This window comes from Alishewanella tabrizica, assembly GCF_014652375.1.
GTDB classification, from domain to species: Bacteria; Pseudomonadota; Gammaproteobacteria; order Enterobacterales; family Alteromonadaceae; genus Alishewanella; species Alishewanella tabrizica.
The window spans coordinates 1-57671 of the sequence record NZ_BMYR01000002.1; the positions used below are offsets into that span (position 1 = coordinate 1).

Annotated in this window: 47 protein-coding genes and 1 tRNA gene (1 of these 48 running past the window's edge); 19 read left to right on the forward strand and 29 right to left on the reverse strand. The window is 45.0% G+C overall.

The genetic code is table 11. The features are described 5' to 3' along the window. Positions 1–111: 111 nt before the first annotated feature. Genes IE070_RS02420 through pepA form a run of 3 tightly spaced genes read right to left on the reverse strand, consistent with a single transcriptional unit; the run spans position 112 to position 4975 of the window. Positions 112–2970, reverse strand: coding sequence for a valine--tRNA ligase (locus tag IE070_RS02420; protein ID WP_189480110.1), 2859 nt, complete (start codon positions 2968–2970; stop codon positions 112–114). 17 nt (positions 2971–2987) lie between these two features. Beyond that, positions 2988–3467, reverse strand: coding sequence for a DNA polymerase III subunit chi (locus tag IE070_RS02425; RefSeq protein ID WP_189480112.1), 480 nt, complete (start codon positions 3465–3467; stop codon positions 2988–2990). Next, positions 3467–4975 (reverse strand): leucyl aminopeptidase, encoded by a 1509-nt coding sequence (gene pepA / locus IE070_RS02430; protein WP_189480114.1) that lies wholly within the window; start codon positions 4973–4975, stop codon positions 3467–3469. The genes IE070_RS02425 and pepA overlap by 1 nt, the downstream gene beginning before the upstream one ends. Before the next feature lie 210 nt (positions 4976–5185). Between pepA and lptF the strand changes: the two genes are divergently transcribed. Together lptF and lptG are read left to right on the forward strand one after the other, a co-directional pair. Then, entirely contained in the window at positions 5186–6289 is a 1104-nt protein-coding gene (gene lptF / locus IE070_RS02435) for an LPS export ABC transporter permease LptF (protein ID WP_189480116.1), read from the forward strand. Position 6290: 1 nt separating this feature from the next. Beyond that, positions 6291–7358: an LPS export ABC transporter permease LptG gene (gene lptG, locus IE070_RS02440; protein WP_189480118.1), complete on the forward strand. Its 1068-nt coding sequence runs from the start codon at positions 6291–6293 to the stop codon at positions 7356–7358. Positions 7359–7520: 162 nt separating this feature from the next. On the opposite strand, the gene IE070_RS02445 is transcribed toward lptG, so the two are convergent. Further along, complete coding sequence (locus IE070_RS02445; protein WP_189480120.1) at positions 7521–8024, reverse strand: RDD family protein; 504 nt, start codon at positions 8022–8024, stop codon at positions 7521–7523. A 247-nt stretch (positions 8025–8271) separates the two neighbouring features. Between IE070_RS02445 and IE070_RS02450 the strand changes: the two genes are divergently transcribed. Together IE070_RS02450 and idi are read left to right on the forward strand one after the other, a co-directional pair. Beyond that, entirely contained in the window at positions 8272–8442 is a 171-nt protein-coding gene (locus IE070_RS02450; protein ID WP_189480122.1) for a hypothetical protein, read from the forward strand. A 150-nt stretch (positions 8443–8592) separates the two neighbouring features. Beyond that, positions 8593–9150 carry an isopentenyl-diphosphate Delta-isomerase gene (gene idi / locus IE070_RS02455; protein WP_189480124.1) on the forward strand — a complete coding sequence of 186 codons (558 nt, stop codon included), beginning with the start codon at positions 8593–8595 and terminating at the stop codon, positions 9148–9150. On the opposite strand, the gene IE070_RS02460 is transcribed toward idi, so the two are convergent. The 6 genes from IE070_RS02460 to IE070_RS02485 form a co-directional block, all read right to left on the reverse strand. Then, positions 9131–10015 carry a beta-carotene 15,15'-dioxygenase, Brp/Blh family gene (locus IE070_RS02460; protein WP_189480126.1) on the reverse strand — a complete coding sequence of 295 codons (885 nt, stop codon included), beginning with the start codon at positions 10013–10015 and terminating at the stop codon, positions 9131–9133. The genes idi and IE070_RS02460 overlap by 20 nt on opposite strands. After that, a complete protein-coding gene (locus IE070_RS02465) occupies positions 10008–11180 on the reverse strand; it encodes a lycopene cyclase family protein (protein WP_189480128.1) in 1173 nt (390 codons plus the stop codon). The genes IE070_RS02460 and IE070_RS02465 overlap by 8 nt, the downstream gene beginning before the upstream one ends. Then, positions 11173–12087 carry a phytoene/squalene synthase family protein gene (locus IE070_RS02470; protein WP_189480130.1) on the reverse strand — a complete coding sequence of 305 codons (915 nt, stop codon included), beginning with the start codon at positions 12085–12087 and terminating at the stop codon, positions 11173–11175. The genes IE070_RS02465 and IE070_RS02470 overlap by 8 nt, the downstream gene beginning before the upstream one ends. Then, positions 12088–13560, reverse strand: a complete 1473-nt coding sequence (crtI, locus tag IE070_RS02475; protein WP_189480131.1) for a phytoene desaturase family protein — start codon at positions 13558–13560, stop codon at positions 12088–12090. Next, on the reverse strand, positions 13553–14437 hold the full coding sequence (locus IE070_RS02480) for a polyprenyl synthetase family protein (RefSeq protein ID WP_189480133.1): 885 nt from the start codon (positions 14435–14437) through the stop codon (positions 13553–13555). The genes crtI and IE070_RS02480 overlap by 8 nt, the downstream gene beginning before the upstream one ends. A 100-nt stretch (positions 14438–14537) precedes the next feature. After that, a complete protein-coding gene (locus tag IE070_RS02485) occupies positions 14538–15359 on the reverse strand; it encodes a bacteriorhodopsin-like (protein ID WP_189480136.1) in 822 nt (273 codons plus the stop codon). A gap of 649 nt (positions 15360–16008) precedes the next feature. Here IE070_RS02485 and IE070_RS02490 point away from each other — a divergent pair. From IE070_RS02490 to IE070_RS02500, 3 genes are all read left to right on the forward strand, one after another. Next, a tRNA-Leu gene (locus IE070_RS02490) sits at positions 16009–16095 on the forward strand. A 365-nt stretch (positions 16096–16460) separates the two neighbouring features. Beyond that, entirely contained in the window at positions 16461–19754 is a 3294-nt protein-coding gene (locus IE070_RS02495) for a bifunctional diguanylate cyclase/phosphodiesterase (protein WP_189480137.1), read from the forward strand. Positions 19755–19857: 103 nt separating this feature from the next. Continuing rightward, the gene (locus IE070_RS02500; RefSeq protein ID WP_189480139.1) at positions 19858–20991 is read left to right on the forward strand and encodes an EAL domain-containing protein; all 1134 of its coding nucleotides are present in this window, start codon (positions 19858–19860) and stop codon (positions 20989–20991) included. Between the two features lie 489 nt (positions 20992–21480). Here IE070_RS02500 and IE070_RS02505 read toward each other — a convergent pair whose 3' ends face one another. After that, a complete protein-coding gene (locus IE070_RS02505; RefSeq protein ID WP_229796899.1) occupies positions 21481–22263 on the reverse strand; it encodes a substrate-binding periplasmic protein in 783 nt (260 codons plus the stop codon). Positions 22264–22490: 227 nt separating this feature from the next. Between IE070_RS02505 and IE070_RS02510 the strand changes: the two genes are divergently transcribed. Continuing rightward, complete coding sequence (locus tag IE070_RS02510; protein ID WP_189480141.1) at positions 22491–24707, forward strand: putative bifunctional diguanylate cyclase/phosphodiesterase; 2217 nt, start codon at positions 22491–22493, stop codon at positions 24705–24707. 55 nt (positions 24708–24762) lie between these two features. On the opposite strand, the gene IE070_RS02515 is transcribed toward IE070_RS02510, so the two are convergent. The 4 genes from IE070_RS02515 to IE070_RS02530 all read right to left on the reverse strand — a co-directional run bounded on the left by IE070_RS02515 (position 24763) and on the right by IE070_RS02530 (position 29975). Continuing rightward, the gene (locus IE070_RS02515) at positions 24763–25677 is read right to left on the reverse strand and encodes a pirin family protein (RefSeq protein WP_189480143.1); all 915 of its coding nucleotides are present in this window, start codon (positions 25675–25677) and stop codon (positions 24763–24765) included. A gap of 119 nt (positions 25678–25796) precedes the next feature. After that, positions 25797–26963 carry an acetyltransferase domain-containing protein gene (locus tag IE070_RS02520; RefSeq protein ID WP_189480145.1) on the reverse strand — a complete coding sequence of 389 codons (1167 nt, stop codon included), beginning with the start codon at positions 26961–26963 and terminating at the stop codon, positions 25797–25799. A 3-nt stretch (positions 26964–26966) separates the two neighbouring features. Further along, positions 26967–29102 carry a TonB-dependent siderophore receptor gene (locus tag IE070_RS02525; RefSeq protein WP_189480147.1) on the reverse strand — a complete coding sequence of 712 codons (2136 nt, stop codon included), beginning with the start codon at positions 29100–29102 and terminating at the stop codon, positions 26967–26969. Between the two features lie 177 nt (positions 29103–29279). Then, positions 29280–29975 carry a pirin family protein gene (locus tag IE070_RS02530; protein WP_189480149.1) on the reverse strand — a complete coding sequence of 232 codons (696 nt, stop codon included), beginning with the start codon at positions 29973–29975 and terminating at the stop codon, positions 29280–29282. A 236-nt stretch (positions 29976–30211) separates the two neighbouring features. On the opposite strand from IE070_RS02530, the gene IE070_RS02535 reads away from it, so the two are divergent. From IE070_RS02535 to IE070_RS02550, 4 genes are read left to right on the forward strand one after another with little or no spacing between them, the layout of a single operon-like run. Next, positions 30212–31174, forward strand: a complete 963-nt coding sequence (locus IE070_RS02535; RefSeq protein ID WP_189480151.1) for a virulence factor BrkB family protein — start codon at positions 30212–30214, stop codon at positions 31172–31174. Between the two features lie 37 nt (positions 31175–31211). After that, complete coding sequence (dtd, locus tag IE070_RS02540; protein WP_189480153.1) at positions 31212–31652, forward strand: D-aminoacyl-tRNA deacylase; 441 nt, start codon at positions 31212–31214, stop codon at positions 31650–31652. Then, positions 31652–32554, forward strand: coding sequence for a bifunctional GNAT family N-acetyltransferase/hotdog fold thioesterase (locus IE070_RS02545; RefSeq protein WP_189480155.1), 903 nt, complete (start codon positions 31652–31654; stop codon positions 32552–32554). Before dtd ends, IE070_RS02545 begins: the two co-directional genes overlap by 1 nt. Before the next feature lies 1 nt (position 32555). Beyond that, positions 32556–33389 carry a Rossmann-fold NAD(P)-binding domain-containing protein gene (locus IE070_RS02550; protein WP_229796900.1) on the forward strand — a complete coding sequence of 278 codons (834 nt, stop codon included), beginning with the start codon at positions 32556–32558 and terminating at the stop codon, positions 33387–33389. Here the strand turns inward: IE070_RS02550 and IE070_RS02555 are convergent. The 4 genes from IE070_RS02555 to hutC all read right to left on the reverse strand — a co-directional run bounded on the left by IE070_RS02555 (position 33379) and on the right by hutC (position 39502). Further along, a complete protein-coding gene (locus tag IE070_RS02555; RefSeq protein ID WP_189480157.1) occupies positions 33379–35400 on the reverse strand; it encodes a methyl-accepting chemotaxis protein in 2022 nt (673 codons plus the stop codon). The genes IE070_RS02550 and IE070_RS02555 overlap by 11 nt on opposite strands. A gap of 156 nt (positions 35401–35556) precedes the next feature. Continuing rightward, positions 35557–37092 carry a histidine ammonia-lyase gene (hutH, locus tag IE070_RS02560; RefSeq protein ID WP_189480159.1) on the reverse strand — a complete coding sequence of 512 codons (1536 nt, stop codon included), beginning with the start codon at positions 37090–37092 and terminating at the stop codon, positions 35557–35559. A gap of 8 nt (positions 37093–37100) precedes the next feature. Then, positions 37101–38783 (reverse strand): urocanate hydratase, encoded by a 1683-nt coding sequence (gene hutU / locus IE070_RS02565; protein WP_189480161.1) that lies wholly within the window; start codon positions 38781–38783, stop codon positions 37101–37103. A gap of 11 nt (positions 38784–38794) precedes the next feature. Continuing rightward, positions 38795–39502 carry a histidine utilization transcriptional repressor HutC gene (gene hutC, locus IE070_RS02570; protein ID WP_189480163.1) on the reverse strand — a complete coding sequence of 236 codons (708 nt, stop codon included), beginning with the start codon at positions 39500–39502 and terminating at the stop codon, positions 38795–38797. A 122-nt stretch (positions 39503–39624) separates the two neighbouring features. Between hutC and hutI the strand changes: the two genes are divergently transcribed. Further along, positions 39625–40851 (forward strand): imidazolonepropionase, encoded by a 1227-nt coding sequence (gene hutI / locus IE070_RS02575; RefSeq protein ID WP_189480165.1) that lies wholly within the window; start codon positions 39625–39627, stop codon positions 40849–40851. 43 nt (positions 40852–40894) lie between these two features. Here hutI and IE070_RS02580 read toward each other — a convergent pair whose 3' ends face one another. The 8 genes from IE070_RS02580 to priA all read right to left on the reverse strand — a co-directional run bounded on the left by IE070_RS02580 (position 40895) and on the right by priA (position 48341). Beyond that, positions 40895–41962 carry a formimidoylglutamase gene (locus tag IE070_RS02580; RefSeq protein ID WP_189480167.1) on the reverse strand — a complete coding sequence of 356 codons (1068 nt, stop codon included), beginning with the start codon at positions 41960–41962 and terminating at the stop codon, positions 40895–40897. A gap of 3 nt (positions 41963–41965) precedes the next feature. Further along, a complete protein-coding gene (gene rraA / locus IE070_RS02585; RefSeq protein ID WP_189480169.1) occupies positions 41966–42451 on the reverse strand; it encodes a ribonuclease E activity regulator RraA in 486 nt (161 codons plus the stop codon). A gap of 157 nt (positions 42452–42608) precedes the next feature. Next, positions 42609–42977: a hypothetical protein gene (locus IE070_RS02590; RefSeq protein ID WP_189480172.1), complete on the reverse strand. Its 369-nt coding sequence runs from the start codon at positions 42975–42977 to the stop codon at positions 42609–42611. Positions 42978–43172: 195 nt separating this feature from the next. Continuing rightward, positions 43173–43544: a gamma-butyrobetaine hydroxylase family protein gene (locus IE070_RS02595; RefSeq protein ID WP_189480174.1), complete on the reverse strand. Its 372-nt coding sequence runs from the start codon at positions 43542–43544 to the stop codon at positions 43173–43175. Then, positions 43544–44875, reverse strand: coding sequence for an ATP-dependent protease ATPase subunit HslU (gene hslU / locus IE070_RS02600; protein WP_189480176.1), 1332 nt, complete (start codon positions 44873–44875; stop codon positions 43544–43546). Before hslU ends, IE070_RS02595 begins: the two co-directional genes overlap by 1 nt. A gap of 11 nt (positions 44876–44886) precedes the next feature. Further along, on the reverse strand, positions 44887–45405 hold the full coding sequence (gene hslV / locus IE070_RS02605; protein ID WP_189480179.1) for an ATP-dependent protease subunit HslV: 519 nt from the start codon (positions 45403–45405) through the stop codon (positions 44887–44889). A gap of 57 nt (positions 45406–45462) precedes the next feature. Beyond that, positions 45463–46041 carry an SPOR domain-containing protein gene (locus IE070_RS02610; RefSeq protein ID WP_189480180.1) on the reverse strand — a complete coding sequence of 193 codons (579 nt, stop codon included), beginning with the start codon at positions 46039–46041 and terminating at the stop codon, positions 45463–45465. 113 nt (positions 46042–46154) lie between these two features. Beyond that, positions 46155–48341 carry a primosomal protein N' gene (gene priA / locus IE070_RS02615; RefSeq protein ID WP_189480183.1) on the reverse strand — a complete coding sequence of 729 codons (2187 nt, stop codon included), beginning with the start codon at positions 48339–48341 and terminating at the stop codon, positions 46155–46157. 200 nt (positions 48342–48541) lie between these two features. Here priA and rpmE point away from each other — a divergent pair, with 200 nt between their 5' ends. Then, positions 48542–48754, forward strand: coding sequence for a 50S ribosomal protein L31 (gene rpmE, locus IE070_RS02620; RefSeq protein WP_189480185.1), 213 nt, complete (start codon positions 48542–48544; stop codon positions 48752–48754). A 102-nt stretch (positions 48755–48856) separates the two neighbouring features. On the opposite strand, the gene IE070_RS02625 is transcribed toward rpmE, so the two are convergent. Beyond that, the gene (locus tag IE070_RS02625; protein ID WP_189480187.1) at positions 48857–49759 is read right to left on the reverse strand and encodes a tetratricopeptide repeat protein; all 903 of its coding nucleotides are present in this window, start codon (positions 49757–49759) and stop codon (positions 48857–48859) included. Between the two features lie 400 nt (positions 49760–50159). On the opposite strand from IE070_RS02625, the gene IE070_RS02630 reads away from it, so the two are divergent. Then, entirely contained in the window at positions 50160–51404 is a 1245-nt protein-coding gene (locus IE070_RS02630) for a malic enzyme-like NAD(P)-binding protein (RefSeq protein ID WP_189480190.1), read from the forward strand. A 128-nt stretch (positions 51405–51532) separates the two neighbouring features. On the opposite strand, the gene metJ is transcribed toward IE070_RS02630, so the two are convergent. Next, entirely contained in the window at positions 51533–51868 is a 336-nt protein-coding gene (metJ, locus tag IE070_RS02635) for a met regulon transcriptional regulator MetJ (RefSeq protein WP_189480192.1), read from the reverse strand. A gap of 177 nt (positions 51869–52045) precedes the next feature. On the opposite strand from metJ, the gene metB reads away from it, so the two are divergent. From metB to argC, 4 genes are all read left to right on the forward strand, one after another. After that, positions 52046–53218 (forward strand): cystathionine gamma-synthase, encoded by a 1173-nt coding sequence (metB, locus tag IE070_RS02640; RefSeq protein ID WP_189480194.1) that lies wholly within the window; start codon positions 52046–52048, stop codon positions 53216–53218. A 14-nt stretch (positions 53219–53232) separates the two neighbouring features. Continuing rightward, positions 53233–54348, forward strand: coding sequence for an aspartate kinase (locus tag IE070_RS02645; protein ID WP_189480196.1), 1116 nt, complete (start codon positions 53233–53235; stop codon positions 54346–54348). A 131-nt stretch (positions 54349–54479) separates the two neighbouring features. Beyond that, positions 54480–57368: a ligand-binding sensor domain-containing diguanylate cyclase gene (locus IE070_RS02650; RefSeq protein ID WP_189480198.1), complete on the forward strand. Its 2889-nt coding sequence runs from the start codon at positions 54480–54482 to the stop codon at positions 57366–57368. A 119-nt stretch (positions 57369–57487) separates the two neighbouring features. Further along, a protein-coding gene (gene argC / locus IE070_RS02655) for an N-acetyl-gamma-glutamyl-phosphate reductase (protein ID WP_189480200.1) crosses the window boundary here: on the forward strand, positions 57488–57671 show its beginning. Its footprint extends 845 nt past the window's final position; the window shows 184 of its 1029 coding nt (coding positions 1–184); it begins with the start codon at positions 57488–57490; the stop codon falls past the right edge of the window.

Sequence of the window (57671 nt, forward strand, 5' to 3'; positions counted from 1 at the left end):
TTTGTTTTGACACTCTCAGTGTGGCACATCGATGCCGGATAGTGAGGGGGAGTCCATGTTATTGCCTTTATTGATAGGCGTTTGCCAGCGCATAGTGTGTTGCGTGGACATTTACAGCGCCGCGATTTCTGCTTGCTGTGCCTGTAACTTGGCAACGGCCTGCTCAAGCTCAGCTTGCTTGGCGCGCTCTTTTTCCAATACCGCTTCCGGTGCTTTTGCCACAAAACCTTCGTTACTAAGCTTGCCGGCAACACGGGCTAGTTCTTGCTGGGTTTTTTCCAATTGCTTGGCAATCCGACTTAGCTCGGCTTCTTTATCAATTAACCCAGCCATAGGGATCAATAGATCCATACTGCCGATTAACTGGGTAGCACTGGCCGGCGCCTTGGCATCTGCCGCTAACAGATCCAGCGTTTCTAACTTGGCCATGACCATTAAGAAGTTACGATTTTCAGCTAAGCGGCGGCTTTCTTCGGCATTCAGATTACGCAATAGCACATGCAGTGGCTTACTTGGCGCAATATTCATCTCACCGCGTACGTTACGAATAGCGGTGATCACCGCTTTTAGCCATTCTAAATCGGCTAGGGCAGTTTCATCTACCAACTCGCTTTGATACTCTGGGTAAGCGGCCAGCATAATGCTATCGCCGCTAATGCCTGCTAGCGGTTTTACTGCTTGCCAGATACTTTCTGTCATATAAGGCATTATCGGGTGCATTAAGCGCAATAGGCTTTCTAGAACAGTAATTAGCGTATGACGAGTACCACGTTGCTCGGCCTCGCTGCCTTTAAACAATACGGGCTTGGTGAGTTCTAAGTACCAATCGCAGAACTGATTCCAAGTAAACTCGTACAGCGCCGTCGCCGCGAGGTCAAAGCGGTAGGTATCAAGGTAATGCCGTACTTGTTTCACCGTTTGCTGGTATTGTGCCAAAATCCACTTATCAGCCAGTGACAGCACCTTAACGTCACTGCCAAAGCCGCAGTCTTTTTCTTCGGTGTTCATCAGCACATAGCGGCTGGCATTCCACAGCTTGTTACAGAAATTCCGATAGCCTTCTAAGCGCTTCATATCCCAGTTAATATCACGGCCGGTTGAAGCCAGTGCGGCTAGGGTAAAGCGCACGGCATCGGTACCGCTGCTTGGGATCCCTTCTGGGAATTGCTTGGTGGTGCGATCAGCAATTTGCTTGGCTAATTGCGGCTGCATCATATTGCTGGTGCGCTTGGCCAGTAAGTCTTCTAGGCTAATCCCATCAATCATATCCAGCGGATCGATAACATTGCCCTTAGACTTAGACATTTTATCGCCGTTTTCATCGCGGATCAGACCCGTTACGTACACGGTTTTAAAGGGGACCTGTGGCTTACCATCGGCATCTTTAATAAAGTGCATGGTCATCATAATCATCCGGGCAACCCAGAAGAAGATGATGTCAAAGCCAGTGACTAACACATCCGTCGGGTGGAAGTTTTTCAAATCTTCCGTTTCTTCTGGCCAGCCTAAGGTGGAGAAGGTCCAAAGTGCCGAGCTAAACCACGTATCTAATACATCGTTATCTTGGCTTAGCGTTACCGTGTCGGCTAAAGCGTATTTAGCGCGGACTTCGGCTTCGTTACGACCAACATAGACCTTGCCATCTTCGTCGTACCAGGCTGGAATACGGTGGCCCCACCATAATTGACGGGAGATACACCAATCTTGAATATCGCGCATCCAGCTGTAGTACATATTCTCGTACTGCTTAGGCACAAACTGGATATCGCCATTTTCTACCGCTGCGGTGGCGGTTTTGGCCAGTGGCGCGACCCGCACATACCATTGATCGGTCAGCATAGGTTCAATCACCACACCGCTACGATCGCCAAAGGGCAGGGTATTGTTAATTTCTTCAATGTTTTCCAGTAAACCTGCTGCCTCAAAGGCAGCCACAATGGCTTTACGCGCCTCGTAGCGATCCAGCCCTTGATACTCCTGCGGGATAGCTGCCGTTAAGCTGCTATTAAGCTCTCCGTTGGTAAAAAAGCATTCGCCTTCGCTGCGCACAGTGGCATCAGGGGTCAGTACGTTGATCATTAGTAATTGATGGCGCTTACCGACTTCGTAATCGTTAAAATCGTGCGCTGGCGTGATTTTTACGCAGCCACTGCCTTTTTCCATATCGGCATGTTCATCGGCGATAATCGGAATACGACGATTAACCAGCGGTAATAAGACTTCTTTGCCAATCAGCGCCTGATAACGCTCATCTGCCGGGTTTACGGCTACGGCTGTATCACCTAACATGGTTTCTGGGCGGGTTGTTGCCACTACCAGATAGTTCTTGCCATCGGCAGTCAGCACGCCATCGGCTAAGGGATAGCGCAGATGCCAGAACTTACCTTTTTGATCTTTGTTTTCAACTTCCAGATCGGAAATGGCCGTGTGTAGCTTGGGATCCCAGTTTACTAAGCGCTTGCCACGATAAATTAAGTCGTCTTCATACAGGCGCACAAACACTTCCTGCACGGCATTCGACAGACCTTCATCCATGGTAAAGCGTTCACGCTCCCAGTCTACCGAGTTGCCTAAACGGCGCATTTGCTCGGTGATGGTGCCGCCAGACTCGGCTTTCCATTCCCAAATTTTTTCAATAAAGGCATCGCGGCCTAGTTGATGGCGACCGGGTAAGCCTTCTTGTGCCAGTTTACGTTCAACCACCATTTGGGTGGCAATACCAGCGTGATCAGTACCGACTTGCCATAAGGCATTCTTGCCCTGCATCCGCTGATAGCGGGTTAGCGCATCCATAATGGTTTGCTGAAAGGCATGGCCCATATGTAAGCTACCGGTAACATTTGGCGGCGGGATCATAATGCAGTAATTATTACCGGGGCGGTTGTCGCCATTCGGTTTAAAATAGCCTTTGCTTTCCCAAGCCTGATACATGGCTTGTTCGATTTCGCTGGGGTTGAAGGTTTTTTCCATCAGAGATACCTGTAAATTCAGCCGATTGTCACGGTTTCTGGCGTGATACCGGCTTGACGATATTGCTTATAACGTTCCCGCGCCTGTGCTTTGAGCGCGGCTTCTGCGGGAACAAATTCGATAACACTGGCAAAACGCCGGGCAAACTCTGGCATGTTGTCGGTGAGATTAATCAGTACTTGGCGGCTTTGGCGTGGCGCTTGCCAACCAATTTCTATCGGCGCGCCGCGCGCCGGGCCTTCGCCGCTGAGGTTGTGCGGTACAAAGCTGTCGGGATCAAATTGCCACAGCAAGTCATCGATCAATTCTGCTTGTTGTTGGTTAGCCACATAAACAAAAACCCGCTGTTTGGCGCGATACAAGTCGGCACACAGCTGACAGGCAAAAGCAAAATGAGCTGGCGCAGGCGACAGCTCATTGTGGGTGCCTGCATCAGCAGACGTCATGTCACTAGCAGCACCCTTTGGCTCTGCTAGTACATAAAAGGTCACACTCATTAATGATCCTGATTATTACCTGTGCGATTGATCAGGAACTGGGTTAACAGTGCCACTGGGCGACCGGTTGAGCCCTTATCTTTACCGCCACTGCGCCATGCTGTGCCGGCAATATCCAAGTGCGCCCAGTTGTATTTTCGAGTAAAGCGCGATAAGAAACACGCCGCGGTAATGGTGCCTGCCGCACGGCCTCCTAAGTTACTGAAATCTGCAAAGGGGCTTTCAAGCTGATCTTGATATTCGTCCCACAGCGGTAAACGCCAGGCCCGATCGCCGCTTTGCTCAGACGCGCTTAAAATTTCATGCGCTAACGGATTATGATTACTGAGTAATCCTGACGCATGTTTACCCAAGGCGATAACACAGGCACCGGTTAAGGTGGCAACATCGATCACTAATTCAGGATCAAAGCGCTCTACATAGGTTAAGGCATCACATAAGACTAAGCGGCCCTCTGCGTCTGTATTTAATACTTCAACAGTTTGCCCTGACATGGTGGTTAAAATATCACCTGGACGATAGGCGTTTGCATCTGGCATATTCTCTGCGGCGGCTAAAATGGCCACAATGTTTATGGGCAGTTGTAAATTGATCACTGCATGCATAGTACCGAATACGGAGGCTGCGCCACACATATCAAACTTCATTTCGTCCATGCCATCACCCGGCTTTAAGCTGATACCGCCAGAATCGAAGGTTAAGCCTTTACCGACTAATACTACCGGGGCGCTGTCATCGTTAGCGCCTTGGTATTTAATGACTGACATCGTCGGTTGATTAACCGAGCCACGACCGACCGCGAGGTAGGAATTCATGCCAAGCGCCGACATTTCGGGTACGCCCAACACTTCAACACTGACTTTCTCAGACAAGGTTGTTAGAGCTTTTGCTTGCTCCGCAAGGTAAGCAGGGGTACAGATATTCGGTGGCATGTTGCCAACGTCTTTACAGTGTTTTACGCCAGCTGCAATAGCGAGGCCATGCTCTACCGCACGTTCGCCTATAGTGAGATCGCGGCGGGTGGGTACGTTAAAGACCATTTTACGCAGTGGGCGACGGGTTTCGTCTTTTTTGCTTTTCAGCTTATCGAAAACATATAAGCAATCTTGCGTGGTTTCTACCGCATGGCGCACTTTCCAATAGGTATCGCGACCTTTTACGTGTAATTCAGACAAGAAGCACACGGCTTCCATCGAACCCGTTTCATTTAAGGTGCTGATGGTTTTCGCAATGATCTGGCGATATTGACGCTCGTCTAATTCGCGCTCTTTACCACAGCCTACCAGCAATACCCGCTCGCTCAGCACATTGGGTACATGGTGTAACAGTAACATTTGGCCTGGTTTCCCTTCTAAGTCACCTCGGCGCAGTAAATTACTGATATACCCCTCGCTAATTTTGTCTAATTGCTCGGCAACGGCGGAAAGACGACGTGGTTCGTAAACGCCCACAACGATACAGGCGCTACGTTGTTTTTCGGGACTTCCGCTCTTTACGCTGAACTCCATGGTTACTCCTGATTCTAAGAGGCTGTGCTACTATTGGCTTTAAGAAATTATAGACGACCCGTAGCGACAAAGTAGTTGGGCAATTTTACCGCGATTGATTAAAAAAGCTCGGATTTTTAGCTGCTTTGCCCGATAATAGTATATGAAAATACCAAGTTTACTGAAAATTCACCAGCTTTCCAGTGAAAAGACAGGTTTTTAGGGGGCATTTTGATTATTTTTCGTTATCTGATTGGTGAAGTGTTTCGCGCTCAGCTCGCTGTCTTTGTTATTTTAACCACCATTATCATCAGCCAGCGTTTTGTGAAAATTTTGGCCGATGCCTCTGAGGGAGAAATTCCCGGACAATTAGTGATGAGTATTGTGGCGTTAAAGATGCCACAACTTGCCGTGATTATTTTACCCTTAAGTGCCTTTTTAGGAATTTTAGTGGCTTATGGTCGCGTTTACGCCGACAGTGAAATGACGGTGTTACATGCTACTGGGGTCAGTGAGTGGTATGTCACTCGACTTACGTTATTGCTGTCGATCATTATGGCGCTGTTAGCGGGCGCAGTAACCTTATATTTAAGCCCTTGGGCAACAGAGCGCGAATATCAATTATTAGAACGTGCTGAATCAGATGCGGGGTTGTTTTCCTTTGTGCCAGGGCGTTTTCAACATACCTCTAATGAAAAAGCCGTAATTTTTGTACAGGAAGTCAGTCGCTCCGGTGGGCAATTGGCCAAGGTGTTTGTTGCGCAAAGCAGCGGAAAAGAGGGTGATTTGGGTCATGCTATTGTCTATGCCGAAGGGGGGGCAGTGGTAGAAGATCCGCAAACAGGCGCGCAAGTATTGCAGCTAAAACAAGGTCGCCGTTACGCAGGCGATGCGCAGTCGCCCGCCTATGAAGTGACGGAGTTTGGCAGTTATCACATGCAAATTCGCGAACAGCAAGCCGAGCAGCGTCGCCGCAAATTAAGCAGTTTAGCCACCCCCGCCTTGTTACAAGAAAATAGCGCTGAAGCCGCAGCAGAATGGCATTGGCGAATCGCCATTCCCCTTTCAATCCCCATCCTAACTTTAATCGCCGTGCCATTAGCCAGAGTGAACCCGCGGCAAGGCAAATTCGGCCGTTTGCTACCCGCTTTGTTACTGTACTTGGGATATTATGCCTTATTAATTATTGCGCGTTCTGCGATAGAGGATGGCAAAATTCCGCCACAATGGGGTATGTGGTGGCTACACATTTCTGGTCTTACGGTGGGATGTATTTTGATTCTACGAAATCGAGCAAGCGCACAAAAACTGCGTGCTTGGTTGGCGGGGCGCTAATATGTTAAAAATTCTTGATGTATATATTGGCCGTACCATTTTAACCACCAGCGCCATGACTTTGAGCGTCTTAGTGGCGTTGTCATCAATGTTTCGGTTTATTGATCAAATGCGCTCTATTGGCCGCGGCTACTACGATATGGTACATGCGGCGTTATTTACGCTATACAGTGTGCCGGGCGATGTGGTGTTATTTTTTCCTATGGCGGCGCTCATTGGCGGCTTAATTGGCTTAGGTATTTTAGCCAGTAGTAGCGAATTGGTGGTAATGCAAGCGGCGGGTTTGTCGCGGTTAAATATTATTAGCTCGGTGATGAAATCGGCCGTATTAATGGTATTGGTGATGATGGCAGTGGCGGAATGGGGCGCGCCGATTAGCGACAGAACCGCCCGAGAATTGCGAACCAAAGCCATTTCCGACGGTAACGTATTTGCCGCCAGGCAGGGCGTTTGGGCTAAGGATGGCGATAGCTTTGTGAATATCAAAGAAGTAGACGATTTAGGAAATCTAAAAGACATTATTATCTACCAGTTTGATCAAACATTGGCGTTAATAAAGGTGACCCGTGCAGCCACCGCCAAGTACAGTGACGATGCCTGGAATTTAGCCGACGTTACTGAATTATCGTTCGGTGCTGAGCAAATCGTACCTTCCACGCAGGCAGCGCAACGTTGGCGCTCAACGCTTACGCCCGATAAGCTCAGTGTGGTGAGTATTAAACCGGAAATGCTGTCACTAAAAGGGCTAAATGAGTATGTGGATTATTTGAAACAAAACGGTCAAGAAGCCAGTCGTTATGAATTGGCCTATTGGCGTAAGGTTTTGCAACCGCTGACGGTTGCCGCAATGCTCTTGTTGGCGTTATCGTTTATCTTCGGCCCACTGCGCAGTGTTACCATGGCAGCACGGGTATTGCTGGGTATTTTAACCGGTTTTGGTTTTTATATGAGTAACGAGGTATTTGGCCCGTTGGCGTTAGTGTATCAACTACCGCCGCTTGCAGGGGCTGGCGTCCCTAGCGTGCTGTTTATCGGTCTCTCGCTCTATTTTATGCGCAAAAAAGTGTAGTTAGCGTATTGCAGAGTAAAAAGCCTGCCCTATCGCAGGCTTTTTAGTGAGCATGCCAAATCAAATTTAGCTGCGTGTTTCAGCGCCTTTGCGCCTATTCATTGCACGTACTCAATGCTTTGTACGTATTTAATGTACGCACTCAATGAAATAAACCGTGATTTAGCGCGCAGTTTTATGCAGATTTAATATCTTACTTTGTTCTTTAGTGAGTACAATCATTTGGGTATGGGTAAGTTGGTCTTGTAACGCCAATCCTTTACCCCAGCGTAACCAAAGCCAGAAATTTCCCAGACCAAATAGTGATAACACTAATCGACTTAGCGCTTGGCCAAATGTCAGCGGATTGCCTTGATGGGTGACCAGCAACATACGCCAAGCGCGCATGCCCAACGTTTGCCCAGCCTTGCACCAAAAATAAATGTAAAAGCCAAGCATTATACTGAGTATATAAATGCCATATAACCAACGCCGCCAACCACTATTAACGTAAGCGGCGATATCTTCGTAACCCTCAAGTGATAGAAGCGAAGTCCAAACTAAGAGTTGTACGAATAACATGGCGACCCCGGCAGCCAGCATCACCAGCGCACAAAGGATCAGGATGTCATAAATAATGGCCGATAACCGCCGGGCAAACCCAGCTCTGGGCGCGTCAGTGTACATAATTAGCTTCCACAATATTTTACAGCTAAGTTTAGCATGTGAATACAGCGAATCGAAAGCATGGTCGTAAACTCTTATCAAGCAGCGTTATTTCGATAAGAACCCATGCGAGGCGATAGGATGTGCTGAAATGCACCAACGACCATTAATTTTCAGCATAAATAAACATCTATACATTGCGAATGTTATTTAGCGAGCAAATTGTTACACTCAAACGCATTAATCATTTCAAAGTGAAGTTAGAAAGATGAAAAAAATTCTCAACCTGTTAATGCTTCTCTCGACACTGGTGGCTATTGCCTTACTGGTATACGTTGCGGGTGAAATGGCCTTATCTGGCTCACCATTGTTAGCGCTTGTGCCAGTGTTACTGCTGCTGGGCATGATTATTTGGTATATTCATCGTAATGATAAATAATTGTTTTAGAGCAGGGCTTAGTAAGCGTTAAGTGTATCCTTGCGCGGTTAAATACTCGCTAGAACTCATGTTTATATTGAGTAACTTGGGTGCTAGCTATTAATGTTTGTCTGTGATGATCCATTCTTTGGCCGCAGGCGTTTCTATAATATGCACACCTATTCTCCTACAATTGATGTGCCGCTTGTTGACAGCAACGGTACGATCATCGGTTACTCAGAAAAAATGCATGTCCATCGTGAAGGATTATTGCATCTTGCATTTTCATTGATGATTATTCGCCAACGGCCAACGGGAGTTGAATATTTGTTACAGCGTCGAGCCGAGCACAAATATCACAGTGGTGGTTTATGGACCAATACGTGTTGTTCGCATCCGTTGATGAATGAATCAATCAATGATGCGGCTCAGCGTCGAGTCAATGACGAATTGGGTATTGTTACTCCATTGGTTTTTAAAAACGTCGCAAAAATTTTATACTATCTCCCGCTTGATCGCGGGCTGGTCGAGCACGAATATAATCACGTGTTAGTCGCAATGGTAGATGATGTTGAGTGGTCTGCTAATGTTGACGAAGTGATGTCGGTACAATGGTGGTCATCTCAGCAAATAGTTAGGCAACTATCAGCACATCCTAATACATTCACCGCATGGTTTCCTGAGGTTTTTCGCCATGTCAGTGAAGTTACTATCGAGTCGATGTCTTAACTGCTTGCCATGTCTCTATCAACAGCATATGCGACACTGTTAGTCCAAATAATCCAATAAATACGTATTGCAAAATGTCGGCAGTGATAAACGGAGTTGTTTTTATTTGCGCGATCAATGCTGCGGCTAGTAATGTGGCGATCACAAATGGCAGGCTTAGCCAAACGGCGCGATACAGCGTTAGTTTGAGTGTTAGGGTTGTATGGCTAAAGTGTTTTGTGGAATGTAACAAACAGAAATAAAGTGCAAAGTGTAACAATGGCGTTAATAACAAACTGCTTACTAGCAATACGCAAATTTCCATACTTTCCCAAACTGATTGCCACTTTATATCGTGCAGCTTAAGCGCCAAGTTTACTACTAATATACCGATACTGATCAGCGTAGCAGTTTGCATGCCCTTGATTACAATCAGGGCGGCTGCAGGCGATAACATCAACATAACGAAAATATGCTGTAATATCGCAGCGTATAAAAGAGAGGGTGCACACAATAAGATAACCGCCAAGCTGAAACGCGCGCTATACGGCAGTAACTGTTCCCAATCTGATGAAAAGTGATGGGCTGAAATAAGTAAAAACACAGTTAAAGCGTAAGCCGGAAGCCATAACCAAAATAGCACGGCACCTGCTGCTATCCCGCTGTAAGTTAATATAAATATGCTCGTTTTTGTTTTGTTAGCGCAGTAACCCAGCATTTTTGCAATAGTGAAATCAAGTGCGCCATGGGGCAGCCCCATTACGGTAACGGCCACCCCTAAACTAAGTAAAGCGAGACTGGATGTGATTGAGATGCCGGCAAGCATGGCAATACTAACCACAATCACAATACTACAATACACTTTACTGATACGGGCGCTAAACATGTGATGAGCCTTTATTTGTCCTGTATGACTGCATCAAGGCTTGAATAAAAACATATTTTGGCATAGCCCATATTACTTTAAACAGTTCATGTAATGATGCTTGCTCTGACATAAAACGGGAGAAGGTTTTAGCATCAAGGCGAGCAAACAAGCGAGTGTAAAGTAAAACACCAAGCTGCGGATTTGTCCGAATTACCCGAAGAAATAAGCTGTCAAGTAATTGATAGCGCTGGCCAATAGGGGGCTTGTGTTCGAATTTTGTATTTTTTACTAACTGGTTAGCAGTGGCATCAGCCCAACGTTGACAGTTTAAAAAGCTGAAACCGGTCGCGGCTCTAATAGCACCACCTGCAATGCCGCCATAGGTAATCGCCTTGCAAGTATTACCGAGGTTTAAGTTTATTGGGTACATCGGTAAAGTAGCCGCCTCTTCTCGGACTATTGAGAAATTTTGGCTGCCTACGAGCTGGCTAATGATAGGTTGTAATTGATTTTTAAGTGATGAACGGTCAATAATCTTATCACTGAAATAGGTTAATTCGATCAGTGCATGACGAGCACTAAAAGGTAAAATATACACAAACTGGATGCCTTGTGCGGTGTACTTTATATTTTGCATTAATGCAGCACTTTTCGTATCAAAACAATCTTGTTCTGTTAGTACCTCTTGTCCCAAGAAGCACTGAAATAACCCGAGATGTTCAAAGTGTAACGGGGGAGGACGAGTATCTATAACCTGCGTTGCAGTAAATTCGCCTAATGAGGTTGTGAGCAAGGTGTGTTTATCAATGGTATCAATTGTCATAACGTTACAATTGTACTTAATGCAAAATCTATGTTGTTCTTGCAAAGTATCTTGTGCCAGTGCGCTAAGTGCTTTGGCGCGAATGGAACAATAAGGATGATCTGTATTGTTCATTTGACGTGTAAAAGTTGCCGAGGAAAAATGCCAGTGTGACCATTTATACTCAATGATCTTTTGTAAATAGGGCGGCAGTGTTGAATCAAACCAAAAGCTCCATATACGATCATTTAGCGGCTTTGCATGTTGCTCTAACACGGTTACTTTACCGAGGTAGTTTTTTTCGCGCAGGGCAAGCATTAATAACAATCCAGACGCACCGGCACCGATGATAATTAAATCGGAGTTATTTGCGCTAGACATGATGATGGTAATCCTCTGCAGAAGGAATGATTAACAATCTATGCAACGTTTGCTCATGCTGAGGAAGTTCACGTGCCATCTTTGTAAACCTCATGTCGACTAAGGCTTTAACCGCTAATGTACATTTGCGGGTATAACTAATAGATACTCTGCCTTTCAGGTAGTCGCAGTGGCGATGCATAAGCTTTCGGCCAATTTCGCGATAAAGATATGCTGCAACTGCGATAGCTTTTCGATTACGGGGATGTAGGTAGTACAAACCGCTAATGCCACTTGTGTAAAATATTTCAGCAGTATTTAATAGACGAGCTATCGCTTGTTTTACAATCGCTTGTTGTTGCTCAGTAGGGGATAATAGTTGCGTTACCGTCATATCCTCTACCCAACTGGCCGGTAAGTAACGTCGGCTCATCTGCGCATCTTCAAGTACATCTCTGGCAATATTGGTAAATTGCATCGCAATGCCCAAATCTATCGCAAATACATGACCATGTCTGTTTGAACCCAAAATAGGCGCCATCATTAAACCTACAACGCCTGCCACGCGAAACGCATAATTGAGCAGGTCGTTATAGGATGATAACGCCACAGGGTCCAGATCTTGCAAAACCCCTGTGATTAAGGTGATGCCATGGTGAGGATCAATAGAATACTCGCGGCAAAGTAACAGGAAATCCTGCACAATCGGGTGTGTAGCGCTATTAGCAATTATATCTTGTTTAATGATCTCAAGTTGGCTTCGAGCCTGATTTTTATCAGGGGTCTCATCCGCTATATCATCAATGAGCCGGCAAAATCGATACAATCTAGCCGCCGCGTTACCGGTATCGGTTTCCAAAAAAAGTCGGGCAAAATGAAAGGATTTACCATGCTTTTTTAAAACCTCGGTAGCCGCGTCATGATGCATTTAGATATTCACCTTTGGAATGAGCTTATCTACAACCTTGGCAGAGGACAACACCCCTGGTAAGCCTGCGCCCGGATGTGTACCGGCACCACACAAATATAAGTTGGCGGGTCCTTCTGCTTGGTTATGAAACCGAAACCAGGCAGACTGTTGAAAAGTTGGGGCAATAGAGAAACCACTTCCTGCAACACTACTATAATCCGATTCAAAGTCATTAGGCGTTTTAATAAAGCGCTGCACGAGGTGTGAGCTCAGATCCGGCATAATAGTCCTTTCTAAAGCAGCAATGATGTTATCAGCATACTGCTCTTGCTCTTGCTCCCAGTCTATATGAGACAAATTATTGGGTACCGGAGCTAGCACGTAAAATGAATCGCAACCTGCCGGGGCCATACTAGGATCAGTCGCCGTTGGCCGATGTAAATAAAGCGAGAAGTCTTCTGCTAAAATTTTACGATCAAAAATGTCAGTGAGTAATTCTTTGTACCGTTTTCCGAGCCAAATTGTGTGGTGAACAATGTTTGCATATTGTTTATCAGTTCCGAAATAAAGGACAAATAACCCCATTGATAATGTGGCATGCTTAGTTTTAATTTTTGCACTTAATGTTTGTGCTTTGGGATCAACAAGGTGGCGATAAAGGTATTTGGGATCAATATTTGAAACCACTTTGTCACAGTAAAACTCGTCGTGGTTCGTTATGACTGATTGAATATGATTGCCTTTCAAGTTTAAGCCAGTCACCTTGGTGTTTAATTGGATCTTTATGCCTTCTTCGTGCATTAATTTAGTCAGGCCGTCAACGATGGCTCCGGTGCCTCCCATCGCAAAATGCACGCCCCACTTACGCTCTAGAAAATGAATGAGGCTGTAAATACTTGTGGTGGCAAAAGGATTACCCCCAACTAACAAAGGTTGAATAGAAAAAGCTTGGCGCAGTTTATCATTTTTGAGGTAAGCACAGACCATTTGCCAGACGCTGCGGTAACACTTGAGTTTTATTAAAGGGGGTATTTGAGCTAGCATTGTCGATATCTGATGAAAGGGTGTGCTGGAAAGCTGCGTAAAGCCAACATCAAATATTGATTCAGATTGTTTCAATAGTGCTAAATAGCCTTGTTGATCGTCAGGTTCTATTTCAGCAATTCGTGCAAGTGTCTCTTCAATGGTACCGCCGTAATCAAAATGCGAGCCATCAGGATACACAAATCGATACCAAGGAGTAACTGGAACAAATTGCATATAATCGCTAAGTTGCTTATTAAACAGCTCAAATAGTTCTTCAAACAAAAAAGGAGCGGTAACAACAGTGGGCCCGGCATCAAATACAAAGCCATCTTTAACAAATTGCTGCGCACGGCCTCCCAATCGAGGACATTGATCGATTATTGTAACCTCATAACCTTTAGCTTTTAGGCGCAGTGCTGATGCAATACCACCAAAACCCCCACCTATTACAATTGCTTTAGACAAGTAATTCCCCTTTGGGTAAAGACATTAAAATGCGGTCTGTTTTAGCGATCATTTTTGTTGCTGTTTCAATGATACTTGCAGCAGAGTGATGTGGCATGGCGCTTAAGGTACTTTGGCATTGTTTTAGTAAGAAATGAGCTCTGCTGCATGCAATAAATAAAGCCTGTTGGTGAGAGGTATTTAATGCGAGTAAATTAACTAAATTTAGTTGTGAATGGTGTAAGTCTTGCTGCCAATCATCAATGTCATCAAGTATTTGATAGGCAATAGCGAATTGTGAAATGGCTTGTTCTGCGCTGCTAATATATTGTGGAAATCCTGCCATTAATAAAGGTAATGTCAGGGTTAATTGAATAAGAGGTCCAGATTTTAATGCTGCGATATTTTCGTACTCTTGTTCACACAACATACTATTTTGTGACTTTAGGTCTAAATCCTGCCCTTCAATGGTACTAGCAACGGCGTCATGTATTTTGGTAAATAAAGCGCTAATACTTTCAATAGGTTTAATGTTAGCTATAAGGCTGTAAGCGGCGGAGATCATTAAGTCGCCCGCACACATGGCATGCCCTTTACCAAACTTTATCCAAAGTGATTCAACACCACGTCGGCTTTCGTCATTGTCTTGTAAATCATCATGAATTAGCGAGGCGTTATGAAGTAGCTCTATCGCACCGGCTAACATAAATATGGCGTGTGAAGGAAGTTGTAATGCGATGCCTGCATTGATGCATAGCTTTGCTCTGGTTCTACTACCACCACTAGCTAGATGGAAGGATGCCGGTGCATTGTTTGCGACTTTATGCAGTATCAATGCCTCACATTGTTCTAACATGTCGTGGTAAATATGATGGTTGGCTAAATCAGTCTTGCTCATGGTTTCGACTCATTTGCTGCAAAGGTTTTGCCGGGTTGTCTTAACTACAACCAAGCAAGACCTTTGGGTTCGTCTGCAATAAGTTTACTATCTAAACTTATTAAGCTTTGGCATTTACATCGCTTTCGCTTGTCGCTGCGTACCATATTAATAAACCAAAGGCGATTTTATTAACAAGGTCTGCTAAGTTATAAACGATATTCAATGCTTCCTGATCAGCTGTGCCCGTCATATAACCTAAAACATAGCCTATCGGATAGATTGCCCAACCAACTGTAACGATCCAACGCATGGCGTTGTATGCATATTTGACCGCAGGACTTGCGCTTTTGTCGGCAGCTTTGCCCGCTTCGCCTTTGAAGATTTCCCATAAAATATAAAACCAACCAGCCATACCAATAACAAAACCGATAGTAATATTGATATAACCTGCTTCAGCCAAATAACCCGGAATTAACATGACTAAGGTACCGATAAGTAAGCGCCAAAATATGCCGGCAGTAGCCGAACCGATCGCGCGTAAAATCAGATAAAACTCAATCATTAATAGTGGTACTGTTAATAACCAGTCAATATAGCGATACACGGTTGGTGTTGTCTGCGTTGCAACCCATACATCTCGCATATAGAAGTAATGAACTGCTGCTATAAAGGTAACTAACGCAGAAACAACCAGCGATGTCTTCCATTTTGCTGACACGCTTTGTGTTTCCCATAGGAAAAACACCGTTGATGCCATTAGTGCCATTGAAATTAACCAAAACGATATTCCCACAAAATCATCGGCTTCTAAATTTGCTGCTGCGTGCGCAGCACCAGGCAGCATCATTAAAAGCAGGGTAGCAATACACGTTTTCATGTTTATACCGACACGGCTTAATGAAAAGCCTTGTAACCTATCTTTTATGTTACTTGTCTTCATATAAATATCTCTTCGTTGTTAACCAAAAGGTTGTGTTACTTAATGTATTTATAAGTAGCAATAGGTTAAACGCATGCTGTTAAGCTTAAGTTCACATTTTTTTTGAATAAAAAATAAACAAAAATTAATCGGTCCTAGCTATATTTAATTCCATCTATTTTTGATACTGTGAGAATTTTTAATTTATTATGACTTTTTTGGTTGTGTTGTTTTAAATATGTTTTTCGGTTTTTAGATAGATTATAAGTGAGTTAATGACTTTCGCTTAGTGAGACTACGTTGCATTTTTGCCATATATGGTAAAAAGTACTGGCTAAAAGGACAGCGTTTTTTTAGCGGACTTTATAAGTGTAGCAACAACATTTTAGATTCTTCATGAGTCGATGTTCGCCAGCCTATTGCTGCCTTCTCTTACTCAATAAATTTTTGATGTGTTTTGCGTCTCCTTTTCTGTGTTTACTGGCTCTACCCGTATTAATTGTGAAAACTGTTTTTTCATCACACCCTTTCCATAGGCAATAATTTCGAGACTCACCCGTTATCACTTCTGCTGAAATTTTATGCAACTAAACTGTCACAGTATTAATTTACTTGCGCATCGCTGTTTGCATCGTATAATGCAGGCGTTTACTTCATAATACCCCTCAGTGCCTGGGTGGCGAAATCGGTAGACGCAGCGGATTCAAAATCCGCCGGGGGAAACTCCGTGTCGGTTCGAGTCCGACCCTAGGCACCAACACCTTTTAGCGTTTGAATCCTGTAAATCCTCTTATTACCAAAAAATAAAAATACTAATGTTTCTTTAATTGCTATAGCCTATCCTAGTTAACTATTTTCTAGTTTAAGTTTCGGTCTTCTTTCACTCTCAAAAATCGATTTTTCATCGCTCAATTTTATTGACACCGGAAGGTCTGGTATTCCACACCTATTATTCTTGAAGTTCGCTAGCGCTGTGGTGTTGAGAATACCTACGTTCGGTCACTTAATCTTAATAGAGTATGATCTTTTTAATGTTCAACGCTTATAATAGTTCAGCTGCGTAGATATCATCACTTATTGATTGCTAGAGATTAAAATTTTCATAAAAAATAGGATTTTAACGTGAGTGCACCGGATTTTGCCGATGATGAAATAGGTCGTCTTGAAGCTTTACATCGTTTGAGCTTGCTTGATACACCTGCAGAGGAGCGTTTTGATCGTATTACCCGCTTAGCTGCAAAACTTTTTAATGTCGAAACATGCTTAATTTCACTTGTTGATAGCGATAGGCAATGGTTTAAATCTAAAGTAGGGCTTGATGCATGCGAAACAAGCCGAGCCATTTCATTTTGTGGCCATGCAATTTTACAGTCTGATATTTTCATTGTGCCTGATGCAAGTTTAGACGAACGATTTCGCGCGAATCCACTTGTTTTGGGTGCGCCTAACATTCGTTTTTATGCTGGTGCCCCCTTGTGTGAGTCAAATAGGCATCCGATAGGTACATTATGTTTAATCGATTCTGCACCTCGTGAATTTTCAAAAGGTGAGCAGCAGATCTTACGTGATTTAGCAGACATTATTGAGCACGAGATAAAAAGGCTTGATGATGCAATGTTAAAAAAGCAACTTGTCATTAATGCGGCCAGAACAGAGTCAGTTTTTTCTACTCTCCCTGATATTGTTTTTGTAATCGATCGCGAATTTCGTTTCCTTGTTTGTAATGAGCACCCAGATTTACTCAAACCCAAGCATGATCTTATTGGTCGTAGCGTTTACGATGTTTTGCCAAAAGTACTTGCCGACGAACTAGTTCAAAACGTTAAGCGTGCTTTTGATAGTCAGACAGTCGTTCATCATAATTACACTTTTAAAGAATACGATAAGTCATTTGAAGCCCGCTACAGAAAAATTGATGATAGCGAGGTTCTGGTTGTTATTAGAAACACAACAGAACAAATGAAGGCTAATGAAGAGTTAATTAGGTTATCTGAAGTTGTTAGGCAGACAACAAATGGTATCGTAATCACCGATCCAAATGGTCTTGTTGTTTGGATAAATGAGGCGTTTACCAATATAAGTGGTTACAGTATTGAAGATATGGTTGGTAGAAAGCCAGGTCATTTACTACAAGGCGCTGACACAAACCCCGAGACCGTTAAGATTATGGCTGAGGCTTTGGCTGAACAAAAGAGCTTTACGGTTGATGTATTAAATTACTCAAAAGCAAATACGCCTTTTTGGATAAGGATAGCCTGCAATCCGCTTTTAAACGCAACTGGTGAGCTAAGTGGATACCTTGCCATAGAAACGAATATAACCAAAGAAAAACGAGATGAAGAGCTTATTCGAGAGAGTAAAAATCTTTTAAAAGCAGTTATTGATGCTAATAATATTGGGACATGGCACTTAAACATACAAACAGGTGAATTATTCATCAATGATAAATGGGCAGCATTACTAGGGTACGATATTCGTGAGTTATCCCCAATTAACCGCGAGACATGGGAACGTTTAACTCATCCTGAAGACCTAAAATATTGTTTTGCTCAAATTGAACAGCATACAAAAGGATTGCTCCCGATTTACGAAGCCAATATGCGCATGAAGCATAAAAGAGGCGATTGGATTTGGATTAATACGCGTGGCCGAGTGTCCTCTAGAACGGCTGATGGACGAGCGGAATGGATGTTGGGGACTCATTTTGATATTAATGATCAAATAAAAGCAGAAAGCTCGTTAGATGAAAAGTCTCAACAAATGCAGGCCATTGTCGAGAGCATGCTCGATGGTGTTATCAGTATCGATAGTCATGGTCTTATTTTAACATTCAATCAAGCTGCAGAAGAGATATTTGGTTACCGTGGTGAAGAGATTTTAAAGCAAAACATTAATATTCTCATGGGATCTCCTCACCGTGAGCATCACAATAACTATCTATCAAACTATATCAATCGCGGTATAAGCGATGTGACAGGTCGCGTACGTGAGCTTGATGCATTGCACAAAAATGGTCATACCTTTCCGATAGAATTAAGTGTTGTTGCAGTAAAAATGGCCGGTGAAACCAGTTTCATCGGTATTGTTCGGGATATTACGCTGCGTAAAAAACGTGAACAAGAGATACATCAATTAGCTTTTTATGATTCATTAACACAATTGCCGAATCGCCGTTTGTTGTTAAATAAGTTACAAAGCGTCATTGATCATAGTGCGCGAGACAATAAATATGCGGCATTATTTTTTCTAGATTTAGATAATTTTAAGAACTTAAATGATAGTTCAGGCCATGATACAGGTGATTTATTGTTGTGTCAGGTTGCGAAACGCTTAGTTGAATCCGTTAGACAAGGGGATACGGTTGCGCGTTTGGGGGGAGACGAGTTTGTAATCGTTGTGACCGATTTAAGTCCGAATCAACAGACAGCCGCAAATCAAGCTGAAACCTTAGCGCAAAAAATTATTTCAAATCTTACACGTGAATACAATCTTGAAGGTGTTATCTATAATACTACCGCAAGTATCGGTGTAACAATGTTAAATGGCGCTGAAACCTCCAAAGAGGAGTTATTGAAGCAGGCTGACATGGCAATGTATAAAGCGAAGGAAGCTGGACGAAATAATGCGCAATTCTTTGATCCTCAGATGCAAATTGCAGTAAGTATCAGGGCAGCGTTAGTCAATGACTTATATGAGGCTCTGCAACAAGAAAACTTTAGATTAGTATTTCAAAAGCAGGTTGACCAATTCGGTCATGTCGTTGGCGTTGAAGTATTGTTAAGATGGCATCATGATGTTAAAGGTATAATATCTCCTGCTGATTTTATCCCTTTAGCGGAAGAAACGGGTTTAATTGTTCCCATTGGTCATTGGGTTTTGACAGAAGCATGTAAAACGCTTTATTTGTGGTCTAAAGATGAACAATTAATGACGTTGAGCATTGCAGTAAACATAAGTGTTGTGCAATTTAGTAAAAAAGACTTTGTATCAAGTATTATCAATATTCTGCAGCAAACGGGAGCGGATCCCAAACGACTCAAACTTGAAATCACCGAAACGCTTTTAGCGAGTAATGTGCCCGATGTAAAAGCTAAAATGCTTGAACTGCAATCATTGGGTATCACCTTTTCAATTGACGATTTTGGTACAGGTTATTCTTCATTATCTTATTTGAAATCATTACCGATTAATCAATTAAAGATAGATCAAAGTTTTGTAAGAGATGTATTAAATAGCCAGAATGATCATGCAATTGCCCAAGCGGTTATTACATTAGCCAGTGCAATGAACTTAGACGTAATTGCTGAAGGCGTTGAAACATTAGCACAGCGTGATTTGCTGCAACGAATGGGCTGTTCAGTATATCAAGGATATCTGTTTGGCAAACCTTGCTCTATTGACGCTTTAGTAATCTAACGTATTTTCGACTTATCCTTGTTTCAAGGAAGCCCGTTCTTATGGTCTTAAACTAAAACTTGAGCGTACTAAACAGTAATTAAAAATAAATTAAGGATTACTGATGTACTGTGCAGATTGTGAGTCGGTTGACGATTATTTTTTTGAGCAAGATACTTATTTTTGGATTTTCGTTCCGACCACTGAAACCTTTGCCAAGTTAGCAAGGTATGTAGGTTCTCAAAATTACGTCGCTCAGCAGGTCAGTACGCATTGTATTTGTGTGCAGGTAAAAACTTGTTCTGTTTCTAACTTCCTTACTGGTGTGAATGGTGTACTTGAGCAAGCTGAGCTAGCTGGCACAAAGCTGACCACCATGGCGACAAGTTTGCCACCTGATATTGATGCAATGTCTCGCATGACCACCTTTAATATTTTGATTAATCGTTACAAAGCGAAATGGCTCATAAATAGCATTGAACATGAAAATTATGAAACGTGGTTTCAGCCAATTATTTATGCACATAGCGCGTTGGATACCCCCAAGGTTTATTCATACGAGGGGCTTTTCAGGATGCGTGACGATACTAATGCTATAGTACCGCCGCAATTGGCTTTTATGCTTGCTGAGCAAGCTGATTTACTTTTTTCTTTAGATTTAGTTGCCAGACGCTCTGCAGTCGAACATTTCGCAGCTGCAAGGTTACGTGGCAAGTTGTTTATTAATTTCAATCCTTCAAGTATTTATGATCCTTCTTATTGCTTGCGCTCAACTGCTGCAGCAATTTATGAACTCGGATTAACGCCAGCAGATATTGTGTTTGAAGTAACAGAAACGCATCAAAGTAGTGATTTAAACCATTTAAAAGGTATTTTGGCATTTTACCGAAATGCAGGGTTTAAAGTCGCGATGGATGACATTGGTTCAGGCTGGTCTGGGTTAAACCTTCTCCAAAAAATACGGCCGGACTATGTAAAGATTGATATGGAGCTGGTGCGTGATGTGCATCATGATGTTTTTAAACAAAATATTGTTAAAAGCTTGGTCAGTATTGCGAGAACGAGCGGTATTACTACGGTTGCCGAAGGGATCGAGACAGAAGATGAAGCGAAATGGCTTATGGATAATAACATTGATTTACTCCAGGGATATTTATTTGGTCGACCTAAGTTTTATACTCAAAAAGTGACGCAAGAAGCGTTAAGCGGTATAAAAAGTTCGGTATCCCCTCTTAAAGAGGCGGCGAAACGTTTTTAGAATTTACATATGCGGTATTGATTGGGTATAGCAGGCAATGTCAGTGCCGCATAGTGATGATAGGTTATTTGGGCTTCGAAGGCTGACTTTACGACGGTGCCGCAGTAGTACGCTGCTCTTTGAAAATTGAACAGCTGACATTAACCTACTCATCTTTTCTACTGCTTAGTGCTTCTCTAACTTGAGAAGGCATTTTATCGTTACTATTTGACCAAGATGTGTTCGGATTTTCACCCGCGCTAAATGTAAAACCAGTATGATAATACGAGATTATTTTTTCGATTTCATAAACCGGATTGACAAAATTTAACACTCTTAATGCGTTTTCAAACACGTTGTTTTAAAACTCGGTGATTTTTTATTTGGTCTGGTGATTGGCATTGAAATCATCCTTAAATTTCTTGAACATATTTTGTAGTGCAACATTGCATTGTGAGACAGCTAGCATGGCTTATCAAGCTATTCTTATATCTTCAAGCAGGTGTATCTTTATAACGCCATAGTGGATGATAGCGGGTTCGGTTTATATCGCTGTAATATGTGTTGAATTGTGCCATCGGCAATCATCTGTTGCAGTGTTTGCTGCATTTTTGTCGTGAGATTAAGTTGGTTTGGATTAAAGGCGCAATAAATAGCATCGGGTGTAGTCCAGAGTAAATCGGCTTTTAGCCCTTCGCTGTTATGGTGTAATTGATAATAGTGGTAGGCCAAATCGACCGTTAGCACAGCATCTACGCGTTGCTTTTGCAGTCGAATTAAATTGCTTTGTAGGGAATTCGCGTCATCTCGAATTAATGCTTTGTTAGCAAACATTGCATCGAACTCAGGATAGCTGAAGCCGCGATCTGTACCTATTCGCTTGCCTAAGATATCATCGATTTGGGTAACTGCGGGCTTATTATCTTGTCTCACCAAAACTTGTCTGGTGGTAAATAAGGCGCCGCTCCACAATAATGTGCTGGGCTGCGCTACCCAGTCTGGATTTAAAAAGCATGCAATATCTGCTTGGTCTTTTAGGAGCCATTGTTCAACGCGCCCTCTAGGCAGGGCTAAAAATTGTAATGGTAATTGCGTCCGTTGGGCTAATACTTCTAAAATATCCTTGCTGATACCGCTGGTTAATTGCAATTTTTCATTGAAAATAGCATAAGGTGGCGCATTAGAGTCACTAACAATGGCGCGTATCGTCTGGGTTTCTGCTGACACACTAGCATTAAAAAAAATTAAAAAACCATATAGGGCAAAGCCGCGCATCAACACCTCTAATGACATTCGCTGCTCTATTTACATTAGCAGTTAGTAACTAAAGAACCAGCTAAATTTTTTGAAATATTGCTATGTTGTAGAAATTTTTTTGTTTAGCACCTCCCTTTTCAGAATATAGTTATACGTTAATATATGGACAGAAGCTATGCTATAAGTTGGTACTTAATTATTAACTCACCATCGCAAACAGTTGTAATGTTAATAGATAAACCGAAAATATGCTGAGGTGTTTAGTGCAACAGTGGTTAGCTAAGATGTTCAGCTTTAATGTGCGCTTAATCCTTACGATATTGGTGTTTATCGTGTTTGTTTTCAGCTTTTTTGTCTATGTTGACGCTGAACGCGATATAGATAACGCTAACAATATACGATTGCATTCATTTCTATTAGCAGACGAGTTACGTCAATCATCTGATGATTTGACGCGAATGGTGCGCACTTACGCAGTAACAGGAGAGACCCGCTATCGTCAGCATTTTGATGAAATATTAGCTATCCGGAATGGCGACGCCCCAAGACCTGAAGATTATCATTTTATTTATTGGGATTTAGTCGATGCGTCTAATCAACGCCCCCGACCATTTGCTAAATCTCATGCATTATTAGCGCGTATGCGAGAGGCGGGTTTTACTGAGCATGAATTATCTCAGTTAACGTTGGCTAAAGAAGCGTCAGATGCGCTGGCAAAAATAGAACAGCAAGCGATGGCGTTAGTGGCAACAGGTGATCCTACCCTTAGCAAGCAAGCGCTTGCGATGTTATATGACGATGCTTATCATCAAGCAAAGGCTGGTATTATGCAGCCCATCGATGATATTTTTGCGTTAATGAGCAGCCGCACCGACAATGCAGTTAATCAAGCTTTGCAACAGGCCCAGTTTTTGCGGTGGGTCTTTGTAGCACTGGGTATTACATTGGTTTTATTGTTATGGCATTTGAAACAGCGAGAATTGGCAATTTTGGGTGTGCCTGTTTCACAGCTCTATGGGCTTATTACTGCACTGGGCCGTGGTGATTTTACAACAGACATTGCCGTGGCCGCGGGGAAAGAAGGCACGGTGCTGGGGTGGCTGTCGCAGATGCGACAACAGCTTTTCCAATTGGAACATACCCGGCAATTATCGCAAGAGCGTTTGGCTCACTTGGCGCACTATGATGCGCTAACGGGATTGCCTAATCGTTTGTTATTAACCGAGCGCTTACAAGAGGCTATACAAGATGCCAAGCAATCTAAGCAGAAATTAGCATTAGCGTTTTTGGATTTAGATGGCTTTAAAATGGTGAATGATCGTTTTGGTCATGAGTTTGGTGACCAGGTACTAAAAGCGTTAAGTTTACACTTGGCGACATTGTTACCTCCTCAATCCGTAATAGCACGCATCAGTGGCGATGAATTTGTTTTTTTACTTCAGCCGCTGGCTAACCTACAAGATTGCCAACCGTGTTTAGAGCGTATTTTACACAGCTTGGCAGATCCCTTAGTCGTACAAGGTAATACCTTGCAATTGTCAGCTAGTATTGGGGTAAGTTTTTACCCGCAAGAGCAGGACATTGCTTCTGAGCAGCTCTTGCGCCAAGCCGATCAAGCGATGTATGCCGCTAAACAAGCCGGTAAAAATCGTTATGCGTTATTTGATGCTGCTGCAGAGCAACACACCCGAGGCCAATTAAAGCAGGTTGATGATATTCGTTTAGCCTTAGCCCGTAATGAATTTGTATTGTTTTATCAGCCAAAAGTAAATTTAATGACCTATGATTGTGTGGGTGTGGAAGCGTTGATTCGCTGGCAACACCCTACTAAGGGGCTATTAGCGCCAGCTGCATTTTTGCCTGCAATTGAGCATCATGAATTAGGCATAACGCTGGGACAATGGGTTATCACAGAGGCATTCAGGCAATATGAGCTCTGGCAGCAACTCGGGTTCAACATGGCAATATCGGTAAATATTGCAGCAAATCATCTACAACAAAGCGATTTTGCAATGCAATTACAGGAAATTTGCCGACAATTCCCAAATGTACCGCCCAGTATGTTGGAGTTAGAAATACTAGAGACCAGTGCATTGCAAGATATCACTGGCGTACTTAATACCATGGAAGCCTGTGCTGCGATGGGGGTAACATTTTCATTAGACGATTTTGGTACGGGTTATTCATCGTTATTCTATTTAAAACGTTTACCGATAAGCACCTTAAAGTTAGATCAGAGTTTTGTGCGGGATATCCTGACAGACGCTGACGATTTAGCCATCTTACAAGGTGTGAGTAGGTTGGCTGACGCTTTTGCATTGTCAACCATTGCAGAAGGTGTTGAAACCACAGAGCATATTAATAAGTTACTTGAGATTGGCTATTTATATGGTCAAGGTTATGGTATTGCTCGACCAATGCCCGCAGCACAGTTCGCCGTGTGGTTTAGCACATTATCTCAACGTTTTATAAAGGGCTAGGCAGGCCTATAGCCTCTATTGCTTCATACCAATAAATCGTATTTTCTTAAGCGAATTAACTCGGTAGCGGAATAAACTCTGTTTCGTCGCCAGGCACTTTAGCAAAACGTCCTGCTTGCCAATCGGCTTTGGCTTGTTCAATTCTGTCTTTACTGCTTGATACAAAATTCCATTCAACATAGCGTTTGCCAATATGTTCTCCACCAATAAGCGCAATACGTGCTGCACGCGTTGCCGTGATACATACGCCTTCAGCAGCGTGTAATACCACCAATTGGTGTGCTGTAATCTTGGTATCTTGGAGTGTGATTTCGCCACTTAACACATATAACCCGCGCTCAGCCGCGTTAGGAAGTATCAGTTGTTGTCCGGTTTTTAAATCGGCTTCTAGGTATAAGGTATCAAAAAAGCATTTTACCGGTGAAGTGATCCCATACGCCGAACCAATTAATACTCGCACGGGGACATCAGCAATCTCTAAAGCGGGTATAGTGGCGGAAGGATAGTGATAAAAAGCGGGGTTTGTTTCTTCATCCGCTTCAGGTAAGGCTAACCACAGTTGTAGTCCATGTAAGCTATGTGGCACGTTATGGACTTCTGGCCGCTCACGTTCGGAGTGCACAATGCCTTTGCCCGCTACCATCAAATTGATATCGCCTGGGCGAATGGCTTGCTCACTCCCTAAGGAATCACGATGTAGAATTTCGCCAGTAAACAGATAGGTCACTGTGGCAAGGTTGATATGAGGATGAGGCCGCACATTTACGCCTTCACCTGCTGGGAAATGGGCTAAACCCATTTCATCAAAAAAGACCCAGGGGCCAATAGCTTTGCGTTCACGTACTGGTAAGCAGCGACGAACAGAGAAGCCTCCTAAATCTTTAGCGCGTGGTTCAATAATTAAATCAATCACTTCGCAGCCACGAGAGATTAAGCAATCGGACTCTTTTTCGGTTGTGTTGTTACTCATGCCAACGCATCTCCTTTTCATCAGGGTATCCCCAGAGTAGGCCACTGAGCCGCGAAGCACAAGTATTAACGTGGTTTGTGTTTTACGTTCTCAAGGGGCTTTGGAACCGCCTCTGTTGTTTACAGGTAACGCAACCAAGGTTTTTTCGTCGTATGTTTATAGTGGCTAAACCAGCGGGTAGGCCAGTACAACACAACCGCGAGTAAGATACTAATAAGCCATATTGTGCTGATGTGATCTACGCCAAATAATGGGCCCTGGTTTGCACCAAATAGCCACAGCACCAAGCTGTACACTAAGAGTAATGCGTACAAGTGCAAGATATAGAAAAACATTGGCACAGAGCCAAAAACCAGCAGTACTCGACCGCTCGCCGCTAACCAAGGACGGCGCGCGTTGCTCATCCCACGTTCCAGCCAACACAATATAAAACACATGCCACCTAGCGTAACCAGTAAAAAATGCAATGAAGGCGGATACTTGGTGAAATTCAAAAAAGACATCATACCGTTAAGTAGGGAATCACTGGCCTGCCAGGGTAAGGTTTCGCCATAAAGATTAAATCCACGCAGTACCAGCAATAGTAATAGCATGGTTGCGCCGGCAAGAAGCAGCATCCGCTGCCGTTTTATAGGATCCTGTGTCGCGGCATACCAAGGACCAGCATAGTAGCCCAATAAAATAACCCCAAACCAAGGCAGTGCTGGATAGCTTATTTTGATCGTGAGGGTATCGGTTTGCATTAAAATATTGCGATCATGCAAAATCGTCCACAGGCTATAACCCCATTCATGCGGCAAAAAGGTGATAGGCGTTAGGGCGTTATGTCCTAACACCAGTGCTAAACCGAGTAGCAACTGCGCACGGCGCGGTAAGTGCAATAGTGCCGCCAGTGCTAACATACTTAAGCCAATCACCCAAATGACTTGCAACCACACCGTATGATAACTGCCCATCCACGAAAAGGTAATTAAGGTAAATTCTAGGGCGATTAAAAACAGGCCCCGTTTAACTAAGAATGCGCTGGCAGAACGGGGTGAGCCATGCGCTGGGTGAGCATAGAGCCAAGCGGATAGACCAGTTAAAAATACAAAAATGGGCGCACAAAAGTGCGCCGCAAAACGGCTAAAAAACAATGCGGGATCGGTGGAAGTAATATCCATCGGATCGCTTACCTGCATATGTAGGAAGAAGCGTTCGCGTACATGATCAAGCAGCATGATTAAAATCACCAGTCCGCGCAACATATCAATAGACTGGATCCGTTGAGTGATAACCTTGTCCATAGTTTAGAACTGATACCTTATTGCTGCCCGCACGCTCACGGGTTCACCCGGTACCGTCCATAGCCGGTTATAAGAATTATGCACATAATGTGTATCGAAAATATTATCGATATTCAGTTGGGCCTGTAGCTGGGTGCTCAAGTCAATATGCATAAATGCAGAGAACAGCGTTACCGCTTTTAATTGATAACTGGGATCGACCGAATCGCCCAAACGGCTGCCAATATAGCGTGCTTTAATGCCAAACTTGCTGGCTTTACTGGCAAGGGTTGTTTCGGTGGTTAAGATGGCGGTACCTTGATGACGGGGCACATTGACTAAGCGGCTGCCTGAGGGAACTAGAGAGCCCCAGTCAGCGTTGATCACTTCGCCAACGGTTTTGGTGTCCATCATGGCGTACGATAAATCTAAATAGAGGTTATCGGTTAAATGACGATGTAGTTCAAACTCGATACCGCGGCTTTGTGCTCGTCCTAACGTCGCTTGAAAACCTACATTTACTGGATCAGAGGTAAGGATGTTAGATTTTTCAGCATCGAAAAAGCTAAGCGTGCCTTGGGTACTGCCCGCGCTGTATTTAGCGCCGAACTCAAAAGACTGACTTTCCTCGGGGGCAAACGGGTTACGATTAAAATCGGTACCGCTAAGCGGTATAAAGCCTTCGGTATAGCTGCTGTAAAACGTTAGGGCATCACTTAGCTCATATACTACGCCAATACGCGGGCTCACCTTGCTATCAACTTGCTTACTAAAGCTATTTGCTAACAGCTCGGCAATTTGTAATCGATAACGATCCAGCCGCACGCCCAACGAGAGGTGCCAGCGTTCAGTCAGTTTGATCTGATCTTGTATAAAAACACCCAGCCCCCACTGCGCTTCGTCATTGATATACAGTGGCCTAGGATCGGGCGCTGTCGCGCCATAGATAGGATTAAAGATATCCAGGCTGTAGCTCCCTGCCGGGCCGCGGAAACGTCCTAATAGCGTATACAAACTGTAATCATAGCCATCAGCGCCCATCAAAATATGGTGTGTTTTACCAAACAGATTAATATTGCCACTGAGCTCAGCCCGAATACTTAAATCTTCAGCCCGATAATCACGATTTCGACGCTGGCGGGTTAAGGTGGTGCCGTCGTTAAATAAACTTTGGCGCGCGCGCGCCAGCTCTGCATCCGAAGAGTTGCCTTCGAGTGACGACTCACGATAGCTCAATCCGGTTAAAAAGGACCAGCCAGAGGCGAGCGTTGATTCCAGCGTAAGTTGATGACCGGTTGCATCAATCTCTGTTGCACCATCGGCTGGTTCCCCTAAATAGCGGGAGCGAGGTAAGGTCTTTAAATCGTTGTTAAGTACCAGATAACCGCGATCAAATAATTGCGATTGTTTAAGATATTCAAACTCGTATAGCAGAGCCGTGTTATCGTTAAGGGCGTAACGCACTGACGGGGTGAAGACCGTCTTATCGGTAAAAACAAAGTCGCGAAAGCTGCCAAATTCCTGCACTGCGCCATTAAGTCTTACCGCGACTTGGTCAGTCAGGCCAGTGGTATAATCGCCTTCTACGCGATACTGATCATAGCTACCGGCTGATACTTGTACATACCCTTCCGTTTGGTGCTGCGGCTTTTTTGTAATGATATTAACGGTTCCACCAGGCTCAGAGCGACCAAACAAGGCAGAACCCGGGCCTTTTAAAATTTCGATATATTCAACGTTCACTAAATCGCGGTTACCGCTAAACCCACGTCCAGCATTAAACCCATTAACCAGGTAGCCAGAAGGCATGTTTTCATTACCTGGAAAACCACGAATTGAAAAACTATCCCATAAGCCGCCACCATTATTTTGCCGGGCAATACTGCCAGCCAAATCTAACGCGTCTTGAAAGCGGGTGATGCCATTGTCACGGATCATTTCTAGGTGAATACTCTCGACAGCTTGCGCTTGCAAACGCAACGGCACATCCCCCCGATAGGCTTGTTTGTAATTTACGCTGATATGTTCAATATCTGCTGTGTCATCCGTGCTAGAAGCAAAGGTTGTTAATGGCGATAAGCCTACTGCTATAGCAAGCGATAAGGCAGTAGGGCGGGTGACAGCAAACATGGCGGCCTCGATAAGAGAAAGAAGAAACATAAAGATTTGTTATAACATAGCATATTTTTAGGGTGAAAATAAGAGGCCAGTATGAAGAATCTGACCTCTAAGTATCTCTAGCGGCAAGCTTGGGGAGTGAGCGGCATGCTTGAGGGGGGCAACAAGACACTGCGTTTTTAATGGTTGAGGCCTCTACTTTGCCGAAGCAAAAAGACGTTATGCGGGCAGTTCAAACCATAAGGCTCTTACCGGGCCATTAATAACAGAGACTGTTGCATTAGCGATCGCCGCGAGTTTTATACCATCACCCGGGAACAGTTGCTGTCCGTCGAGGGTTAACTCACCGTTAATCACATGAAGATAGTAAGCGTTACCAGTAGTTACGGGCAGTTCAAGTTCGGTGTGCTCAGGTAATATTATTTGCGCTAAAGCGGCTTCTTGCCTAATTTGCAGCGTGCCATCGCGCCCATCTGGTGTAATAACCCAAGTAATGCCTGCTGATTGGCCAAAATCTTTTTGTTGATAACTAGGCTCACCATCTTTGACATTGGGCTCAATCCAAATTTGCAGAAATTTCAGTTTTTCGCTGTTGCTGGCATTGTATTCACTATGATAAATGCCTGAACCCGCGCTCATTAACTGAAATTCCCCCGCCGGTAAAATTTCTTCATTACCGGCAGAATCTTTATGGGCAATCTGTCCCTCTAGCACATAGCTAATAATTTCCATATTACGATGACCATGGGTACTAAAGCCGGCGCCAGGTGCTACTTCGTCATCGTTTATTACTCGCAATGCGGAGAATCCCATTTGCTTAGGATTGTAGTAGTCACCAAAGGAAAACGTGTGTTGACTTTTTAACCAGCCAAAATGGGCGCGGCCTCGTTCATTAGCACGAATAATTTCAAACATGGTATGCTCCCAATAGACGGTATTAAGGACATGGAACACTCGAGCCTTGCCGAGTTGTAACAGCAGCTGTGTGTACCTGTCTGGTTGATTACCGTAAAACGATTACAGTAAGTTGATATAGTGTAATGGCGAACAACAACTGATTACATCGAATTAAATGAGATGAAATGTTCTAATTTATTGATCATCTTTAATATCAAAAAAATCATTCACTTAATCATCGTCATGGAGCGCAGATGCAACGTTTAGACTGGCTAAGGTATTGGCAGTTAAGTCGGGAATTTATAAGCGCTTATGGGCAGCGTTGTCAGCAAGACCAAATCTCAATGGTAGGCGGTTATTTAACCTACATTTCAATGTTGTCTTTGGTGCCATTGATCACTGTAATGTTTGCTATGCTAACGGCATTCCCTATGTTTGCCACCTTACACGCGCATGTGGAAGCCTTTATTTATGCCAATGTGATCCCGTCTCGTGGTGATGAAATTCAGGCCTATTTAAACACTTTTATTGGTAATACGGGAGGAATGACCGCAATTGGTATTCTGGCACTGGTGTTTTTTGCCTTACTGCTTATTCATAATATCGATAAAACCTTAAATAGAATTTGGCGAGTTACGAGTCGCCCGCGTCTGGTTATTTCCTTTTCGATCTATTGGTTGATTTTAACCTTAGGTCCTATTTTTGTGGGGATATCGATTGGCGTAACGTCTTATTTGATCGGTTTAAGCCGTTTCGCCGATGATTATACCTCAGGTTTCTCGACCGTTATGTTAGGGGCTGTACCCTATTTAATGTCTTTAGCCGCATTTTTTGTTTTATATCTCGTGGTGCCTAATATTAAAGTCAGGGTAAAACATGCTTTATGGGGGGCCTTGCTGGCCACAATTTTGTTCGAACTCTCTAAGCGGGGATTTGCCCTTTACGTCACACATATTCCAACGTACCAAACCATTTATGGCGCGCTAGCCTTGCTGCCTATTTTGTTTGTTTGGGTGCATTTATCTTGGATGGTTGTGTTGTTGGGGGCGGAGCTTACCGCGTTTTTACAGCAACGTGAAAATGGCCAATGTCGCGAAGAGGAAGTCTGTCCGATGCCCGTTATTGCCAGTGGCGTTGTGCTACCTAGACCTGATAATGAGCAAGAAGATATTTCAACTGAAGAACACAAGCCCACTGAAGAAAGCAGGCCTCGTTAATAAAACAAACCCAGTATAAGTTAGGTGATTGATTTGTATGAAAGCATTAATTCAACGCGTTAGCCAAGCGAGTGTGACGGTAGCAGGTGAAACGGTAGGGGCCATAGAACGTGGCTTACTGGTATTACTGGGGGTTGAAGCGGGTGATAGTGTTACCGATGTTCAAAAGCTGGCTGAAAAAGTGGTGCGTTATCGTGTGTTTGGCGATGACAATGGCAAAATGAACTTAAATGTGCAGCAAGCTGGTGGCAGTTTACTGGTGGTGTCGCAATTTACACTGGCGGCAGATACGCGCTCTGGTTTGCGTCCCAGTTTTACACCCGCGGCCGCGCCGGTATTGGCTGAAAACTACTATCAGCAGTTTTGTCAGGCCTGTCGCACTTTGGGGGTAGTGGTCGAAACGGGCCGTTTTGCCGCAGATATGCAGGTCAGTTTAATTAACGACGGCCCGGTGACCTTTTTGTTGGAGAGTCGATAATGGCCAAAGGCTTAGTGTTAAAACAGCCTGAAACGGCGGCTGAGTGGCAGGCCTATTATCAATTACGCTGGCGTGTGTTGCGGGCGCCTTGGCAGCAACCTTTAGGATCAGAACAGGATGATTTAGAGGCGCAAAGTGTGCATTTAATGTTGGTATCTGACCAAGGTGAAATTGCTGCGGTGGGCCGTTTACATAGTGTGGATAGCGATATTGCACAAGTCCGCTATATGGCGGTTGCCGATGCGTGGCAAGGGCAAGGCGCTGGCGCGAGACTACTCGAAGGCCTTGAACAGCAGGCTGTCGTGCTAGGTGTAAAAACCGTGGTATTAAATGCCCGTGAAACGGCGATCCCCTTTTATCATAAACTGGGTTACACCGACGTTGCTGCGGCGCCAACCCAGTTTGGGATCCGCCATCGAAAAATGCTAAAAGCGTTAATGTTATCAGGTGAGCCGAGTGTCTGGGCTGATGGCTGCCAGACATTGCAACAAACCTGGCATAACACTATCCCACTAAGTGCGTTTATGCAGTTACACATTGATCATTTTGATGGCTATCAACTGCAATGTTCAGCACCGCTTGCTCCGAATATTAATCTGCATCAAACGATGTTTGCTGGCAGCATTTATACGCTAGCCACATTAACAGGGTGGGGGCTGTTATATTTACAATTACACAGTTTGGGATTAAGTGGTATGCAAGTGCTGGCGGATGCTTCTATTCGCTATTTTAAACCCATTCGCAGCATGCCTCAGGCTATTTGCCGTGTGTCCGATGCCCGAGGTGATTTACGCGCGCTGGCGAATGGCCTCAAAGTGCAGCAACATATCCGGGTAGTATTGTATTGCGACGGTGAGCGTTGTGCTGAATTTAATGGCCGATATGCCGTATTGCCGGAGTAAGATGATGAATAAAAAGATAATTATCGTGGGCTGTGGTTGGCTAGGCCAGCAGATCGCACCAGCGTTCAATGATGCAGGCTGGCAGGTATATGGCAGTCGGCGTAACCACGCGGCAGCGCAATCATTAGCTTCTCCCATTTTAGGTATTACATTACCGCTAGATAATGCTGCGCCCTCCGCCGCATTGTTGGCGTTATTTAAAGATGCATGGGTGATCTGTGCTATTCCACCAGGTGGTCGTGCGGGTGGCACAACAGATTATCTGGTAGTATTAAAAAGACTGGCTTTACTTTGCCAGCAGGCCGGCAGCAAAGGCGGGATCCATATTAGCTCCACAGGCGTTTATCAAGGCTTGACCGGCGAGGTAGATGAAACGGCAGTGCTTCAGGTGGCTCAGCCAAGAGTGGCATTATTAGCCGAAGGCGAAGAGGTATTGCGTGATAATGGCCCTTGGTTAACGTTACGTTTGTCGGGCTTAATGGGGCCGGGGCGTCACCCTGGACGTTTTGTGCAAGGAAAAACGCTAAGTGGTGCCGCACATCCGCTAAATATGGTACACAGCAACGATGTCGCCAACGCGATATTAGCAATTTTACAACACTGGCCATTGCCGCAACCCTATTACAATCTTAGTGCACCACAAGCGGTGAGTAAAGCGACGTTTTATCAGGCCGCGCTAGAACAGTTGGGAAGCACTGCTTCAATAAACTTTACTGCTGAGCCAACTGAACACGCACGTCGAGTGCTGGCAATGGCGTTAAGTCGAGACACTGGATTTAGCTATCAGTTTCCTGATGCAATACAGGCGCTGGCCGCGTGTGATGTCAAATCTTAAACTGCGCCGCTGCTGCCTGTAATTGTTCAGCCAGTTGCGCAACCTCGTCACTATACAGTAACGTTTGCTCAGCTTGCTTGGCACTGTCTTGTGCTAAGCCGACCATGTGGTGCATCCGATCATTAATGGCTTGGCCTAGCTGTAATTGACCACTGCTGGCTTGGTTTACCGCCGCGCTAATATGCAAGGTGGCAGAGATGGCTTGTGTGACTTGCGTAAGCGCCTGGACTAACTCAGTCATTGTGAGCACACAGGCTTCAGCATCTGTTTTGCCCGCGAGCGCGGCATTAACTGCTTGCCGGCTTTGTTGTTGTAAATGTTCAATCATTGCGCGGATCTCACTGGTGGCCTGTTGTGTGCGACCCGCTAGCGAGCGCACTTCATCGGCTACGACCGCAAAGCCGCGTCCTTGTTCACCAGCGCGAGCTGCCTCAATCGCAGCATTTAATGCTAACAAGTTGGTTTGTTCGGCAATGGCACTAATGGTGGTTAAAATGCCGCCGATATTCGTTGACTCATCATTAACTTTGGTCATCAAGCTGCTGGTATTAATCAATTGCTGCGCAAGCTTGGTGATACGGCTATTGTTGTCAGAGGCCAATTGACTAATTTGTTGGCTTTGTTGCATGGCTTGTTGCATCGCCTCGCCGGCTTCTGCAGCTTGCGAGGCAACAGTTTGTGTATTGTGGGCGAGTTGTTCGGTAATGCGATCAACACTGCTAATTTGTTCTTGTTGCAAATGCAAAGATTGATTAATGTCGCCAGCCGCTTGTGAAGACTGAGCAGAGGTACGACTAAGCGCTGCGGCATTTTGTTGTATGTTAGTGAGTAAGCCACTTAACGCATTGATAAGGCTGTTTACTTTTTCAGATAAATTGCCAAATTCATCTTGCTGTTTTATGTGTAACTTACGGGTTAAATCGCCTTGGGCAATATAGCCCAGAATATGATTTATGCCTGCCAGTGGCCTTAGCATGGCATTAATAGTGAAATATGCCGTTGCGCCGGCTAGCAGAATCAACACAAACATAATGCCCCAGGTGCGCGTGCTGCCTGAGCTTAAGGCCGAAGAAGCTTCTTGTTGAAGACTAGTAAACTGTTGATCCGCTGCAGTAACAACTTGCCCCAACTGCTGCAACGCGAGTTCAACTTGTTGTTCTGCAGTATTTAACGCGTTTCTGGCCTGCTGCAGTTCACTAAGTTGTTTCGCTTTTAACTGCACAATATTGTCGTCTGTTGCCAATTGATCGTTTAGTAATTGCCATTGTTCGGCAAAGCTTTGCCACAATCCATCAGTATCAATATTCGCGGCCAACTGCGATAAATAATCGACATTAACTTGCATATCGCTGATCGCAAAGCTGATATTGTCTTTGTTACGTTCAAATTGCGAAACATCATTATAACCGGCAATTTCGCGCAACGTATTGACCAATCCAACAAGTTGTCCGTCTATGCGTGCCGCAGTACCCGCAATAATTTCTGCCGTTTGCTGATTACGCGGTAATGCCAGCTCACTGAGTTCAATTAAGGCGGCACCCGTTTCATCCAGTAAGCCTTCCATGTTCGTTAGCTCTGTGTTGAGCTGTACTGAAAAGGTTAAGCTTTGCAAACGGGCATTAAACATCTGCTCAGTAGCTTGCATATACCCTGTCACGTGTGCGGCGGCTGTGTCTAGCTTTTGTTTAAGTTCGCGATCCAGTGCTAACTGATTAAGACTTTGTAACAGGGTGGTAAATTGCTGCTGTTGTTGCTTAAAGTTTTGTTGGGCTCGCTCAATATCGGCTGCTTGTTCGGCAGTAAAGCCTGAGGCCGTTAAACGTGCTAATTGTAACAACTCGATTTGCGCTAGGTTACTTTGTTGTTGGGCGGGTACCGCTAATTCATTTACCTGGGTATTCGCGGTTGTAATACTGCTAAAGCTACCCAATGCTGAAATACTGGCAATGAGCAGTAATAACGTGATGAAACCAAAACCAATACTCACTTTATGTGCAACGGTTAACGTCATAATGTCTTGCCTCTGTCAGATCAATTTTCAGTATAGTTATTTCATAAGATCTGTGAGCAGTGAAATTAACAGTTTTTAATAGGGTGGTCTAGCCAGAGGATAAAAAATAGCCCAGTAGAACTGGGCTTTGTAACAGGATGTATAAACGTGATGATTTTAAATACTGCAGAGCATCGCGCTAGGCAGTAAGCTGTTTAAGTCGCCCGCACGCACGATGCTAGCACTTTTTTCAATATCAGGTCCAAAATAACGATCTTGGTCATAAAACGCGACTTGTTGCCGCAGAATGGCTTTGGCTGTTTCTAGCGTTGTGGTGCTTTTTAATGGTGCACGGAAATCTAAGCCTTGTGCCGCTGCCAGATATTCTACTGCCAAGACGCCGGTGGTGTTTTCAGCCATATCAGCTAAGCGCCGTGCCGCAAAGGTGGCCATGGAAACATGATCTTCTTGATTGGCCGAGGTCGGTAAACTGTCGACAGAAGCTGGATGGGCTAGCGATTTATTTTCTGAGGCCAGTGCTGCAGCCGTTACTTGGGCAATCATAAAGCCACTGTTAACGCCGCCATTTGGCACCAAAAACGCCGGTAGCTTGCTTAAACTGGCATCAATGAGCAGTGCCATGCGTCGCTCGGATAAAGCACCAATTTCGGCAATGGCCAAGGCCAGATTGTCTGCTGCCATGGCGACGGGTTCAGCATGGAAATTACCGCCCGAAAGAATATCGCCGTCGTCGGCAAAGACCAGCGGGTTGTCGGTCACGCCATTGGCTTCCACTTCCAACACGCCGGCAGCATGGCGGATTTGCGTTAAACAGGCGCCCATAACCTGGGGCTGGCAGCGCAGAGAGTAAGGATCTTGTACCTTTTCACAATCTTTATGTGATTGGCCAACTTCAGAGCCCGCACCGAGCAAATGCCGATAAATGGCAGCAGCATCGATTTGCCCTTGCTGGCCGCGCGCAAGGTGAATACGCGGATCAAATGGCGCGCGACTACCAAGGGCGGCTTCTACGCTCATGGCACCAATAACGGAGCCGGCTGCAAACACATCTTCAGCGCGGAATAGGCCTTCGAGTGCTAATGCCGTTGAAGCCTGAGTACCGTTTAATAGGGCTAAACCTTCTTTGGCTGCGAGTGTCAGTGGCTGTAAGCCCACGAGTTCGAAGGCTTCTTTGGCATCGTAAATTTGCCCTTTATAGCAAATTTCCCCTTCGCCAATCAGTGGTAACACCATATGCGCTAGAGGGGCTAAATCGCCAGAAGCACCGACAGAGCCTTTTTCTGGGATGCAGGGGTAAAGCTCGGCATTGACCATATCGATCAGCAGTTGGATCACGCTTAAGCGAATACCTGAAAAACCGCGGGCTAAGGAGTTAATTTTTAACACCATCATTAAACGTACTGTGCTATCGGCCATAAACTGGCCAAAGCCTGCGGCATGCGATAGGACGATAGAGCGTTGCAGTAATTCCAGCTCTTCGTGTTTGATCCGGGTATTGGCCAGTAAGCCAAAACCCGTATTAATGCCATAAACCACTTTGTTTTGTTTTAAAATATCGGCCACGCAAGCCGCCGATTTTTCAATTGCCGGCAGGGCGCTGTCATCTAAGGTTAGGGTTACCGCACCTTGTTTTACAGCACGTAATTGGGCCAGCGTCAGCTTACCTGGCGTTAAATGTAAGGCGTATGTCATAGTATTTCTCATTCTGCAGTACGGTTAATCATAGGTAAGTCAAGGCCTTGCTCTTCGGCGCAATCTACAGCAATAGCGTAGCCAGCATCAGCATGACGCATCACGCCAGTGCCTGGATCGTTCCACAGCACCCGACCTAAACGGGCGGCAGCTTGCTCGGTACCATCCGCTAAAATCACCACACCACTGTGTTGGCTGTAGCCCATGCCGACACCGCCACCGTGATGCAGTGAGACCCAAGTGGCACCGCCAGCGGTATTCAGTAGCGCATTGAGTAATGGCCAGTCTGATACGGCATCTGAGCCATCTAGCATGGCTTCGGTTTCACGGTTTGGGCTAGCAACTGAGCCTGAATCCAAGTGATCGCGACCAATCACCACCGGTGCAGAGAGCTCACCGTTTTTCACCATTTCATTAAAGGCCAGCGCAATACGAGCGCGATCTTTTAAACCAATCCAGCAGATCCGCGCCGGTAAACCTTGGAACTGAATGCGTTCACGCGCCATATCCAGCCAGTTATGCAAGTGTGGATCATCTGGGATCAGCTCTTTGACTTTAGCATCCGTTTTATAGATATCTTCTGGATCGCCAGATAAAGCGATCCAACGGAACGGCCCTATACCTTGGCAGAATAATGGGCGGATATAGGCTGGTACAAAGCCAGGGAAATCAAAGGCATTTGCTACACCGACATCTTTGGCCATCTGGCGGATATTATTACCATAATCCGTCGCGACGGCACCGCGTTGCTGCATGGTCAAAATAGCTTTTACTTGCACCGCCATGGCATCTTTTGCCGCTGCAACCACAGCGTTTTCATCTTCTGTACGTTTAGCTTTGGCTTGCTCCATGGTCCAACCTTGGGGCAAATAGCCATTAAGGGGATCATGCGCAGAGGTTTGATCGGTGACTACATCCGGGGTAATGCCACGGGCGACTAATTCGCTAAATACATCAGCGGCATTCGCTAATAAACCAATCGAGGTGGGTTTACCGCTGGCTTTGGCCTGTTCTAACATGGCTAAGGCTTCATCTAGCGAGTAGGCTTTTTGATCAACATAGCCCGTTTTTAACCGAAAATCGATACGGCTTTCATCGACTTCACAGGCTAACATATGAAAGCCGGCCATAGTGGCAGCTAATGGCTGAGCGCCGCCCATGCCGCCTAAGCCACCGGTTAAAATCCATTTGCCGTTGGCAACACCATTAAAATGCTGTTTAGCAATGGCCACAAAGGTTTCGTAGGTGCCTTGTACTATGCCTTGGGTACCAATGTAGATCCAAGAACCTGCCGTCATTTGGCCATACATCATCAGGCCTTTGCGATCCAGCTCGTTAAAGTGCTGCCAGTTGGCCCAAGCTGGGACCAAGTTTGAGTTAGCAATCAGTACTCTTGGTGCATCGGGATGCGTGGGAAAAACGCCAACCGGTTTGCCGCTTTGGACCAATAAGGTTTGGTTATCTTCTAAACGATCCAGTACTTCGACAATTTTATCAAAGCAGGCCCAGTTACGGGCGGCGCGACCAATACCACCATACACCACTAATGCCTGTGGGTGTTCAGCCACTTCGGGATCTAAGTTATTCATTAGCATGCGCTTGGCCGCTTCAGTTTGCCAGCTTTTGGCGGTGATTTTGTTACCGCGGGCGGCGCGGATCACGCGGCTTTCATCTATACGATTAGTGTTCATAGCAACCTCAGTTAACGTGGTAGAGCAAAATTAAGGTGGCCTCCCAGCCGATAGCGACTGCCAGGAGAGGTTAAATAGGCTAGGCTGACCGCACCATCACGACTAAAGGTGCGGCGGGTCAGGCGCAGGCAAGGTTCGGGTTTTTTCAGTGCCAAATGCTGACAGGTAAATTCATCCGGCCAAATCGCTTCGACAATATGCTCGGCTTCGGTGAGCGGGGCGATTTCACTTAAATACAGGTGTGGGGTAATTTCCTGAAAATCCTGCTTGGTGTACAAAGGAACCTGTTTTGGATTAACGTAACGGGCTTCTAATTGCAGCGGTTGCGCATCCGAAAAATGTACAATCAACGAAAAAAACACCGGCTCATTGCGTTTTAACCCCAGCGCATTCGCCACTATGGTTGGACAGGGAAGTTCGGTAAGCTGCAGTAATTTGGCGCTATAGGCATGACCACCACTTTGCACCTCATCGGCAATATTGCGAATTTCCAGCAACGAAGATTGCGATTTTAGCGCAGCAACAAAGCTCCCCACCCCCTGGGTGCGATATAAAATACTTTGTTCTGTTAGTTCTTGCAGCGCGCGCCTTGCGGTCATTCTGCTCACAGAAAATTGCTCGGCTAACTCATTTTCAGAGGGCACTCGGCTATGTTCTGGCCAGGCACCGCTTTCAATCTGGCGCAGCATAAATTCTTTTATTTCGGCAAATTTGGCCATGCAATACCTAGTGAGTCTTGGTCATTGTGACATCGTGCGATAAAAATAGCGGATCTTGGTTGTATATACAAGTTTTTCAGTTAGACTATTTCTCAATGCGATTGATGCAGTGGAGCGAAAAGATGACTGAATTTGATGCCGTATGGCTAAACGCACAATTGGCCACCATGACGGAGAATGGCCAGCCCTATGGCACTATTAGCGATGGCGCTATCGCGGTAAAGGATGGTTTGATTGCTTATGCTGGCCCAAAAGCTGGCTTACCGGCTTTTGATGCGCTGAGTACACCACTTTATGATGTCGCAGGGCAATGGGTGTTACCTGGCTTAATCGATTGTCATACCCATTTAGTGTATGCCGGCAATCGTGCGAATGAATTTGAAATGCGCTTGCAAGGTGCGACCTATCAAGAGATTGCTGCCGCTGGAGGCGGTATTGCCAGCACGGTACGGGCGACGCGTGAAGCCAGTCATGAACATTTATTTACGTTAGCGAAAGATCGCTTAAATGCCTTACAAAATGAAGGTGTGACCACGGTCGAGATTAAGTCAGGCTACGGCTTAGATTTAGCCTCAGAGCAAAAGATGCTGGAGGTGGCGGCCCTGCTAGACGAGCATCATCCCATTAGTATTCAGAAAACCTTTTTAGGCGCTCATGCGCTGCCGGTTGAATATAAAGATAAAGCCGATGCCTATATCGAACAGGTGTGTCAGATGTTAGCTGTGTTACAGCAGCAAGGGCTGGTGGATGCGGTAGATGTGTTTTGTGAAGGGATCGGCTTTAGCATTGCGCAAAGTCGCAAAGTGTTTGCTGCTGCGCAAGATTTGGGCTTGCCGGTGAAGGCGCATGCCGAGCAGCTGTCAAATTTAGGCGGTAGTGCATTGGTTGCAGAATTCTCGGGCTTGTCGGCCGATCATATTGAGTTTTTAGATGAAGCCGGTGTCGCTGCGATGGCAAAGGCCGGTACCGTCGCGGTATTGCTGCCGGGGGCCTATTACTTCTTGCGGGAAACCCAGTTACCGCCGATTGCTTTACTGCGGCAGTATCAAGTGCCGATGGCGATTGCCAGCGATCTGAACCCTGGCACCTCGCCATTTTGCTCATTACAACTGATGCTGAATATGGCCTGTACCTTGTTTCGCTTAACCCCAGAAGAAGCCCTGCTTGGCGTAACGCGACATGCTGCCAACGCATTGGGGTTAAACGATCGTGGTGTTTTGGCTGCAGGCATGCGCGCTGACTTTGGCTGTTATGCCATTAGCCAGCCCGCCGAGTTATGCTATCAATTTGGTGTCAAGTCACTGCGCCAGTTGGTGATTGGCGGTAAACTTTGTCGGCTAGCTGTTTAGGGCGTGATCATGGAGCCTTGCGGTAAGTAAAGCGCTGTGCCGTTTAACGTACCAGCGGCACTTGCTGTGCTTTACCAAGCAAAAAAGCTTGTACCAGTTGGCTGAGAACCTGACCGCAATGATTCAGGCCAGCGGCAAGCCCTGCAGGATGTTGCGCAGGAGCGGCTTCGGCAAGATGTAGATAAGCGGTATTGGGGAGCTTGGCAAATTGATAGATGGCTTGTTCGGCCTCGCTCACGCTAATGCCGCTGAAATTCAAAGCACTGGCTGGCATGCCGGTAATCGCATCGGTATCCACCTCTAAAGCCATTGGCCTGGTCGTGATAAGCATTTTTTGCCGCGCATATTCGATTGCCTGTGGCCAGCTAAGCGTGCTAGCAACAAAAACATCTTGGTAGCTCACATACTCGGCACCGGCGTGCTGTAACGCCGTTAAGCTGGCCGCATTATTTTTTTGCTGATGCAATCCTAGTACAAAATACTGTTTTAATAAGGTGTACTGCATAGCATAGCTAAAACCATTCCCGCTGTGCCGGCCTTCTAACGGGCGAAAATCTGCATGAGGATCAATATTTAGGCAATTCACGGGCTCTGTAGTATTGGCAACAAGTGCCTGTAACAATGGCAAGGCGTTATTATGGCCGCCGCCAATAACGATAGGCGTAAGCCCTGCTGCAAAAACGGGGTGTACCGCTGCTTGTACCCGCTCATCTAATTGCGCGCACAGTTTCCGTAAGCTGGCTAAATCTTCGCTATTGCTGTTATCAAGCCTTTGCCCTTTAGCTTGTAAATCGGCACAGCTAACTTCGCCCAAGAGTAAGATGTGGCTCGCATCAAGTTGCGCGTTGGCTTGTAAATTAAGAAATTTACCTAGAAAGGCTTGCCAGCCCAGTTCCGCGCCACCGTTACCACAGTTTGCTCTGGGGCCTATATCTTCTGGGATCCCTAAGAGCACAAACCTACCACCAGTAACGGCGTGCTGTGCGAGGTTTTCTGCCAGAGTGAGATGTGGGGTAGGGATCTGAATATGTTGGCCAAGGCGTGCTTCGCCCAGACGGGTTTGAAAAAAGGCGCTTAATTGCGCCTTGGTCAGAAATTGAATCGCAGACATCGTTTATTCAATATCTAGTGCGTCAGGTGATAAAATAATACCCGTGCTGTCGGCGTATAAATGATCACCCGGTAAAAAAGTTACACCAGCAAAGTTAACGGGCACATCGGTTTCACCAAAGCCGCTATCGTCTGCACCAATCGGAATGGCATTAACCGCTTGAATACCAATATCAAAATCTTCCAGTTCATCTAAGTTGCGTACGCTACCGTAGCAAACGATACCTTCCCAGCCATTGGTGGCTGCTAATGATGCCAATTCTGCATCGATCAGGGCCCGGCGAGCCGATCCCCCACCGTCAACTAACAGTACCTTGCCAATGCCATTGTCAGCTAGCATCTGCCGCACTAAGCCATTGTCTTCAAAGCACTTTACAGTGTGAATTTTCCCGCCAAAGGAGCGACGACCACCATAATTAGCAAAAATAGGTTCGACCACGTCAACTTGATCGGCGTAAAGATCGCATAACTCTGAGGTATTGTATTCCATTTGTTACTCCGCACCACATTTAGGGATGGCAACAGTATAACCTGCCACCATTTAAGCTCAAGGTTAACTTAGTAAGATTATTGAAGTGTATTACCTGTGCCGCACGCTAGTTCTAGTGTAGCGTGCGTTGTAGAAGACAAAAAAGGCAATTAAAAAATTACAGTTGGTTTGGATTAGTGTTTTGAGTTGGGAAGGTTTCTTTAAATACTCGCTCACTGTCAGCAACAAGTTTTGAGCCCTCAGCAATTTCTTTATTGCCGGTTTCTACCTGTTTTCTTGCCCGCTCTAAATCACGTTCAGCGTTACGGATCCGTTTTTGACCATCAGATACTTTACGTTCACCGCTACTGACCAGCTTAGTGCCTTTCTCCCAGTCTTTTGCTAATTGTTTTTTAAGATCAACTTGCGTTTGTGCATCTGTTGCGTGGCTCCGCATCAAATCTGCAGTCGTGGGTTTGCTAGAGCACCCTATAACGCTAAGTAAAGTTATAGATGCAGCTAACAATAAAGACGAAGATTTAATCATGTAGTACTCCAAAAGCCCAAAAAATAAAAGGTGGGTTTTTTACTACCCAGCACAATAATAATGATAGGGGTATGAATGAAAGATGAACGTGCTAAATTAGGTGAATCTTGCCTAGATAAGGCCAATTAGTACGTTATATTTATATAAACGGGGATAATTACATGTAACGCGGGACATTAAATATTATAAAAAGCGTTACACCGTTTTTATAGCAATCCGTGGTTCACGGCTAGCATTTGCTAGCTTTAATTGCTGTAGATAGTGTTGCCACATAATATCGTGTTGTTGCACAAGTTGTTGTAAGTAGGTGTAACTATATAATCCAGTATTATGACCATCATCAAAACTCAATTTAACCGCATAATGTCCTACTGGCGTTATAGCGGTAATTGCTACGTCGCGTTTATTCGCAACTAATTTCGGCTGACCATGGCCCCGAACTTCTGCAGAGGGCGAATGCACCCGCAGAAATTCGGCACTAAGCGAACCACAGGCGCCATCGTGAGATATCACGTCTAATACACGACGGCGTTGATGATAATGCAGTTTGCTAAGAGGGGCTGACATTACAGTATAAACCGACTGAGATCTTCATCTTGCACTAAGCTACCTAGGTGCAATTCTACATACGCGGCATCAATGGTAATTTGCATACCTGTATGATCTGCGGCATCGTATGAGATCTCTTCTAATAAGCGTTCCATTACCGTATATAAACGACGCGCACCGATGTTTTCGGTTGTTTCATTAACTTGAAAAGCAGCGTCAGCTAAACGCTTAATACCTTCTTTCGTAAAATGAATATCGACACCCTCAGTGGCCAGCATGGCTCGTGATTGCTCAGTTAAAGACGCTTTAGGCTCGGTTAAGATGCGCTCAAAGTCGGCTGCAGTTAAGGCTTCTAGTTCCACTCGAATCGGTAAACGGCCTTGTAATTCAGGCACTAAGTCCGAAGGCTTGCTCATTTGAAAGGCGCCTGATGCAATAAACAAGATATGATCGGTTTTAACCATACCGTGTTTTGTGTTTACGGTGCAGCCTTCAATTAAGGGCAGTAAATCGCGCTGAACACCTTCACGTGATACATCTGGACCACTGGTTTCACCACGCTTACAGATTTTGTCAATTTCGTCTAAAAACACGATGCCATTTTGTTCAACGGCGTCTAACGCTTGTGCTTTTAGCTCTTCAGGATTCACCAGCCGCGCGGCTTCTTCTTCAATTAATTGTTTAAAAGCGTCCTTAATTTTTAGCTTACGCTTCTTCTTTTTTTCGTTGCCCAAGCTTTGAAACATACTTTGCAGTTGCGACGTCATTTCTTCCATGCCTGGCGGTGCCATAATTTCAACACCTATCGGCCCTTGAGCCAATTCCAGTTCTATCTCTTTGTCATCTAACTGACCTTCACGCAGTTTCTTGCGGAAAATCTGCCGAGTGTTGGAGTCTGTACTGGTTTTGTCGGTTTCGCCCCAAGCATCTTTAGGTTTTGGCAGTAGGGCATCTAAGATCCGTTCTTCGGCGGCTTCTTCCGCCCGAAAGCGGTTTTTCGCAATGGCTTGTTCACGGAACATTTTTACGGCACTGTCGGTAAGATCACGAATAATACTTTCTACTTCTTTACCAACGTAACCCACTTCAGTAAATTTAGTGGCCTCGACCTTAATAAAAGGTGCATTGGCTAACTTGGCTAAGCGGCGGGCAATTTCAGTTTTTCCCACCCCAGTTGGGCCAATCATTAAAATGTTCTTTGGTGTCACTTCTTGACGTAATGCAGGTTCAAGTTGCATGCGGCGCCAACGATTACGCAATGCAATAGCGACAGCTCGTTTTGCCTTGTTTTGGCCGATAATATGCCGGTCCAGTTCGTGTACAATTTCTCTTGGAGTCATATCAGACATAAGTTACCTGCTTACAATTCTTCAATAGTTTGATGATGATTGGTGTAAACGCAAATATCACCGGCAATTTTCAGGCTTTTTTCTACGATATCGCGGGCACTTAATTCGGTGTTTTGTAACAGCGCGGTTGCAGCCGATTGCGCAAACGGTCCGCCACTTCCAATGGCAATAAGATCATGTTCAGGTTGAATGACATCGCCATTTCCGGTAATGATTAATGAACTATTGGCATCGGCTACGGCCAGAAGCGCTTCAAGCTTACGCAGCATACGATCAGTACGCCAATCTTTAGCCAGTTCCACCGCAGCGCGCATTAAATGGCCTTGATGCATTTCTAATTTGGCTTCAAAACGTTCAAATAAGGTAAAGGCATCAGCGGTGCCACCAGCAAAACCAGCAAGTACTTTATTGTGATAGAGGCGGCGAACTTTGCGGGCATTGCCCTTCATTACCGTGTTGCCCAACGAAACTTGACCGTCGCCACCCATGGCGACATGGCCATTACGGCGTACAGATACAATTGTTGTCATGAGAATGCCCTATGGCGAATTAACCTAGGGCATAGATAAGGTTGGTTGCTTACGTTTTCAAGCCCAGTTGCGAACCTGACAGGTATTTATCCCCATTTGCCGTAGGCGATTCATATCAACTGTGGCTGCACGCCGGGATTCATAAGGCCCTAAGATAATTCTATACCATACCCCATTTGTGCCTTCGGTACGGCGTACATCCGCTGTGATCCCAGCAAATGCAATTTGCGCTTTCATCGCCTCGGCTTGGCTTTGTTGACGGAATGAACCACATTGCAATTGGGCTGGGCCGCTACGGCGCTGCTCAGTCAGCTCTACAGTAACCTCTTTGTTTTCCAACTCTTGAATGTACTGATAAGGTTCTGCTACTGGTTTTGGCGGCAGTTCATCTTTGGTTTGCGGTTTAGTTGGCGTAGGCGTAGTCGCAACTGGATCGGTATTCACAGGAGTTTGTTGCTTTAAAAACCACAAACCAAACACAAACGCGATGATCACAAAAGAGGATAATGCAATCAATAGCCAAGGTTTATTTGCCGAAACGGCTTTGGCTCGGCTGCCTCTACTATTGCGAGTATTGCTTTGATTTTTATTAGCCGGTTTAGGCCGACTGGCGCGCACATAATCTTTTTGTGGCATAACGAGTGTGTGATTTCCTACAGTTACAACAAATTACCAAGTAAATGCATTCTACCTTGATCGACAAAAAAGGAAATACGTTATCTTGGATTGCATACCATTTGATCAAGACATTAACTTAAATCGAGCGCATCAATGTCTAATTGCCATTTCACTTTACGGCTTAATGGCCAACGTTCCAACACGGGGAGTAACTCGGCTAGGGCATGATGCAACGCCGCACGATGTCGACTGTACAGATGCAACTGCCATCGATACTTACCCGCTTTACGTTCTAAAGGGCACAGCAATGGCCCCATCAATTGCAGAGCAGCGTGGGTCGTGAGCCACGCGACAATCTGCTGCAACCATTGCTGACACAGTTCACTTTGTAAGGCTTCCGTTCTAAATAATGCCAGATATTGGTAGGGTGGTAGTGCTGTTTGCTGGCGTTCTAATAAGGCGCTGCGAGCAAAAGAGGCGTAGCCATTTTGAATAATATCTTGCAATAAGGCATGCTCTGGGTGTTGTGTTTGTAGCAGAACTTTACCTTTGTCGTGGCCACGACCGGCTCGCCCGGCTACTTGCGTGAGTAATTGACCTAATTGCTCCGGCGCTCGAAAATCTGCGCTGTATAATGCCCCATCCACATCGACAATAATGACTAAGGTAACAAAGGGGAAGTGATGTCCTTTTGCCAACATTTGAGTGCCCAGTATGATGCGCGCACCGGGTTGATTGATATCGTTGAGTAGCGCACCTAATGCCCCTTTACGTCGGGTACTGTCTCGATCCAAGCGCGTAATGGGTGTGTCGGCAAACAGATGATGTAAATGTTCTTCTAATTGTTCTGTGCCTTGGCCTACGGGTGCCAAGCGTGAACTGCCACAGTCTCCGCATTGTTTGGGAATGGGTCTGCTGGCACCACAATGATGGCAAAGCAGTTGGCGAGTGTGTTTATGATAGGTTGTAAACGCGCTGCAGCGTTTACATTCGGTCAGCCAGCCACATTCTTGGCAACTGAGCGCTGGCGCAAAACCACGGCGATTTAGAAACAGCATCACTTGCTTGCCACGGCTTAATTGCTGCCGAATTTGGGTAATACTGGTAGTGGCTAAGCCGTATTGTAATTGTTGCTGCTTTAAATCAATCAGCTCAAACGAGGGCATAGCTTGACCCGCAGCACGGTTTTGCAGCTGCAAATGAATAAAACGTCCCTGTTGGCAGTTATACAATGATTCTAAACTAGGCGTAGCAGTGCCTAACAAGATGGGACAGTTTTCCAGAGCCGCGCGTTTTATGGCTAAGTCGCGAGCGTGATACCGAAATCCCTCTTGTTGTTTTAATGAAAGATCATGTTCTTCATCAATGATAATTAAACTTAGCTTTTTAAAAGGTAAAAACAATGCCGATCGCGTGCCGATAACAATAGCGGTAGTGCCACTGGCTGCATTTAACCAACAATTCAGGCGCTCGCCGTCGCTTAAATTAGAATGCCACGCCTGAACAGGAACATTAAAGCGTTGTTCAAAGCGTTGCAGGGTTTGGGGGGTTAAACCAATTTCAGGTAGCAGTAATAATACTTGTTCACCCCGCTCGAGCAGTGGTGCAATGCATTGTAGGTAGACTTCTGTTTTACCGGATCCCGTTACCCCTTCAAGTAAAAATGATCGAAATTGTCCTTGTGCTTGTTGGACAGCTGTCACGGCAATGGCTTGATCAACCGTCAATTGCAATGCAGGCTGCGCCAGACCTTGATAATCATATGCTGGGCGTTCAGTGGCAGTTGCTGTTATCAGCGATTTCGCTAAGAGTTGCTTTAAGGTGTTGCGTGAATACTCGGCTAATAATACCTCTTCTGTTATCGCACCAGTTAGCAGGCGTTGCCACAAGGCTAATTGCTTCGCTGAGCGGGTAAAATCGGCTGCAGTGCAGGCTAAGCCTGCTGGTGAAAGAGTATAAAGCGTTGATTTATAATCACTAAGTAAACGCCCTTCGCGTAGCAACGCGGGCAAAGCAGCAGTAAGCACTTCGCCTAGAGGGTGATGATAATAATCTGCCGCAAAGTTCAGTAGTTGACGCAGTTTTTCAGGTAAAACCGGTACAGATTCCAGAGCAGCGCTGACCGGTTTTAATTGGCTCAGTTCATATGGCGTGTCAGGATCTTTTTGCCAAACTACGCCTATTAATTCCCGCTTACCAAAAGGAACACGCACGCGGCAACCCTGACTAATGTCAACATTCTCAGGCAGCAAATAATCAAAGTGCTGGCGTAAAGGGACGGGTAAAGCAACACGAATAACAGGCACAACAGCTTCCATGGCAATCTTGACTGATATGCAGTTTAAGGAAGGCAGACCCCCTTGCCAAGTAAAACAAAATTACAGGCTTTTTTAACCATGGCAATTGCAACTTTATTGGCTATCCATTAAACTACGCGCCCTAAATTAACTGTAATTTCGTATGGTGTTTGGCATCAAAATATATGACCAGATAGCGATACGGCCCAATGAGGTAAACCATGAAACCAGGTATTCACCCAGAATATAAAGAAATTACCGCAACATGTACTTGTGGTAATTCATTCAAAACGCGTTCAGCTCTGTGTAAAGATATTCACTTAGACGTGTGTTCAGCTTGCCACCCATTTTACACTGGTAAGCAAAAAGTGTTAGACGTTGGTGGTCGTGTTGATCGCTTCAAAAAACGTTTCTCTGTACTGGGCAGCCGTTAATCGCTGGCAGTTACATAAAAAAACCGGAGCGCAGTCTCCGGTTTTTTTATGGGCGGTAAATAACACCGCTCAATCTAGGTTGCTAATTTTAAAAAAGTACGCTTATTGACCACCTGTAAGCACTTCGTTCAACGAGCTTGCACCTCTTTCCGGGCGAGTGCTAGAGCAATTACTGCCGGTTTGCTCACAGCTTACCCCGCGAATACGACTGCCTACAGATCGACTATCGAATTGACCGCTGGCATTTAAACGGTTTACTAGGCCCTCAAGCATGTTGTTCACTTGCATTTGTTGACCACTGACACGAATAACTTCGATGTTTTCGATTTCACGTAAATCTTTAACCAGTAATTCATGTTGCGTGTCGTTAGCCAATAATGCGGTAACTTCTTGGAGATAGGGTTTAGCGCTGTGCTGCCCTGATAACACTAATCTTTTATAAAGCTCTGCTGCGCCGGGTAAATCTTGCTCAATTCCAACCCCATGTTGTTTCAATTGTGCTAATAGCAACATAGATGTGGAAAGTCTTTGTGCTGCCGACAGCTCTAACAATTTGACCGCTTCAGGTAAGTACGCAGGATCTTCGGTTTGAAGCAATTGTAGGGCTTTAGAGTATTGAGCTGGACCATGGTTTAATTGCACAGCTTGATCCAATAGTCGATTCGCTTCGGTTAGATCTTGCTCTACCATAAAACCATTTCGCAACCAATCTGACATTAAAAAAACGGCCATCGCGTTACGTTGCCTTACGCCAATGCGTAGATACCGAACCGCTTCTTTAGTATTTTGCTCTAAGCCATCGCCAGTGGCATAGGCCATTGCGACAAAAGCGGCCGCATCGCCACTACCATCACGTGCCAGCCGCATTAGGCGTCTTAGTTCTCTACTGCAGTCAGTATCAGTACAGATTTTATTTGCCTCAGCATTGTTATCTATACTTTTGGCGTTTGTTGGTGCGGCCAGTAGGCTAAGTACGATTAAACTGCTACTGATGAGAAATTTCATTTTCTTTCCTCAGGTTAAAAAATGGTTAACATATGTAGTTTTGACGATTATCCTTAATTGGTCAAGCTTTATGCAGTTTATAACTGTAAAAAAATGTTTCAATTTATGAATGGCAGATTTTTTATTACAAATAAGTAACGATTAAAAGGGTGATTCGTGAGTCTAATATGCGAGAAATACCGATTTAGATTACTTGGCACATCAATACTTTCTTGTTATAACTGGTTACGAATTATACTAAAGTCTTAATGACCTCATTTTCACATGCTGGTATGTCCAGAATGATTTTAGTGTTTTTCTACTATAGAGCTCATTAAAATGGGCCGCCATCCGGACTGCTGTATAACAATAACTCTGCAGCCGCAGTATGACCCTACACCCATAATTCAGGAAAACAAGAATGTCTGATTTCAGAGAACAAGCCCTACGCTATCATGCCGAACCTCGACCCGGAAAAATTAGTATTGAAATAAGCAAACCTGCAGAAACGGTTACAGATCTCGCATTAGCATACAGCCCAGGGGTTGCTGAGCCCGTGCGCGAGATTGCAGCAGATGCGGATAATGTATACAAGTACACAGCTAAAGGTAATTTAGTGGCGGTTATCTCTAATGGTACGGCTATCCTAGGATTAGGTAATCTTGGGCACCTTGCCTCAAAGCCGGTGATGGAGGGAAAAGCGTTGTTGTTTAAGCGTTTTGCAAATTTAGACTCTATCGATATTGAAGTAAGTCACCGTACCACAGAAGAATTTATTACTACGGTAGCAAATATTGCAGATACCTTCGGTGGCATTAATTTGGAAGATATCAAGGCACCAGAATGTTTTGAAATTGAAAAAGAGTTAATTAAACGCTGTAATATTCCGGTTTTCCATGATGATCAGCATGGTACTGCTATTGTCACCGCCGCAGGCATGTTAAATGCACTGGAAGTTCAGGGTAAAGAAATTGGTCAGGCCATTATTGTATGTATGGGGGCAGGCGCTGCAGCGATTGCTTGCATGGAATTACTGATTAAATGCGGCGCGATGCGCGAGCATATTTATATGTTGGATACGAAGGGCGTTATTCATACTCGCCGTAATGATCTCAACCAATACAAGCAATTGTTTGCGAATAATACGGATAAACGTACTTTAGAAGATGCTTTAACAGGTGCTGATGTCTTTGTCGGTGTATCCGGTCCTGATGTTTTGCCTCCTGAAGCGTTAACATTGATGGCACCTAATCCAATCATTTTTGCTTGTTCAAACCCCGATCCTGAAATAAAACCGGCATTGGCTCATGCCGTGCGTGAGGACTTGATCATGGCAACGGGGCGTTCTGATTATCCAAACCAGGTAAATAATGTATTGTGTTTTCCCTTTATTTTCCGTGGAGCTTTAGATGTTCGCGCCAGTGTCATTAATGACGCGATGAAATTGGCGGCGGTAGAAGCCATTCGCGCCATTGCGAAAGAGCCGGTACCTCAAGCGGTATTAGATGCAGCAAAAGTCGATAAACTGGCGTTTGGTAAATCTTACATTATTCCCAAGCCAATGGACGCAAGATTATTACCCCGCGTTGCTCGTGCCGTAGCTGAAGCTGCAGTTGCATCTGGTGTAGCGAGAATTGCCATGCCAGACCGGTATTTTCAGGACTAAACGTGGTACAGAACTGGAGCGATAGACATACGGACTACACTTACGTACTAAACCTAAGCCGTAAATCTGGTTTCAGCAGTAAATATCGCTATGTATGAGATAAAAAAAACCGCCTCTTGGCGGTTTTTTTATTCGTCGTCGTTTTCGGCTTCAATAATAACCGGGATGGGTTTACCCATACTGGTTAAAATTTGCCGTACTTCGGTGGGTATTTGATGCGGATTATCTTTGCGCAAGTCTTCATCTGCAGGCAGAGGTTGCCCTGTAAACGCATGTAAAAACGCTTCACACAATAATTCACTGTTGGTGGCATGCCTTAGGTTATTCACCTGACGACGGGTTCGCTCATCCGTTAATACTTTTAACACATTTAGCGGGATCGACACGGTGATTTTTTTAACTTGTTCTGATTTTTTACCGTGTTCCGCGTAAGGGTGAACATATTCACCATTCCACTTTGCCATAAGGGTCCCTTGTTATTGGTCGAGAAAAGATTGCTCGCGCAAAAGCGGAATTCTACTGTTTTATACGAGACAGTCAAATAGTGCGCAGTAAATAATCATTATAGACGGCTAAATGGATTGACTTCCAGCATTAACATATTATAATTTTAGCCATCTAAACATCCAAATGAGTTTCTTATGACAAAGCGTCATCCTGCAACTGTGGTTGCTCGCGCTGGGATCGCCGAAGATCCTACTTTCGGTGCGGTAACGCCACCAATTTATCTAACATCAACTTATGAGCTAAATGCCTTTCGGCAGCCAGGGCCTTATGATTATTCGCGCTCAAATAATCCTACTCGCGATGTGTTAGGTGATGCTTTGGCTGAGTTAGAAGGCGGAGCCAAAGCTATAGTAACCAATACAGGGATGTCGGCTTGCTTATTGGCACTGCAATTACTAAAGCCAGAAGATACATTGGTATTTCCACATGATTGTTATGGCGGCAGTTATCGTTTGTTTATTAATTTAGCCCAGCGAAAGCAAGCGTTTAAAATTCAGATTATTAATTTTCAAGATGATAATTGGCCTACACAGGTACATGCCGCCAAACCGGCGATGATTTGGCTTGAAACACCGAGTAATCCATTATTACAAATCACCGATATTCGTGCAGTCTGTCAATTAGCAAGTGTCATTGGGGCGAAAGTCGTCGTCGATAATACGTTTTTATCGCCTGTGTTACAGCAACCGTTGGCGTTAGGTGCCGATATTGTGGTGCACTCCACTACGAAGTTTATCAATGGTCACAGTGATATTATTGGTGGTGCGCTGATCACGAAAGATCTTGCCGTTGGCGATGAATTAAAATGGTGGGGTAACTGTTTAGGTTTAACAGGTGGAGCCTTGGATGCCTATTTAACGTTGCGTGGTTTACGTACGTTAAACTTACGGATGCAAAAACAGCAAGAAAATACGGCTAGCATTGTTTCCTTTTTGGCAGCGCATCCGCTGGTTGCTAAAGTATTTTATCCCGGTTTACCCAGCCATCCGGGGCATGCGATTGCAAAAGCACAGCAAAATGGTTTTGGCGCCATCTGTAGTTTTGAGCTAAATGCCCCGTCAGACTATTTACACGATTTCTTTGCCGGGCTTAGCTATTTTACGTTAGCACAATCTCTCGGGGGAACGGAGAGCCTTATTTGCCATCCTGCTAGCATGACGCATGCCTCGATGGACGCGGCCGCACAACAGCGTGCAGGTATCAGTGCGACGCTGGTGCGATTATCTGTTGGTATTGAAGAATGCACTGATTTAGTGGCCGATTTAACGCATGCCTTTGAGCAAGTGACATTGCGTTTAGCAAAGTAATTTAGGATCTTATTATGACAGCGACGCTTGCAACCCCGCTTTTTGAAGCGGAATCTTATCCTCGATTATCTGTTATCGTGGCAGGTACAGGTAATGTTGGTATTGAGTTTTTGCGTTTATTTCGACGTCAGCAACAACGTTTAGCAGGCCAGTTAGATTTGCAATTAGCAGGCGTATTTAATTCGCGAAAGGCCTTACTAAATTCTTCTCTAGATAGCGATACATGCCCTAATGTGTTAGCGCAAAGCCCAGAGTATGAATTAGCAGAATTGATTACGTACTTGCAACAGTTACCTGCACCCAAGGTATTGGTTGATATTACACCGAGCCAGGAGTTTGCCAGACTTTATCCCGTATTTGTAGCAGCGGGTTGTCACTTAATCAGTGCTAACAAACAAGGCGTGACTCTACCAGTATCTGAGTATCAGGCTATACAAACGGCCTTGCAGCAACGCGATCTGCATTGGTACAGCAATACCACCTGTGGTGCGGGGATCCCGGTGCAACGTGTGTTACAAGAATTACGCGAAAGTGGTGATCAGATCCGACGGGTAAGTGGCGTGTTCTCAGGGACTTTGTCCTGGTTATTGTGTCGTTATGATGGTAGTAAGCCTTTTTCAGAATTTGTGTTAGACGCAAAAGCTCTGGGATATACCGAGCCAGATCCACGTGATGATTTGTCAGGGAAAGACGTGCAACGTAAACTGTTGGTATTAGCGCGGGAATTACAGCTCCCATTAGAGTTGGCTGATATTGCTTTAACACCCCTGCTCCCAGCAGGGCTTGAGCAGGGTGAATGGTCCGAATTTTGGCAGCACCGCGTGCAACTTGATCAAAGTATGGATGCCTACTTTCAAGCGGCGCAATCTGCTAACAAGGTATTACGTTATGCCGCGTCATTAACGTTGAAAGAGGGGACGGTAATAGCTGAAGTGAAGCTCGTTGCTGTTTTACCTCAGGATCCACTCGCTGCCTTGGCGCCCTGTGAAAATATGTTTGTTATTGAGTCAGATTGGTATAAGGATAGCCCATTAGTGTTAAAAGGGCCTGGTGCAGGTCGCGAAGTAACGGCAGGCGGCTTACATGCTGATTTAGCCGTGTTGGCCAAAGCCATAATGGCCGCGTTTTAGCGAAACAGCAAAGTTTTTATGCATAAAAGTGCAGAGTCTGCTGCAGGTTGCTTGGCAAATTGACTATAACTCGGTTAATCTGAGTAAAGAATTAGCTACGCACTCTGCTGCTGACTAACCGGAATTGCTCCATGCCGTTGCTGTATTGGTTTTTTTTACGAGGATGTTTGTTCTTACTGCTATGTTGCAGCATATCTGCGACGGCGCATGTCAGCGATGATGTACCAGCCTTAGATAATTACTTTAAAGAAACCCTCAATACCCGAGACGGTTTACCGCACAATACTATTAATACTATCGCACAAACAGCTGATGGCTATTTGTGGTTTGGCACCTGGGAAGGCGTAGCCCGCTACAACGGCCGCGAGTTTAGGATTTTTGATCGTAATCCTGAGACGGGTTTACCTGATGTCGGAGTCCGTACCTTTTTCGTTGATCAGCATAATGCTTTATGGATTGGCGGTTCGCGGGGCGGTATCGTTAAAGTGCACAATGGGCAATGGCAAGCTTATCCGCCATTGGGTGTGCTGATTAATCGTCTGTTATTGGATAAACAAGACCGCTTGTGGATTGCGACCGAAGGCCAAGGTTTGTTTATGCAAAATGCGGCCGGTGAACGTTTTCAATATTTACGTCAAGATGGCCTGCCCTCAGAGCAAATACACACTTTATTGGAAGATCCTGCTGGCCGAATTTGGGTTGGTACCGCTGATGGGTTAGTTTATATAGATGCCCAATTACACATTCAGCCCGTTGCTGCTGATTACTACAATGGCGTGCCGGTATTTGCGTTAGCGCTAAATCATAAATCAGAATTATTAGTTGGTACTGAGCGCGGTTTATTTTTGTCGGGGTTGGACAATACCACGCCACAAATTTTACTCGATAATGTGCCGGTATCAGCGTTGTTGTTTGAAAACGAACACATTCTGTGGATTGGCACCATCGATAGGGGCTTGTTGCGCCAGCATGCGGGGGTTATTGAAGAACTTGATATTCGACAAGGTTTACCGAATAACCGCATTTTAGCTTTGCTTTTCGACAAAGAGAAAAACCTTTGGGTTGGGACTAATGGTGGCGTGTTTCGGTTGCGAGACGCGCCATTCTCTACGTTTACCACGGTACAGGGTTTAGCCGGTAATTATGTACGTTCAGTGTTATCGCACTCTGATGGCTGTATGTACATTGGTACCAGCCGCGGCTTGAGTCGTTATTGCGCCGGTAAAATTGATAATATCGATCTTAGTGCTGTTAGCATTGGTCAATCGGTGCTGAGTCTCGCTGAAGGACCTAATCAGAGTTTATGGGTGGGCACCTATGCGGATGGTGTTATTGAACTCAATGCTGGGCGCATATCTCGACACTTTCATACTGATAATGGCTTGCCAGCCAATGAAGTCAGAGCGGTTCTGCCGTTAGCAGATGGCACTATTTGGATTGGTACTGCACTAGGTGCCAGCCGCATAAATGGTGAGGATATTCGTAATTTTGGCCGCGAAGATGGCTTACCCAGTCCATTCATTATGGCGTTATACCAGAGTTCAAATGGCAAACTTTTTATTGGTAGTGGCGCGGGTGTGGTTATTTTTCAAGAGGATAAGCTTACTACCCTTAGTTTAACGCCGTTTGATGGTGCTGATTATGCTTTTGGTTTTACTGAAGATCGTGACGCTGGCTTACTCTGGATGGCGACTGATAGGGGAATCATCGCCTATGAACTCAACACGGGCAAAATGCATCTTATTGGCCGCGAGCAGGGGATCCCCTTCGACAAATTGTTTCAAGTGGTCTTGGATAAGCACGGCTATTTTTGGATCAGCAGTAACCGTGGCGTATTGCGACTAAGTCGTGCACAAGCGTTAGAGGTGGTTTCCGGTCAACGTAATAATGTTGATGTGGAATTATTTGGTGAAAGCGACGGCATGGCCAGTGCTCAAGCCAATGGTGGCTCGGCTAAAGCGGCTACATTGCATCATGATGGTTCAGTATGGATTGCCACTTCAATCGGTGTAAGTCGTGTACAACCTGAACGTTTACAATATTTTGCCACTATGCTACCGCCTGTTGTGATTGAGCAATTCTTAGTGGATGAAAACGAAATCAGTTTTACCGAATCGCAAGTATTACCTGCGGGGACCAATAGAATCGAAATTCACTATGCCGGCCTTGGTTATATTATGTCGCAGCGGATCCAATACCGCACTTGGCTGGAAGGTTTTGATCAAAATTGGGTATCACGTGACTCTTATATTTCAGCGGAATACACCAATTTGCCTCCTGGCAAGTATCGTTTTAAAGTCAGTGCGGCTTATCCAAATGGCGAATGGGGCCAGAATGAGGCTGAACTGACATTTGAAATTCTGCCGTATTTATGGCAAGAAATCTGGTTTCAGGTGTTTATTCTTTTTGCTTTTTCACTCTTGGCTGTTTTGGCGATTCGATGGCGCTTGGCCAGTTTAAAACGTAATGAGCTGCGCTTACTCAAATTAGTGTCGGAGCAAACCACAGAATTACAATTACTCGCTCGTCAAGATGCTCTAACAGGGCTGGCGAATAGGCGCGCGTTTGATGAAGCCTTACAGCATGAGTACCAGCGGGCACAACGTTCAGCATCAACGTTGTGTTTAGCGTTAATTGATATTGATCATTTTAAACAGGTCAATGATCAGTTATCGCATGCGGTGGGTGATGAGGTATTAAAACGGGTTGCTGCAGTATTGAAGCAACAAAGTAGAACGGTTGATATGCTGGCGCGTTGGGGCGGGGAGGAGTTTGTAATATTACTGCCAGACACCAGCTTAGAAGACGCTGCCGAGGTGTGTGAGCGGTTACGTCAGAAAATCGAAAAACTGGATCTGCACACGTTGTCAGCGCATTTGAAACTGACAATCAGTATAGGTCTTACCACAAACCATAAATTGGCTTTACCACAGTTATTGATCAGTGCGGATAAAGCGCTGTATCAAGCAAAGCGCTTGGGACGGAACCGTTTAGTGATTGCTGATAGTAATCAGTATTAATGGATAATAATTCATTTAAATAGCATAATAATTCTTGATTATGCATGAGCTTCGTTCTACACTAGCCCACGTTTTGTGCTATAAGTGTTAGCCTATTTTTTTCATTTTAAGAGTTGTGCATGTCTTTAAATAATCAAAATGTTAAAATTCGTAGTGCCGTGCTCGGTGCAGCTGGCTACAGTGGAGCAGAGCTTTGCGCCTTAATCACTGCCAATCCTTTTTTTGAATTATGTTACGCCTTTGCCTCGGGTGGTCGTGAAGCAGAGCCGTTGGCCAGTTTGTATCCTCGTTTTCAACAACAAA

Coding starts and splice junctions, on each gene's coding strand:
- IE070_RS02470 (WP_189480130.1), bottom strand. CDS start 12,087: ATGCATCATGACGCGGCTACCGAGGTTTTAAAAAAGCATGGTAAATCC.
- IE070_RS02550 (WP_229796900.1), top strand. CDS start 32,556: ATGATGAATAAAAAGATAATTATCGTGGGCTGTGGTTGGCTAGGCCAG.
- IE070_RS02555 (WP_189480157.1), bottom strand. CDS start 35,400: ATGACGTTAACCGTTGCACATAAAGTGAGTATTGGTTTTGGTTTCATC.
- IE070_RS02610 (WP_189480180.1), bottom strand. CDS start 46,041: ATGCCACAAAAAGATTATGTGCGCGCCAGTCGGCCTAAACCGGCTAAT.
- idi (WP_189480124.1), top strand. CDS start 8,593: ATGCACACCTATTCTCCTACAATTGATGTGCCGCTTGTTGACAGCAAC.
- IE070_RS02500 (WP_189480139.1), top strand. CDS start 19,858: ATGTACTGTGCAGATTGTGAGTCGGTTGACGATTATTTTTTTGAGCAA.
- IE070_RS02530 (WP_189480149.1), bottom strand. CDS start 29,975: ATGTTTGAAATTATTCGTGCTAATGAACGAGGCCGCGCCCATTTTGGC.
- hutI (WP_189480165.1), top strand. CDS start 39,625: ATGACTGAATTTGATGCCGTATGGCTAAACGCACAATTGGCCACCATG.
- IE070_RS02645 (WP_189480196.1), top strand. CDS start 53,233: ATGACAGCGACGCTTGCAACCCCGCTTTTTGAAGCGGAATCTTATCCT.
- IE070_RS02505 (WP_229796899.1), bottom strand. CDS start 22,263: ATGTCATTAGAGGTGTTGATGCGCGGCTTTGCCCTATATGGTTTTTTA.
- IE070_RS02535 (WP_189480151.1), top strand. CDS start 30,212: ATGCAACGTTTAGACTGGCTAAGGTATTGGCAGTTAAGTCGGGAATTT.
- IE070_RS02450 (WP_189480122.1), top strand. CDS start 8,272: ATGAAAAAAATTCTCAACCTGTTAATGCTTCTCTCGACACTGGTGGCT.
- hutH (WP_189480159.1), bottom strand. CDS start 37,092: ATGACATACGCCTTACATTTAACGCCAGGTAAGCTGACGCTGGCCCAA.
- IE070_RS02465 (WP_189480128.1), bottom strand. CDS start 11,180: ATGTCTAGCGCAAATAACTCCGATTTAATTATCATCGGTGCCGGTGCG.
- IE070_RS02515 (WP_189480143.1), bottom strand. CDS start 25,677: ATGAGTAACAACACAACCGAAAAAGAGTCCGATTGCTTAATCTCTCGT.
- hutC (WP_189480163.1), bottom strand. CDS start 39,502: ATGGCCAAATTTGCCGAAATAAAAGAATTTATGCTGCGCCAGATTGAA.
- rraA (WP_189480169.1), bottom strand. CDS start 42,451: ATGGAATACAATACCTCAGAGTTATGCGATCTTTACGCCGATCAAGTT.
- pepA (WP_189480114.1), bottom strand. CDS start 4,975: ATGGAGTTCAGCGTAAAGAGCGGAAGTCCCGAAAAACAACGTAGCGCC.
- IE070_RS02545 (WP_189480155.1), top strand. CDS start 31,652: ATGGCCAAAGGCTTAGTGTTAAAACAGCCTGAAACGGCGGCTGAGTGG.
- dtd (WP_189480153.1), top strand. CDS start 31,212: ATGAAAGCATTAATTCAACGCGTTAGCCAAGCGAGTGTGACGGTAGCA.
- IE070_RS02630 (WP_189480190.1), top strand. CDS start 50,160: ATGTCTGATTTCAGAGAACAAGCCCTACGCTATCATGCCGAACCTCGA.
- IE070_RS02580 (WP_189480167.1), bottom strand. CDS start 41,962: ATGTCTGCGATTCAATTTCTGACCAAGGCGCAATTAAGCGCCTTTTTT.
- hslV (WP_189480179.1), bottom strand. CDS start 45,405: ATGACAACAATTGTATCTGTACGCCGTAATGGCCATGTCGCCATGGGT.
- IE070_RS02425 (WP_189480112.1), bottom strand. CDS start 3,467: ATGAGTGTGACCTTTTATGTACTAGCAGAGCCAAAGGGTGCTGCTAGT.
- IE070_RS02525 (WP_189480147.1), bottom strand. CDS start 29,102: ATGTTTCTTCTTTCTCTTATCGAGGCCGCCATGTTTGCTGTCACCCGC.
- metJ (WP_189480192.1), bottom strand. CDS start 51,868: ATGGCAAAGTGGAATGGTGAATATGTTCACCCTTACGCGGAACACGGT.
- hutU (WP_189480161.1), bottom strand. CDS start 38,783: ATGAACACTAATCGTATAGATGAAAGCCGCGTGATCCGCGCCGCCCGC.
- rpmE (WP_189480185.1), top strand. CDS start 48,542: ATGAAACCAGGTATTCACCCAGAATATAAAGAAATTACCGCAACATGT.
- IE070_RS02650 (WP_189480198.1), top strand. CDS start 54,480: ATGCCGTTGCTGTATTGGTTTTTTTTACGAGGATGTTTGTTCTTACTG.
- IE070_RS02625 (WP_189480187.1), bottom strand. CDS start 49,759: ATGAAATTTCTCATCAGTAGCAGTTTAATCGTACTTAGCCTACTGGCC.
- IE070_RS02460 (WP_189480126.1), bottom strand. CDS start 10,015: ATGTTTAGCGCCCGTATCAGTAAAGTGTATTGTAGTATTGTGATTGTG.
- metB (WP_189480194.1), top strand. CDS start 52,046: ATGACAAAGCGTCATCCTGCAACTGTGGTTGCTCGCGCTGGGATCGCC.
- IE070_RS02480 (WP_189480133.1), bottom strand. CDS start 14,437: ATGAGCAAGACTGATTTAGCCAACCATCATATTTACCACGACATGTTA.
- IE070_RS02485 (WP_189480136.1), bottom strand. CDS start 15,359: ATGAAGACAAGTAACATAAAAGATAGGTTACAAGGCTTTTCATTAAGC.
- IE070_RS02520 (WP_189480145.1), bottom strand. CDS start 26,963: ATGGACAAGGTTATCACTCAACGGATCCAGTCTATTGATATGTTGCGC.
- IE070_RS02420 (WP_189480110.1), bottom strand. CDS start 2,970: ATGGAAAAAACCTTCAACCCCAGCGAAATCGAACAAGCCATGTATCAG.
- IE070_RS02595 (WP_189480174.1), bottom strand. CDS start 43,544: ATGTCAGCCCCTCTTAGCAAACTGCATTATCATCAACGCCGTCGTGTA.
- lptG (WP_189480118.1), top strand. CDS start 6,291: ATGTTAAAAATTCTTGATGTATATATTGGCCGTACCATTTTAACCACC.
- priA (WP_189480183.1), bottom strand. CDS start 48,341: ATGGAAGCTGTTGTGCCTGTTATTCGTGTTGCTTTACCCGTCCCTTTA.
- hslU (WP_189480176.1), bottom strand. CDS start 44,875: ATGTCTGATATGACTCCAAGAGAAATTGTACACGAACTGGACCGGCAT.
- IE070_RS02590 (WP_189480172.1), bottom strand. CDS start 42,977: ATGATTAAATCTTCGTCTTTATTGTTAGCTGCATCTATAACTTTACTT.
- IE070_RS02445 (WP_189480120.1), bottom strand. CDS start 8,024: ATGTACACTGACGCGCCCAGAGCTGGGTTTGCCCGGCGGTTATCGGCC.